Genomic DNA, 56,108 nt, shown 5'->3' on the forward strand with positions numbered 1-56,108 from the left:
GCTTCAGCGCGCTCTCGACCGCGCCTTTGCCCAGGATCGGCAACTGGCTGGCGGTGGAGCTGATGACGATATCGCTGCGCACCAGCTCGGCCGGGATGTCCGAGAGCAACACCGCGTGGGCGCCAAACTGCTCGGCCAGGATGCTCGCGCGCTCCAGGGTGCGGTTGGCGACCACGATACGCTTGACGCCCAGGTCATGCAGGTGGCGAGCGACCAAGGTGATGGTTTCACCGGCGCCGATCAGCAGCGCCTGGCTGCGCTGCAAGTCACTGAAAATCTGTTTGGCCAGGCTGACGGCGGCGAACGCGACGGACACCGGGTTTTCACCGATGGCGGTATCGGTGCGCACCTGCTTGGCCGAATTGAACGTAGCCTGGAACAAACGCCCAAGCAACGGGCCGACGGTGCCAGCCTCGCGGGCCACGGCGTAGGCGGATTTCATCTGGCCGAGGATCTGCGGCTCGCCCAACACCAGCGAGTCGAGCCCTGCGGCGACGCGCATCATGTGACGAACTGCCGCATCCTCTTCGTGCACATATGCACTGGCGCGCAGGTCCTCGAGATCCAAATGGTGATAATCGGCCAGCCAGCGCAGCACCACATCCGCTGAGAGATGTTCCTGCTCTATATAAAGCTCGCTGCGATTGCAGGTCGAAAGGATCGCAGCTTCGCGGCTGTCGGTGAGCCGGCAGAGCTGCTGCAAGGCCTCAACCAACTGCTCTGGCGTAAACGCCACGCGCTCGCGCACGTCTACGGTTGCAGTCTTGTGGTTAATACCGAGTGCGAGGAAGGCCATTCAATATCGCTGATGATGTCGGGAAGCCGACAATTGTCCTACTTCGAAAGATCCAGAACAACCACCGTCGTCTATTGTCCTAGTAGCTTGTGCCTATAAAGGCGCCCACTGAGACTCGGTTATGTTTGGCCGAAGGCTTGTGTCATGATGATCCGACCGCAGGTTAGTCGTCCTCTTCCTATATGAATAGATCTTCCGCGTTGCTCCTTGCTTTTGTCTTCCTCAGCGGCTGCCAGGCCTTGGCACCCGTGTCGCCGGACGGTACGCCGCCGGTCGAAGACAGCGCCCCAGCCCCTGAAAAGCCCAAGGTTTACTCCTCGTTCAATGAAGAAACGATCTACAGCCTGCTGACCGCGGAACTCGCCGGCCAGCGCAATCGTTTCGATATTGCCCTGGATAACTATGTGACCCAGGCCATCAACACCCAGGACCCGGGCATTTCGGAGCGTGCGTTTCGCATCGCCGAATACCTGGGCGCTGACCAGGCCGCGCTGGATACTTCTCTGATCTGGGCGAAAAACGCTCCGCAAGACCTGGAAGCGCAACGTGCGGCGGCCGTGCAACTGGCACGCGCCGGGCGCTATGACGACTCCATGGTGTATATGGAGAAAGTCCTGCAGGGCAAGGGCGACACGCATTTCGACTTCCTCGCGCTGTCGGCTGCCGACACTGACCAGGACACGCGCAATGGCTTGATGAAGAGTTTTGACCGCCTGCTGCAAAAGCATCCGAAAAACAGCCAACTGATTTTCGGCAAAGCCTTGCTGCTGCAGCAGGATGATGAAGCCGATGCCGCCCTCAAGCTGCTGGAGCAGAACCCGCCGGAAGACGGCGAGATCGCCCCGATTCTGCTGCGCGCACGCTTGCTGCAGAACCTTAATCGCGGCAAGGAAGCGATTCCACTGCTGGAAAAAAGCATCAAGAAATACCCGGGCGACAAGCGCTTGCTGCTGACCTATGCGCGAATGCTGGTGGAGCAAGACCGCATGGAAGACGCCAAAGTGCAGTTCGCCAACCTGGTCCAGCAATACCCCGACGACGACGAGCTGCGTTACTCCCTGGCACTGGTCTGCCTGGAAGCCAAGGCCTGGGACGAGGCCAAGGGTTATCTGGAGGAGCTGATCGAGCGCGAAAGCCATGTGGATTCGGCGCACCTGAACCTCGGCCGCATCGCGGAAGAACGCAACGACCCGCAGGCTGCGCTGCTTGAGTACGCCCAGGTCGGCCCCGGCAACGATTACCTGCCGGCCCAGCTGCGTCAGGCCGATATCCTGATGAGCAACGGCCGCACCGACGAAGCGGAAAAACGCCTGGCGGCGGCACGTGATGCCGAACCGGACTATGCGATCCAGCTGTACCTGATCCAGGCCGAAACACTGTCGGCCAACAAGCAGGGCGAACGCGCCTGGAAATTGCTGCAACAAGCCTTGCTGCAATACCCCGACGACTTGAACCTGCTGTACACCCGCGCCATGCAGGCGGAAAAACGCAATGACCTGGCGCAGATGGAAAAAGACCTGCGCCTGATCATCAAGCGCGACCCGGACAATGCCATGGCGCTCAATGCCCTGGGCTACACCCTGTCGGACCGCACCACGCGTTACGCCGAAGCCAAGGTGCTGATCGAACAAGCCCACAAGCTCAACCCGGAAGACCCGGCCGTGCTCGACAGCCTGGGTTGGGTGAATTACCGCCTGGGCAATCTGGACGAAGCCGAACGCCTGCTGCGCCAGGCACTCGAACGTTTCCCTGACCAAGAGGTGGCAGCCCACCTGGGTGAAGTGCTGTGGGCCAATGGCAAACAGCGCGAAGCGCGACAAATCTGGGAAAAATTCCTCAAGGAACAACCCGAAAGCCCCATCCTGCGCGGCACCATCAAGCGCCTGACCGGATCCGAGACCCTTTAAGCTTATGTTTTTGCGCCACGTTATTGTTTTCAGTTTCATCGCCCTGCTCGCCGGTTGCGCGGGCATCGGCAGTCGTGAATCCGTTGAAGGCCAGGGCAACCCGGCGCAATGGAAACAGCACAAAGAGCAGCTCAGCAGCATCGACGGCTGGCAGATCGACGGCAAGGTCGGGGTTCGCGCGCCGAAAGATTCCGGCAGCGGCACGTTGTTCTGGCTGCAGCGCCAGGACTATTACGATATCCGTTTGTCCGGGCCACTTGGCCGCGGTGCTGCGCGCCTGACCGGCCGGCCAGGGCAAGTGAGCCTGGAAGTGGCCAATCAAGGCCGCTATGAGGCAGCCACGCCGGAAGAACTGCTGGAACAACAGATTGGCTGGAAGCTCCCCGTTTCGCACCTTGTGTGGTGGGTACGCGGCCTGCCTGCGCCGGACAGCAAAAGCAGGCTGAGCCTCAACGGCGACAGCCGCCTGGCCACGCTTGAGCAGGATGGCTGGCAGGTTGAATACCTCAGCTATGTGCAACAGGGCGCCTACTGGCTGCCCGAGCGCATCAAACTGCATGGCACCGACCTTGACGTCACGCTGGTGATCAAGGAATGGCAACCGCGCAAGCTGGGGCAATAACGTGACCGCCACCACCTTGACACTGCCCTCCCCGGCCAAACTCAATTTGATGCTGCACATTCTGGGTCGCCGTGAAGACGGCTACCACGAGTTGCAGACGCTGTTTCAGTTTCTCGATTACGGCGATGAACTCACCTTCGCCGTGCGCGACGATGGCGTGATCCAACTGCACACCGAATTCGAAGGCGTGCCCCACGACAGCAATCTGATCGTCAGGGCCGCGAAAAAACTTCAGGCGCAATCCGGTTGCTCACTCGGCATCGACATCTGGATCGATAAAATTTTGCCCATGGGCGGCGGCATCGGTGGCGGCAGCTCAAATGCCGCGACCACGCTGCTCGGTTTGAATCACTTGTGGCAACTGGGCTGGGACCACGATCGCCTGGCCACGCTGGGCCTGACACTGGGCGCCGACGTGCCGGTTTTCGTGCGTGGGCACGCGGCTTTTGCCGAAGGCGTCGGGGAGAAACTCACCCCGGAATACCCCGAAGAGCCTTGGTATGTCGTGCTTGTTCCGCAAGTATCTGTAAGTACAGCAGAAATTTTTTCAGATCCACTGTTGACACGTAACTCTCCTCCCATTAAAGTGCGCCCCGTTCCCAAGGGAAACAGTCGAAATGACTGCTTACCGGTTGTAGCAAGGCGTTATCCAGAGGTACGTAACGCTTTGAATTTGTTAGGTAAATTTACCGAAGCAAAATTAACCGGAACTGGAAGTTGTGTGTTTGGGGGCTTCCCAAGCAAAGCTGAAGCTGATAAAGTCTCGGCCCTTCTTACAGAGACCCTTACAGGGTTTGTAGCAAAGGGAAGCAACGTTTCGATGTTGCATCGCAAGCTTCAAAGTCTGCTCTAAAAGGAACCGAGTACTGGGTACTCGTTGCAACAGATACAGGGGCGTCGCCAAGCGGTAAGGCAGCAGGTTTTGATCCTGCCATGCGTTGGTTCGAATCCAGCCGCCCCTGCCATTTTCTAATACTCATCCAGGTTACCCTCAGCCTCTAGGTACTGCGCGTGTCCAAGATGATGGTCTTTACGGGGAACGCCAACCCCGATCTGGCTCGACGTGTCGTACGTCAGCTGCATATCCCTCTCGGTGACATCTCTGTCGGTAAATTCTCCGACGGCGAAATTACAGCCGAGATCAATGAAAACGTCCGCGGTAAAGATGTTTTCATTATTCAGCCGACTTGCGCTCCGACCAACGATAACCTGATGGAACTCGTCGTGATGGCTGATGCCTTCCGCCGCTCCTCAGCGACTCGAATCACAGCTGTAATCCCTTACTTTGGTTATGCCCGTCAGGATCGCCGTCCGCGTTCCGCACGTGTGGCTATCAGCGCGAAAGTCGTTGCTGACATGCTGACCGTGGTAGGCATCGACCGTGTTCTCACGGTTGACCTGCACGCTGACCAAATCCAGGGGTTCTTCGATATTCCGGTAGATAACATCTACGGCTCCCCAGTATTGGTGGATGACATTGAAGACCAGCGCTTTGAAAACCTGATGATCGTGTCCCCGGACATTGGTGGCGTCGTGCGTGCACGGGCTGTTGCCAAATCCCTGGGCGTGGACCTCGGGATCATCGACAAACGCCGTGAGAAAGCCAATCACTCTGAAGTGATGCATATCATCGGTGATGTCGAAGGGCGTACCTGTATTCTGGTTGATGACATGGTCGACACCGCCGGCACCCTGTGCCACGCGGCGAAAGCCTTGAAAGAGCATGGTGCAGCAAAAGTCTTCGCCTACTGCACACACCCTGTGCTGTCGGGCCGAGCGATCGAGAACATCGAGAACTCCATGCTGGACGAACTGGTGGTGACTAACACCATCCCGTTGTCCGCAGCAGCTCAAGCCTGTTCGCGTATCCGTCAACTGGATATCGCACCGGTAGTTGCCGAAGCGGTTCGCCGCATCAGCAACGAAGAATCGATCAGCGCGATGTTCCGATAAGGGTCAAACCTTACGAAACATCCCACTGACGAAAAGCGCCCCGCCCCAGCATTCTGTTGGGGCGGGGCTTTTTTGCCCATATCGCCTTTAGCGCTGGTCGCAAACGCTGGGGCGAATGTGGTTATTTTGGAGATACAACATGAACGATTTTACTCTGAATGCTGAAGCGCGTTCCGACCTGGGGAAAGGTGCGAGCCGCCGCCTGCGTCGTCTCGCAAGCCTGGTTCCAGCTGTAGTTTACGGTGGCGACAAAGCCCCTGAATCCATCAGCATGCTGGCCAAAGAAATCGCCAAACTGCTCGAAAACGATGCGGCCTACAGCCACATCATCGAGCTGAATGTTGGTGGCAAGAAGCAGAACGTCATCATCAAGGCCCTGCAACGTCACCCAGCCAAAGGCCACGTGCTGCACGCTGACTTCGTACGCGTAGTAGCCGGTCAGAAACTGACCGCTATCGTGCCTGTGCACTTTGTTGGTGAAGAAGCTCCGGTCAAGAAAGGCGGCGAAGTTTCGCACGTTGTTGCCGAGATCGAAGTGACCTGCCTGCCGAAAGACCTGCCTGAGTTCATCGAAGTCGACCTGTCGGCTCTGGAAATCGGCGACATCGTTCACCTGTCCGACCTCAAAGCCCCTAAAGGCGTTGAGTTTGTTGCACTGGCTCACGGTGATGACAAAGCTGTTGCAAACGTTCACGCTCCACGCGTTGCACCAGAAGCTGAAGAAGGCGCTGCAGAGTAATTCACTCTGTAATGTCGGAGCTTGAGGAAACATCGCGGACCGGAACGTAGCGAGAAAGCGGGCGATAACGCGGCGTTTACTCTTGAGTAAATGATCTTTTGTTGACCGCTTTCGCCGCACACAGGTTGCGGCGATGTTATCCACAACTCCAAAGGAAGGGCCCCTGTCGTGACTGCCATTAAACTGATCGTTGGCCTGGGAAATCCAGGCGCCGAATACGAACAGACCCGGCATAACGCGGGGGCCCTTTTTGTTGAGCGTATCGCCCACGCACAAGGTGTGAACCTTGTGGCCGATCGCAAATATTTTGGCCTGACCGGGCGCTTCTCGCACCAGGGTCAGGATGTTCGTCTGCTGATTCCTACCACCTACATGAACCGCAGCGGCCAGGCTGTCGCGGCGCTTGCGGGCTTCTTCCGGATCAAACCCGAAGAAATCCTGGTGGCCCATGACGAACTGGACCTGCCACCCGGCGTTGCCAAACTCAAGTTAGGCGGCGGGCATGGCGGCCACAATGGCCTGCGCGACATCATTGCGCAGTTGGGTAATCAGAATAATTTTTACCGTCTGCGGCTCGGCATTGGCCACCCAGGCGTTGCCAGTATGGTTTCAAATTTCGTCCTGGGTCGTGCGCCACGCGCCGAACAGGAAAAACTCGATGCCAGCATCGACTTTGCCCTCGGCGTGCTGCCGGATATCTTCGCCGGTGAATGGAACCGCGCGATGAAAAACCTGCACAGCCAGAAGGCCTGACTCTTACCGAGGGGAAACACCATGGGATTCAATTGCGGCATCGTCGGCCTGCCCAACGTCGGCAAATCCACCCTGTTCAACGCCCTGACCAAGTCCGGTATTGCGGCGGAGAACTTCCCCTTCTGCACCATCGAACCCAACAGCGGTATCGTGCCGATGCCAGACCCGCGCCTGGACGCGTTGGCGGCGATCGTCAATCCCAAGCGTATCCTGCCGACCACCATGGAGTTCGTCGACATCGCGGGCCTGGTAGCCGGCGCGTCGAAAGGTGAGGGCCTGGGCAACAAGTTTTTGGCCAACATCCGTGAAACCGATGCCATCGCCCACGTGGTCCGCTGCTTTGAAGACGAGAACGTGATTCACGTCTCCAACAGCGTTGACCCGAAACGCGACATCGAGATCATCGACCTGGAACTGATCTTCGCCGACCTCGACAGCTGCGAAAAGCAACTGCAGAAAGTCGCGCGTAACGCCAAGGGCGGTGACAAGGACGCAGTGGTTCAGAAAGGCCTGCTGGAACAACTGATCGCACACTTCACCGAAGGCAAGCCGGCACGCAGCCTGATGAAGAACATGGGTGTCGACGAGAAAGCCGTGATCAAAGGCTTCCACCTGCTGACCACCAAGCCTGTGATGTACATCGCCAACGTTGCCGAAGACGGCTTCGAGAACAACCCTTTGCTGGATGTGGTCAAGGCCATCGCCGACGAAGAAGGCGCTATCGTGGTGCCGGTGTGCAACAAGATCGAAGCGGAAATCGCCGAGCTCGATGACGGCGAAGAAAAAGACATGTTCCTCGAGGCCCTGGGCCTGGAAGAGCCTGGCCTGAACCGCGTGATCCGCGCCGGCTACGAAATGCTCAACCTGCAGACCTACTTCACCGCCGGTGTTGAAGAAGTCCGCGCCTGGACCGTCAAGGTCGGTGCCACTGCACCACAGGCCGCCGGCGTGATCCACACCGACTTCGAAAAAGGCTTTATTCGCGCCGAAGTCATCGCCTACAACGACTTCATCCAGTACAAGGGTGAAGCCGGTACCAAGGAAGCCGGTAAATGGCGCCTGGAAGGCAAAGAGTACATCGTCAAGGATGGCGACGTGATGCACTTCCGTTTCAACGTCTAAGCGCCATCGCGGTTTTGCCGCCCACAAAAAAGCCGATGCACTGCATCGGCTTTTTTGTGGGCGGTTGTTTGTATTTCGACAATAGCTATCCTCTTATCTATTTGAAACCTTAAGACGTTTCCTATTTGTCGTAACAAAAACAGCCCAACAACCTCGAGTGACGTTAAGCGACAAGTTAATGACTTTTCCTACGCAAGCCTGGCTTACTCTTACCTGCATACTCGATGATAAATCTTATACTTTACGCTCTGCCCAAACACCGTCTAAATCACAGCCCTTTAATCGTAAACAATCACGCTAGTGGAGCACCCACCCGATGTCGGCCGCCGATCAAAAAGAAAGCGAAACCGATACGCCATTCATTGAAGGCTCGGATATTGAGAACACGATCAATAGCACCGCGACACTGAATGTTGACATCTTGTTGCTGGGGGAAACCGGCACTGGCAAAGATACCCTGGCACAACGAATACATCGCCTGTCCGGCCGTCGAGGTAACTTTGTTGCGGTCAATTGCGCCGCCATTCCGGAGAGCCTCGCCGAAAGCCAATTATTCGGTGTCAACAGTGGTGCTTATACCGGGGCTGTACAATCACGCGCAGGGTTTATCGAGGCGGCTCACCTGGGTACGTTGTATTTGGATGAAATCGACAGCATGCCGCTTTCGCTGCAGGCCAAGCTATTGCGTATGCTCGAATCACGAGGGGTTGAACGGCTGGGCTCAACACGTTTCATCCCCGTCGACATGCGCGTCATCGCGTCCGCTCAACAATCACTGCATGACATGGTCGAGCAAGGCAGCTTCAGGCGGGACCTGTATTTTCGCCTGAACGTTATTAACATCAAGCTGCAGCCGCTGCGTGACCGACGTGAGCGTATCGTACCGTTGTTTCTGGAGATGATTAAACAAGAGGCGGAGCACTTCAACTGCACAGCCCCTCACCCCCCAACCGAACTGCTCCAGCGGTTGTTGTGTCATACGTGGCCGGGCAATGTCCGCGAACTACGCTCCACGGCCAAGCGTTTTGTCCTTGGGCTGCCGCCTTTATCGGCATCGAATGCAGAACCGCTGGAACTGGGCCTGAAAGACCGTCTGCAGCGTATTGAGAAAACGCTCATTGAAGAGTCTTTACATCGTCACACTTACAGCGTGGATTGTGTGGCGTTGGAACTGGGGGTTGCCAAGCGCACGCTCTACTACCGAATGAAGCAACTGGGTGTTTCACTCAACGCGTGTTTGCACGCTCAGGAAGTGCAATAAACGCTGAAACAAGTAGAAATAGGCCGATGGAACTGTTTCCAGAGGCATCGCCACTCAGTGTACGAGCATCGATTATCAAATAACGATGTAGCACGATTAATCGAATGCCTCATGACGAATACCCAACTATCCGATAGACAACCCAAAGGTGAAATCATGACATCTCCAGTCGGCAGCATTACCAGCAAACAGCTTTTTGATCAAATGAAAACGCTCACTGAGGAAAAAAACAAAGAAACGCTCGAGATGGCAAAGCTGGATAAAGATGCTTCGATTGCCAGCAAGTGGAGCCAGGTAATTAACAAAGTACAATAAGCAACACAGGCTTTCTCTAGTGTATTAAATAGAGAAAGCCTGTCTATTTTCCTGAGGGAGGTTTATATGCGCACAACGCTTGAAAAAGAGCGGGAAACCTATTCAGGTGCCCCTGTGTTTCCCGTCGAAAAAAGCAGTGATAGCGCCCACGACGCGCATTTCTTCAGTGCAGCACTGGAGCAGAACAATCCCTATCCGTCGGCCCCCCCCGCCCCAGGAAACAGTCGGTCGCTGGTGAGCCAATCAGAGCGGTTGAAATCCAACAACGAAAAAATCCCCAAGCTCCTGCGTGAATATACCAAGACCCAAAACGAGCTGAAAATGGCGGACGCCACACAGACCATTATTGAATCAAAAGAAATCCTCAACATCGGCGTCAAGGTAATAAAACACTGCACTTCGTTTGTTGAGAAAACCACTAACCTGCAATAGGTGAACCATGCGCCGCTGCCGCTTTATTCTCTTATGGCTGACCCTCTTATCGGTGCTGAGCGGATGCGGTGAAAGCGTCGAACTGCACCGCAAGTTATCCGAGCAGGAAGCCAATGAGGTAATCGCTGAATTGGCAGACAAGCACATTCGGGCACAAAAACAGCTGGAGAAAGACGGCGTGGTCGTTCGCGTGCGCACAGATGATATTGCTGCCGCGGTCCACACGCTTGCCGCCGCCGGGTTACCAAAGACTGCGCGCTCTACGCTGGGCGACGTGTTTCGCAAGGAAGGTGTCATCTCGACACCGCTTGAGGAACGGGCGCGCTATATCTATGCCTTGTCTCAGGAGCTGGAAGCGACCTTGTCCAATATCGATGGGGTTCTTGTCGCCAGGGTACACGTGGTACTGCCCGAGCGGGTCGCACCGGGAGAGCCGGTACAGCCGGCCTCGGCATCGGTCTTCATCAAGCATGATCCACGGCTGGAACCCGACAGTTTGCTGCCGCGCATTCGGCGGATGGTCGCCAGTAGCATACCGGGCATGACAACAGCCGTTGCAAACCCGCAAAAACTGACCGTGATCTTCGTACCGGCTACCGCCTACAAGGAAAAGCAGCAACTCGCCTACTTCGGGCCGTTTCTGATTAAGCCCGGGGACCTCGCTTTTTGGCAGACCATGGTGACATTGTTCTTTATCGCCCTGTTAGTGGGGTGCGCTGCAGCGGGGTTCTGGGTGAAAAAGGCGCGCGGCGCCCAACAAGCCGAGCCGAACACGAATGACGCATGACAGCCTCAGTTGGGCCAAGTGGTGGGCCTGTCCATGGCTCGATTCGCCCCATGACTGGCCGCCTTTCGTCCCTTCATTGCCCTATTCGAAAACACTCTGCCAGAGCCAGCACGCGGCAATGGCAACGGCGTTGGGAATTGACCCATGCCTGCCTGTCGAACCGTCTCCAGCACTGTTGCAGTTGGTACTTGAACCTGAACAACGCAGAGACCTCATCCTCGCGCTGGTCGGCGGTGTTTACCAGATCAAGAACCGCACGCCATTGAGCCAAGACCTGCAACTCTGGTGCGTACGCCTTTCCAAGGCACTGCTGCCCAACAGCCTGCAAATCAACACTGAAGACCCCCTGCACTATCTACGCGCCTGGGTAGAACCCCCTGTGTGGCAGCGGCTGCGGTTGAGCTTTGACCGCCATCGGGTGCTCGCCCTAGAGAAGAACCCTCGACTGATCGATGCCCACGACAAGCTTGAAACTATTTGGAAGGCCGCAATATGGCGCACCGGCGCGTCAAACAACGAGCCGGTGTTTTCCTTCGCCGAGGAGGCCCAGGACGATGCTGTGCAAACGCACGATTGAGCTACGCAAGCCGCTTCCTTCACGGACCTGCTCGCTGATTCCCTTGGAAACGTTGGCGGACTGCGCCCGCGACACCGAATTGTTAAACAGTGCCCAGGTTCAGGCAGATGAAATCCTGCGCCAGACCTATGTGCAACGCGACCAATTGCTGCTGCAGGCTCAACATGAGTTCTGGCAACGCGCCAATCGCCAATTGCATCTGTGGCACACGCAGCAGCAAGCGGTCCTCGACAACATCGAACGCATCGCCACATCAGTCACCCACAGTGCCATTCGCAGCTTGCTCGAGGACACAACGCCCACTCAACGGGTGTCTGCCATGCTCAAGCAAATGCTCGCAGCCCAGGCCCCGGCGATCCGCGCAAAGTTGGTCTGCAACCCGCAGGATCAGGCGGATGTGGAACATTGGCTGGATCAACATACCGAAGCGCCCTGGCGCCTGCTGTGTGACGAGTCTGTTCAGCCACAGATGTTGATCCTGGAGGCAGAGGAAGGCAGCTTTCGTATCGACTGGGCCTCTTCGATCAATGCCCTGTTGGTGTCTCACACAGACTTTGTTTCAGAGGATTAACTTCTCAACCGGCCTGCTGCATTTTTTATCCAGATATTTAAAAAATCGTGGAACGGATCCCAAAGGCAAACCACATAAAAAATACACGTTCAACGGAGATCAGCATATGAAACTCGACGCACGCGAGGGCGGGCAAATCTTCAGGGATTTAAGCAAAAACAACCGGCAGTTCGAACAACTCGGTCAGGGCATCCCTGATGAAATAACCTCGAAAGAGTTTTCATCACTGCTGGGTGAACACTTCAGGCTGAAACAAAACTTGATGCTACAGACGACTGCCGCCGGAGCGGTTCTCGGCCACCGAGCCGAGATGGGAAAAATCATTTTCAATGGGACCTGAGTGTTTCAGCGCGCGGCTCACTCAGTGGCTGGCGGGGGCAGAGCAAGAAATCACGCTGCTGGAGGGCGACGACGCCATAACCCTGCGTCGTTACCCGCAGTGTTTTTTGCTCAGCGCTCAACTTACCCATCAGCCAAAGCACGCACAAACAACAATGGAAACCTGGCTACAACTGGGTGGAGCAAGCCTGGCGTACTTTCAGGGAGCGCTTTCAGTCGAGCCCTCCACGGGGCAGCTCTGGCTACTTCAATGCGTCACGCAGGAAGACCATCAGGCCGTTCTGTTTAACCAACTCGAATCCCTTCTCAATCAGCGCGACACCTGGCGTTCCACGGCCAAGCGGCTGGCCAGAACGCCCAAAAAATGTGGGCCAACTCCACTGCGTGCGCAGTTTTATTAACTAGAGAATCCTATATGAACACCCTCATTTACAAGCGTTTACGCTTGTCTATCAGCTCGCCCTGTGCGCGTTTCAAACACGCCGACTGGCGTATTCCAATAGTTCTGATGTGCCTGTTGATACCTCTGCAAAGCCCCCTTGCCGCCATTCCAGCGGAATGGAAAAACACGGCGTATGCCTACGAAACCCAGTACAAGCCTGTACGCGAAGTGCTCGAAGACTTCGCCCAGACCTTCGGCACCCAACTGCAAATCGAGGGCCTGCTGGAGGGCGTGGTCAATGGCAAAATACGCGCTAATACTCCCCAGTCCATGCTCGACAGGCTGGGGGTCGAACACCGCTTCCAGTGGTACCTGTATAACAACACCCTGTACATCAGCACGCTGGATCAGCAAGAGTCTGCGCGGCTGGAAGTTTCGTCGGAAACGATCGCAGACCTTAAAAAGGCCCTGACCGATATCGGCCTGCTCGACAGCCGATTTGGCTGGGGTGAATTGCCGGATGATGGCGTTGTACTCGTCTCCGGTCCTAAACGCTATATCGAGCAGATCAAACAGTTCAGCAGCCAACGCAGATCTCCAAATGAAAAACAGAGCGTGCTGACTTACCCGCTCAAGTACGCCAACGCGGCGGACCGGATCATCGATTATCGCGGAGAGAAGCTGACCATCGCGGGCGTGGCCAGCGTGCTGCGTGGGTTACTGGAGCCGCGCTCCACCTCCACAGTCGCCAATGCCACACAATCTTCCGGCGCTTCTTCACCGTCGGCCCTGATTACGCCCAACGTCCCGCGGTTGAACAACCCTCTGCTGGAGCAGATGCTCGCCAACCCCACGAATGCAGGAGGGCTGTCGACGGGCGCCTCACTCGGCCCTCGCGCCCCACGCGCAACCAGCCGAATCCGGGTCGAAGCCGACGTGCGTAATAACGCGATTCTGATCTACGACCTGCCTGAGCGCCAAACGATGTACCGCGAGTTGATCACCCAACTCGACGTTGCACGCAAGCTGGTGGAGATAGACGCCATCATCCTCGACATCGAACGCACAAAGTTGCAAGAGTTCGGGGTTGAATGGGGCTTTCAAAACAGCCGCTGGCGCGGCGGCGTCAACGTGGCACCGGGCACGACTTCTCAGTTGTCGATTGGCAACCCCGGGCGCTTCTACGCTCACATACGTGCCCTGGAGTCCCAAGGGCTGGCAACCCTGGTCTCCAACCCTTCCGTGCTCACCCTGGAGAACCAGCCGGCGGTCATCGATTTCAACCGCACGCGATACCTGAAGGCCGGCAGAGACTACGCAACCATTTTACCCGTGACCGTCGGCACCAGCTTTCAGGTGGTGCCACGGGTGATCACCAGCCGTGGTGGCCACCAGATCCATTTGGTGGTGGATATTGAAGACGGTAACTTCGACGAACTCAACCTACAGCCCGATGACCTCGATGTTCGCCGTGGCAAGGTGAGCACCCAGGCGGTAATGGCGGAAAAGCGCTCATTGGTGGTCGGTGGTTTCCATGTCACAGACAACAAGGACAAACAAAGCAAGGTGCCGCTCCTGGGCGATATTCCTTTGCTGGGCAAGGCATTGTTCTCCTCGACTGAACGACAGAACAGTCGACGCGAGCGACTGTTCATCCTCACCCCACGGGTCATCGGCGACCAATCTGACCCTTCGCGTTACTTGCCCCAGGAGGACCAGGCCCAATTGCAGGCTGCCCTCAAGCCTCTGGCGCGCCGGCAAGCCGCCCATCTGCCGCCCATAAACCGAAGCGATATCACCAGCACCCTGGCGCACCTGGTCAGCGGCGAAGTCCCAGACGGTTTCAAGGCAGGGCCAATGCCCCTGCAACTGGACACGTTGTGCGCCACGCGCGATCTGTTGGCGCTCAACAGCGAGCGCAGCCAGTGGTATACCGGCGCGCAGTTCAATGTGGCGGTGGTGGTCGTGCGCAACCAGATCAAACGCAACGTGCGCATCGATGAAAAAGAATGCAGCAACTCACAAACGCTGGCGGTCAGTGTCTGGCCACGCGCCTGGCTTAAACCGGGTGAAGAAGCTGAAGTGTTTATCGCCATGCGGCCCGTTGTGAAAGATGAACACATCGGCGTACCCCGCCCTTCCCTTCTCACCGCCCCCTTGAAGACCACGCCATGAAGCACGGACTCTTGAGTATTATCTTGATCGGCGCAGCAATGATCGCCGCCGGCTGTACGCCAACCTGCAAGGGCGACTCCTGCACGCGCCCGCAATCGAGCAGTGACAAAATGGTGGTCTGGTGGCCACCAGAGATGCGCGTAGACTCCGGCCCCTCTGGGGAGCGGGCAGACTACCAGACCATTTCCCTGGAACGATGAGCCTCACGACACAGCCTGACGATGCATTGCATCGTCAGGTTTTTTTGGCCGACGTGCGCAGAGGCGTTGCCGCCCACCTGCAACTCCTCCCAGGTATCCACCTGTGTACGCTGCAAGCCGGCACCCGCCCGGGGTTAGCCTTGCACATCGCGCGCGAAGCATTGCAAGCCGGGCAGGTGCAGCGGGCACTGGAGCGACGTTTTGAACAAGCAGTGAGGTACGACGGTTGCTTTGTCTATCTCGACGCCCAAGGGACCCTGGTCATCTGGCGCTCGCTGCCTACGCACCACAACGCGCTTGATAGTGCCGTCAGCCGCTTGCTTTCACTGGCCAACCTTGATGCATTGGATGCCCGCGCCACGCGTTGATCAGCGTTGTTCCAGCTCAGGCAACTCCAGGGTTTCGCGCTTGGCTTCATCATCCAACTCACGCAAGGTGCGGTAGATCAGCGCGACAGCCTGCAGGGTTTCACGAGGGATACTGGCGCCGAGCTTATTGGTGTAGAGCGTGCGGGCCAGCCATACACACTGAATGACCGGCACGTCAGCCGCTTTAGCCCTTTTGATCAGTTCACGCGCGTCGGCATCCGTGCCTTTGTCCACCAGCAACGGCAGCGGTGTCTTGCCGGGGCGGTAATACAACGCGACGGCAAAGTGCGTCGGGTTGACGACCAACATGTCGGACTCTTCCAGCTTGGGCAACTTGACCTTTGGCTCCTCCTGAGCCAATTGCTGCGCCAGCGACCGTCGCTGGCCCTTCACATGGGGGTCGCCTTCCATGTCCTTGTATTCCTTGACCACCTCGACCTGGGTCATGCGCATGCGCTTGGCAAAGAAGTGTTTCTGCAGCGTCAGGTCGAGAAGTGCCAACACCAGCAACAGGCCCAGGCACACATGCAACAGGTAACGAAACAGATCAATCAGCGCCAGGATATAACTGGACAGGTCGCTGTTGGCCAAGTTGATCAAGGCCCCAAGGGAAGGACCGATCACCGCATACAACACCACGCCTAACAACACCGCCTTGGCGACCCCCATCAACAGGTTCATCAGCGACTGGGCGGAGAACATCTGTTTGAGCTGATTAAGGGGGTTGAGGCGCTTGAAATCCAACTTCAGGATTTCCGGCGCGAACAGCAAGCCGAACTGCATCCAGCTACTGAGCAGCTTGACGGCGATTGCCACTGAAGCCATCAGCAACGCAAAGGAAAAAAACACCACCATGGCGTCGAGCAGCACCTCCTCCAAGGCTGACACAAAGGGTCGGCTGATGCGGGATATCGGCAGCAGCATCATTTCCTGAAACCGCTGCAGGCTGCGGTCAGCGGTCCATAGCGCGATCTCGCTGATGGCTGTCAGCACCAGAAGCTTGCCGACATCCTGGCTTTGGGCAACCTGGCCTTTCTTGCGTTGATCACGCAGTTTCTTGGCACTGGCCGGGTGTTTTTTCTCACCGGAATCACTCATGGCATCGCCACCTTGAACATCAGCCCCAGGGCGTGCTTGAGCTCGCCCAGCAGGCTTAAGCGGCCGACGATCAGGTCCTGCAACAGTTCAAAATACAACAGCAAAATACCAATACCCGCCAGGCACTTGACCGGTGGGGCCAGCGTACTCACCTGCAGCTGCGGGCTATAAAGTCCTAACAGGGCAACGCCAAACTCCAACAACAGCAGCACCGCGATAAAAGGTGCGGCGTAGAGCATCATGTGGGTGAACGTGTCGCCGAGCAGGTTGAGAAACACGCCAAACCCATTGGCGTGCGGAAGTGGAAACCAAACGGTAGGCGGCCAGACCGAGTAGCTGTCCCAGATCACCTGCGTCAGTGCTCCAAGCCCCAGGGTGGCCATCAACAAAAAAATCGCCAGCTCCTTGAACAGATGCCCGATGGGTGTGGCATCCGGCCCAAGCGAAGGGTTGAGCTGGCCACCCGCCAAGGCTCCCCGCTGGTTATCCAGCAGCGCCCCCACCGCCTCGAACATCCAGAACGGCATCGACAGTAATACGCCCAGCAAGGTCCCCAGGGCCGCCTCCTTGAGCACCAACGCGCTGAGCATCAGCGTAGAGAGTTCCTGGTCGGCGAAGGTGGCATATATACCCGGTGCAGGCAGCAGTGCCAGTACTGCCACAATGGCGTGGCGCGGCATCCCGCGGATATGTTGAAAACAAAACGCCGCGACCAGAAAGGCACAAGGGTAGATTCGCGCCATGCCAATCAACAGGCTGGGCAGGTAGTCAAGATACTGCAGCACAGGCAAGACCTCAGTTCAGCGCAGAGCGAGAGATCATGTCGAATGTCAGATTGATCAGCTGAATCAACTCCACACCGATCCAACGCCCCGTCATGACCAGCGTGACACCCACTGCCACCAGCTTTATGCCAAACGGCAAGGTCTGGTCCTGTACCTGCATCAGCGCCTGTACAAGGGAGGTCAATACGCCGACCACCACCGCCACAATCAACGGCGGTGCCGACAACACCACGACCAGCAGCATGCCCTGCTTGAACAGCACGATCGGTTCCATACGCCACTCAGAGATAAGAAAAGAAGAGGCTGTCGAGCAGCCGTGACCACCCGGAAACCATCACGAACAACAACAGTTTGAGCGGCAAGGAAATGGTCATCGGCGAGACCATTTGCATGCCCAATGCCAGTAGCAAATTGGAGACAATCAGGTCGATCACAATGAACGGAATGTAGATGAGGAAGCCGATCTCGAACCCCGCCTGCAATTGCGACAGCACAAAGGCAGGCACCAACAGAATCAAGTCTTCTCGCTGGACTTCCTGCGCCATGGCTGCCGGCCACAGGCGCCCGGTATTTTCCAGCAAGTGCGTCAACACATCCGGGTCAATATTGCGCAGCATGAATGCACGCAAGGGTTTGATTGCCTCACCGCCGGTGTGCAGGGCCATCTGCACACTGCTCAAATCCAGCGGCGAAACCTTGACGCTCTCGGCGATCTCGTAACCCACAGGCGCCATGATAAACAGCGTCGCCGCCAGCGCGATGCCATTGATAGCCATGCTGGGAGGCACTTGCTGCACGCCGATAGCGTTGCGGGTGATCATCAGTACAATGACAATCTTCAAGAACGCCGTACACACGATCAGCAGCATGGGCATCAGCGACAATGCCCCCAGGAACAGCGCAAGTACGAAGGGATCTATGCCCTGAATACTCATCGAGAAAAAACCACTCGCGTCACTTGCAGGCCCAAGCGCCCATCCACTTCCACCAACTGCCCCTGGCCGATCGGCCGATCACCGTAGTACAGGCCGGCCATTCCCGGCGCATAACCGGTAATACCCAATACTGAACCCTCAACCAGGTTGCGCAGTTCGCCCAGGGTCAGGTTCAGCACACCGCAACGCACGCTCAGCGACATGCTCAGCTCATCGAACGGTTCATGCCCGAACACTTCCATCACTGGTTCGTCTTCCGGCTCAGCGTAATAGGCTGCTGAAAAGTCCTCGTCCACACTCGTGTCCTCTATAGAAGTCAGGGTCAGGCACAGCGGCCCGGTGTCGTCGTCAATGCAGCCATGAAGGCGCTGCCTGCCAACCTGCACGTAGCCATTGCCCTGGGGTTGAAAAAAAGCCTGCTCAAGCACCAACACATCGCCAGCCCGCAGGTTGCGCACTTGTGCCAGCGGTAACTGCACGCGCCCAAGGGGCACGGCAATGGCCAGCTTGAACGACGCCGGCATCGGCGCGGCGATAGAGCGCCAAGGTGCGGCATCGCACAACGCTAGAAAGCTCTGGTGAGCCAGCCACACATAACCTACGACCCGAGAGGCCCCCAACGTCACGCTCAACCTGCAGCCGAAACCTGCGGGACGCGCAGTCACCAGCAATCGCATATAGCCAAACAGCGCTTTGACTTGGGGACTGAGGTGCTGCTCAAACAGCGGCCAGAACCAAGAATGTGGATCGTTGCCTGCCTTGGCCAATGGCACAGGGCATTCGCCCAGCAGGCTCAACAGCGGCCCCGCTTCAGCGAGCGCCAATACACCGAGGGCGGTTTCGAAGCACAACGCCTCGCCGCCAACAGGGGCACGCCCGGGTTCAATGAGCAGTTCACCCTCTTGCCCGGCGACCTTAAACGGCAAGCGCAGCCCACGCCCCAGCCTTCGGCGCGCAGCGACCGTGCTGTGCTTGACCACAGGCAATGTCAAAAAGGGCACCTTCATCATGAACGGGTACCTGGCAGGTAGAACTTGACGGGCTGCCCCAAGGCTTGCGTGCATCGTTCCTGGCATTGCTGCCGCACGCCACGCAGCCAACGGTTGGTTGCCTCTTCCTCTGCGTCCAGCTCAATGGCCCAGGTGTTCTGCTCACGGTGTACAAGTGCGTTAACCCGCCCCAGGCGCGGCATGCACAGCACAAACTGCAGCGGCCACTGCCCACCGGCCTGTATAGGCGCCACCAATTGTTCGACCAACATATCGGCCCTGGCCGCCTCGACTGAGGCCTTGATGTCCATGCGCGAATGTCCGAAACGTTTCTCTGCAGCACCGCCTGCAAGCAGATAAGCAAACAGTCGCCCTTGCTCCACGGGAACGTAGGCCGCCACGGAGGGTTCGGGCTCCTCCCGGAGTTCGCGCATGCGTCGCTGCTCAGGAGCGGCATTTGAAACCTGTTTCATATCGATTCCTGAGCGAGCAATTTGGACAGTTCCTGAAGTTTTTCCACCTGGCGCAAACACTCCGTGGCGTACTTCTGGGCACTGCCAACCTCTATTTCCTTTTCCGTGTGCTGCGCTCGCAGTGCTTGCACCTCGCCTTCGTCCCGCAGGGTGCTTGCCGACAATGAACGCTCTTGTAACCCCCAGGACTTCAGCGCTTTGAGCGTCAGCACCTGGCCCTGATGCTGGCTGAGCAACTGCGCACTTTGCCGAGCCTCCTCCTGGCGGGTTTGCTCAAGGGTTTGCTGGGCATCCTGGATATGTGCCTGCAGGGTTTGCCGTGCTCGCTTGGCCTCACGCAATGCACGCTCAGCGCGATCGGCCCGATGACGGCGCAGGCGCCGCAGGGTCTCGATTTCAGCCATCGACACGTCAGAATGGGACATAGGCCGTCAGCTCCTTGAGTTGCTCCAGTGTTTCCGCCATTGGCGAGGGTTCACGCAAGTCCTGGCGCAGAAAACTGTCCACTGCGCTGCGACTGTCTACCGCCAAGTCGGTCAATACATCGCTACCCGGCTGGTACTCGCCCAGCTTGAGCATCAGCTCGATCTGCTGGTACGCCGACAACAGCCGACGTAACGCCGTGCCAGCCTGGATATCCCCAGGCTCGGCGACGTTGCTCAAGATCCTCGAAAGGCTGGCCAATACGTCCACCGCCGGATAGTGCCCACGCTCGGCCAGCTTGCGAGACAGCACGATATGGCCGTCGAGCAGCGAGCGAACTTCATCGGCCACCGGGTCGCTCATGGAGTCCTGTTCGATCAGCACCGTGTAGATCGCCGTGATCACGCCTTCGCGCGTCAACCCGGCACGCTCGACCAACCGCGGCAGCAGGCTGTATACCGAAGGTGGCAGGCCACCACGGCCCAGAGGCTCGCCGGCGGCGAGGCCAATTTCTCGCTGGGCCCTGGCGAACCGTGTGAGGGAATCGATCAAAAGCAGCACGCGCTTGCCCTTGCTTCGGAAGCCTTCGGCCAAGGCTGTCGCCGTGAAGGCTGCGCGTGCCCGCTCCATGCTCGAACGATCAGAGGTGGCACACACCAACACCGCTTTGGCGCGCAGTTGATCATCGAGTTCATGATCAAGAAACTCGCGCAGCTCTCGGCCTCGCTCGCCGATCAGGCCGAACACAATCACGTCACACTCAACGTTGCGGGCTATCTCCGCCAGCAATGTGGTCTTGCCGCAGCCGGCCCCGGCAAACAGGCCGACACGCTGCCCCTCCCCCAGCGTCAACAGCCCATCGATCGAACGCACGCCGGTGGCCAGCGCGCGGTTGATTCGCGGCCTATCGGTGGGCAAAGGCGCTTCGCACAACACAGCGCTGGTATCCGGTGAGTCGACCAGTGCAAAAGCGCTGGCGCCTTCGCCGGTAATTGGCCGCCCAAATCCATCCAGTACCTGGCCCAGCAGCTTCTCGCTGACCTGTACCTGATGGGATATGCCCAGGCGCTCTACGCTGGCCCCCACACGCACACCTTCCAGGTTACCCAGCGCACTGAGCACGGCATCCTGCTGGTCGAAACCAATAATTTCGGCGAGCATGTAATCGCCTTGTTTTTCCACCTGGCACAAGTCGCCTATACGTGCCTGAGGCAGCCGACATTGCAGTAACATGCCGTTCACACGCTGCACGCGCCCGCGCATTGTCACCGGAGCAAAACCTGCCAACGTCTGGGTCTGGTGCCGCTGCCAAGTGTCGAGACGCGCCTGCAAATCCTTAATCACCAGCGCACCTCATAACGCTGCGCGCCTTCGAAAACCACCTTGCTGTTGTCAATCATCACCAGGCGCAAGTCGTCCACTTGGTCCCCCACAAACAGTCGGGTTCCGTCCTCCAGCACAACGTGACCGTTCGCCCCTCCGATAATCTGAACGATCTTGAACGGCAACTCATTGTTACGCGCACGCACCCGGCTGATCACCGGTACAACGCTGTCGAACTGCTCACCAAAGCGGTCGAGCATGCGCGTCACCAACGCCAGATCCTCCTCGGAAACATCGCCGTTGAGTGCAACCTGGCCATTGATGACCTGCAAACTGACCCGCTGGCTCAAATCACGCTCACTGAGCATATTCAGCAACTGTTGGCGCACCTCGAATGGCGAGGCCAGCTCGACTCTGTGGGGCACTGCCGGCATCAACGAGGCCTGGGGATCACGCTCACCCGTGGAGGCAATACCCACCACCATGAGGATGACGGCAACCACCAGCACCACACTGATCAGGCGCTTTTGCTGCGAGTGTCCCAACGACGACAACGTCAACGGCGGGGACGTTTTCCTGGCCGTCACCTTGGCCGAAACCTTGGCCGGTGTGGCCGGGGCGGGTGCTTCGGGCCAGGGCTGATCCGCCACGGCGACATACAACCGTATGGCGCCCACGCCAAACTGTTCGCCCAGCGCCAGATTCGTGATCTGTGCCACTACCTGCTCTTTCGCATCCTGCAACAGCCCTGCCTGGGCCTGCACCGACCAACTGGATCCGACCAGCCGCAACAACGCATGCTGCTCGGCGATCCCCGGATCGCTGAGCACCAAGTCAGCCTCTGCATGAGCACCGATGCTCCACTGTTCACCAAACAGCGGCAGCGCAGCCCCTTGGTGCAGGCCATCGAGAACACGCAGCTCAAACATCATTGAGCGCTCTCCTGTGCAGAAACTGGCGCACTTCTCATGCCGCAGTACCACGCATCAGGTCAGTCTGACCGAGGTCAAAACGCCCCAACACTTTTACCTTTGAGGTGCTCCCCAATTCGGCAAAAGACATCACAGGTACATGGTTGAATTCTTCGAGCAAAAGAGTGCGCAAAGGGCTGCGTAAATCCTGTGCAACCAACATCACGCTTTTGCTTTTTGGCCGGGCCACGAAGGCTTGGTTGAGCAGGTTGATCAGTGAAGCACTGCTGTCATTATCAAGGGCGAAAAACACCCCGGTCTGGGTCTGGCGCAGCGATTCGCGCAGCACGTTTTCGGTCTGTGGGGACAGCAACCAGGCATGCAGGCCGTCGGCCTCACTGTATTGGTGAAAAATCTGCGCTTTAAGCGCAATGCGCGCGTAGTCCGCCAACGCGTCCGGCTCTCGCTCATGCTGGCCGTATTCAATCAGCGACTCGACGATCAGCCTCACAGCACGCAGCGGTACGCCTTCGCCTGCCAGGCGTTGCAGGACTGCCGAGAAACGCGACAGCGGCATGATTCGCTGCAGCTCCTGTACCAATTCCGGCTGGTTATGTTCAAGCCAACTGAGGATCGACTTACTCTCCTGGATTCCCAGAAACTGGGGGCCGGACAGCATCATCGCTTGCTTCATGCGTTCGACGATCAAGCTCGTCGCGCTGAAGCGCTCCAGCAGGGGGTCATCGAGCAAAGGATCATCCTGCGCCAACCACACCCAATCTTGCTCATCGCGTTCAGCCAGGCCTGGTATTGCGTGCTCAGGCACCTGTGCCAAGGCTTTACGCTCTACGGCCACATTGGTGACAACCGAGGCCTTGATCATCGGCACCTCGTGTACGCAGAAGCGCATTTCGTCGTCCGCCAACGAGTCGTTGAGTTCGACTTCAAACGGCGGCAGCGTGAGCCCGATATTCGCAACGAGTGCATTACGCGTCTGACGAAGGCCATGAACCAGCTCGATCACCTCAGGCGTTCCGCGCAAGACGGGAGAAAATTGCAAGAGATAGGGGCGCGACGGGTCAAACCCGCGCAAGTCCTCGTCACCGTTTTCTTCCGGGCGCACGGCCTGCGTGGCCTCGGCCTCGGGCGCCTCTTGCCGTTGACGTTGGCGCGCAAGGTAATAGCCCAGGGAGCCGGTCATCAGTGAGATAAGAATAAATACCAGGGTCGGCATGCCGGGCAACGCCGCAAACGCGAGCATGCCCACTGACGCAATCATCCAGCTCTTGGGTTCGCTGGTCATCTGACGGGCAATTTCTGCGCCCATGTTAGTCACGCCCCGGCGCCCATCCGGTGCGGCGCGGGTGATGATCATGCCCGCCGTCAGCGAGATCAGCAGCGCAGGGATTTGCGCAATCAAACCATCACCGATGGTCAGCACCGAATACAACGCAATGGATTCGCTGGCGCTCATGCCATGCTGGAACATACCCGTGGAAAAACCGCCCAACAGGTTGATCAGCACGATCACAAGGCCTGCAACAGCGTCACCCTTGACGAACTTCATGGCGCCGTCCATGGCCCCGAACAACTGACTCTCGCGGGACAACTGGTCACGCTTGTCCCGCGCCTGATTGCCGTCGATCAGTCCCGCACGCAAGTCGCTGTCGATGGACATCTGCTTGCCGGGCATCGCGTCCAGGCTGAAGCGTGCGGCCACTTCGGCAACCCGCTCCGAACCCTTGGTGATGACCAGGAAGTTGACCAGGGTGAGGATCATGAAGATCACCAACCCTACCGCCAGGTTGCCACCGACCACAAAGTTGCCGAACGCCTCGACGATGTCGCCGGCGTCCTGCTCCAGCAGGATCAAACGCGTGGTCGCGATAGACAGTGCCAGGCGAAACATCGTGGTCAACAGCAGGATCGAGGGGAACGACGAAAACGCCAAAGGCCCGGGCAGGTACAACGCCAGCACAATCAACAAGCAGGCAATACAGATATTGAGCGCAATGAGGATGTCCACCAGCCAGGTCGGCAGCGGCACGATGAAAATAAAGACGATGGCCAGTACCACCACAGCACCAAGGACTTCCGCACGTTGTGCAACCTTGAGCAGCCAGTGGTTGATAAACGCCAGCACCGTCACATCAACGCCCTCGGCTCAATCTGGCCCTTCTCCAGGCGCGTGAACTCATCCATCACCAGCAGGAAGTTATGCAAAGCCTCCTCGCGCCCCCGCGAGTCGCGCCATAAGGCCGCAGGCAAACCTTTGATCACGGGATAGAGCGCATTGAGAGAGGCCAGTTGGCGGGCCGCCGCATCCCCAGCCAATTCATCCGCCAGCAGTTGAACCTCGGAGGGGGCAATGCCATTGCCGGCATAACCCAACAGACGCTGCAACAGGTCAACGGCGTCGTGCTCAACGTTCAGACGCTGAACCAGGTCCTGGCAATTGGACAGTACCCCGCCCAATTGACCGCAGCTCTGTAACCCCAACAAAAGCGTGCGCAATTTGGCGGTGGGAATCGATGAGACGTACGCCGCAATATCATCCGCCAGGGCCCGGCGCATGAGGTTGAGCCCGACCGTAAACTGCTCGCCACCGTACTCTTTCAAAAGCGCCTGCATCATGCTGGCCAGGGATTGGCGCACGACCACATTGGCGTAGTAGAGCGTACGTATCGCCTGGCATTGCGCCGGATCGTCACTGCCTGACTGCAACGCCAGGGCAATATTAAGGCCCGCCTGTATTTCCCTCTTGTACTGAATCTCCAGCCTCGCCAGCGCTGCCCGAGCCAGCGCTGCCTCGCTCTTGACTTGCGCATCACGCGTCAACGCGGATTGTGTCTGGCGCACCTGCGCCTCGGCCTGCGCCGTAAGCTGACGAAGCACGACATAGGTACGTGCAGGGTCTCCACCCGTGAGGTCCACCAATTTTTCGAGACTAAGCTGGCGCTCCAGATACTGCCTGGCCACGATGACCATCTTTGCCAGGCTTTTCTGGGCGGGATGGCCCAGTCGATCATACAACTGCGCGAGCTGCTCGACCGGCGTGACAGGCCCCCCAATGGCACGTCGGGTCAACGCAGTGCCATGGGCCGCAGCTTCCTGGCTGAAGATGCCCGCGAGCGCATCAAAACCTGGCGCGGCATCCTGCGATGGGGTCGTGGCGACCTTCTCTGAAACGGATGGGTCCAAGCGCTGGATTCTGTGCAGATCGGGGTTGAATTCGACTTTCATGGGCATGCCAGGACAGGGAGTTTGTGTCTCTATGTGGCAACCCGGTGCCATACGGTTCCATAAAAACCACCCACACTCCCCGCTTTGAAAATACCTGCACAAAGCCGCCAATCGTTTTGCAAGTACCTGCGCAAAATCACACTATTTCAATTTATTTATATATATAAATCAGCAAGTTATAAGATTTTTTTGTTTGGCACAGCCAGTGCTAAAGGGGTTCCCGTCGAAATTATTTCGATAGCGTCTACCCTGAGGAAAAAATCGTGAATATTCCTATTGAAGCTTTAGCGCAGCTCGTTGGCGACTCGCCTCAATTCATGCTCCAACTGACGGACGACCAGCAAAAAAAACTCCGGCGTTTTATTCATAAACGCGTACTCAATCCCGAAGACGCCGACGACATCCTGCAACTGACCTACCTGGAGGCATGGCGTAACAGAGAGCGGTTCAGTGGCCAGGCTACCCTCAGTACCTGGATGTGCGGCATTGCGCAGAACCTGGTCCGCAACCATTTCCGGCGCCTGTATGCCAAACCGGTGCATTGCGAGTTCGATGAATCGCTGTGGCACGGCCAGGAAGAAAACAAGAATCTGGATTGGGAATTCGAGGTCAACCGCCGGCTGGAAAAAACCTTGAACGCCATCGATCATTTGCCGGCTGAGATGCGCAAGACGTTATATGCCTCCCTGGAAACCGATGGCAGTTACCAGGACACCGCCGACGTGCTGGACATCCCCATCGGTACCGTTCGCTCACGTCTGTCACGGGCGCGCGAACACCTGAAGCGCGTCACCCACACACCGCAGCATCCGTAAGCAAGCCCCGGGGGGCAAGCGTTGGGCGGCAGGGATATCTGCCCAACCGAATGACGCTTTACCGTGCGCAGAACAGGATCACAAGCCGCGCCGAATGGCACCTTGGGGGTCATCGTCAAAGTGTTTACAGCGCCACACCCTTGCGATCACGCGTTGAATACCGTCAGCAGAACACCGCAAAACCCATGTGGGATCTTCGTGGCTGAAATACCCGTATCCGCCACACCACTCGTCGCCGTTTGGCCTTATTCTGTTTAAACAGTTGAAAGCGTAGATAAATTTTTAAAATAAACGCTTGACGCATATGCGTTCTACGCGAATAATGCGCGCCACTTGGCTACGTAGCTCAGTTGGTTAGAGCATAGCATTCATAATGCTGGGGTCCGGGGTTCAAGTCCCTGCGTAGCCACCAAGTACTAAAAACGGCTTACCGAAAGGTAGGCCGTTTTTTTATGCCTGCAGAAAAGCCCTCAGGCATACTCGCCCCCAACCACAAGGAGGCGATACGTGAACCCCCTCTTCCCCACCCATGGCATCACCACCGAACGGCTGACACTGCACGCAGCTCACCCTCGTCACGCTCAAGACTTGCAAACGCACCTGGTGCAAAACCGCGCCTACCTTCAACCCTGGGAACCGACTCGCGATGATGACTTCTTCGAACTCGGCGCCATTACCCAGCGCCTCGAAGCCATGGCCGAGAAAACCACCAGCGGCGAAGCCTTGCATCTGCTGATACTGCGCGACGACCGGATAATCGGCAGCTGCAACTTCAGCAACATCGTGCGCGGCGCATTCGAGGCCTGCCATCTGGGCTACGCCCTTGATGAGACGGCCCAAGGCCAAGGGTTGATGCGCCAAGCGCTGAGCGCCGCGATTGACTATGTGTTCGCAGAGATGAAACTGCACCGTATCATGGCCAACTACAGGCCAGAAAACCAACGCAGCGCACGCCTGCTTGAGCGGTTGGGCTTTGAGCGTGAGGGGCACGCGCGGGCCTACCTGAAGATCAATGGCGTGTGGGCGGACCATGTATTGACGTCGCTGATCAACCCCACGAACGGTGACGCATGAGCCTGAGCGTATTCGCAATCATCCTGCTGGGCGCCGCCCTTCACGCCACGTGGAATGCGGTGGTCAAAGGCGGCGTCGACAAGCTGCTGACCACCTGCATGATTGCATCCGCCGCTTCATTGATTGCGCTGGCGGCCATCCCGTTTCTGGCGCTACCGGCCAGAGAAAGCTGGCCCTTCATCGGCGCATCGGTGGTTTTGCAGGTGTTGTATTTCGTACTGGTGGCCTCGACCTACCGCATTGCCGACATGAGCCAGACCTATCCGATCATGCGTGGCACTGCGCCACTGCTGGTGGCGTTGGTGAGTGTGCTGGTGTTGCACGAGCCACTCTCGGCGTTTGCCTGGCTTGGCATTGGGGTGATCTGCCTGGGTATCTTGAGCATGGCCGCAGCGCCCTCGGCCGGTCATAAAAAAGGGCTGGTGCTCGCGCTGATAAACGCCTTGGTGATAGCCGGCTATACGCTGATTGATGGCCTTGGCGTGCGCAAGTCCGGCGCCCCCGCGGCTTACACGCTGTGGATATTTTTGCTGACCGGCATCCCGCTCGCCGCGTGGGCTTTAGCCGCGCGGCGTGCAGCGTTCTGTCGCTATGTCGCCCGTAACTGGAGGTTTGGCGCCGTCGGGGGTGCAGGCACTGTGGCGTCATACGGCCTGGCGTTGTGGGCGATGACACACGCGCCCATCGCGACGGTTTCGGCCTTGCGTGAGACCTCGATCCTGTTTGGCGTAGTGATTTCGGCGTGGGTGCTCAAAGAGCATTTAACGCAGGCTCGCATCATTGCCGCCGGCATTATTGCCGTCGGGGCGATGGTGTTGCGCCTGGGCTGACCAGGACACATGCGCGCAAAAAAACTGAGGATCTGTACTTTGACGCTCCACGTAACCCACTGCTAGTGTCCTGCCTCCCTACATGGAGCACCTGTGATGAAACTGGATATCTATCAAGTCGACGCGTTCAGCCAACAGGTCTTCGGTGGTAACCCGGCGGCCGTCTGCCCGCTGACCGAGTGGTTGCCCACAGAGCAGCTTCACCACATCGCCGCCGAAAACAACCTTTCCGAAACCGCATTTTTCGTGCCTCGTGGCGAGGTGTATGAGCTGCGCTGGCTCACCCCCGAAGTCGAAGTGGACCTGTGTGGCCATGCGACGTTGGCCGCTGCCTGGGTGCTGATTCACAAACTCCCGAATCCCCCTGAGATCTTGCGTTTTGCGACCCGCAGCGGTGAGCTTCGCGTGACGCGCAATGGCGACGAACTGGCAATGGACTTCCCGGCCAAACAGCCCGAGCGTTGCGAGCCGCCAGCCGGCATGTTGAGCGCGCTGGGGCTCGAACACGCCGAGGTGTATGCCACTGATGACTATATCGTTGTCGTTGATGACGAAGCCCAGGTCGCGGCACTCACGCCAGATTTTGCACGCCTCAAGGGCCTGCCCAAACGCGGGATAGCAGTGACGGCCAAAAGCACGCGCTTTGATTTTGTTTCCCGTTGGTTTGGCCCGAATGTGGGCGTCAATGAAGACCCGGTCACCGGCTCGGCACACACCTCGCTGGCACCGTTCTGGGCCGAGCGCCTGGGCAAGTCGCAGTTGAGCGCCGAACAGGGCGGCAGGCGCCGTGGGCAACTGCGGTGTGAACTCAAAGGTGACCGCGTGATCATCTCAGGCCATGCAGCACTCTACCTGCAAGGCACGATTTACCTGTAAAAGGGATTGCCCAAGGACAACAGATCATTCTCAAAATGAACGGAGTTCAGCGCGTGTTCACGATTTCCCGCCGTCAACTGTCGATGGTTGCCGCAGCCCTGGTGCTGGCCGGCTGCCACACACCTGTCAACGAACAGCCTCCGGCACCGGAACTGGGCTCGGGTTACCGCACCGACCTCACCACCCGCCACGCCGAACGCCATATGGCCGCCGCCGCCAACCCGCTGGCGGCCGAAGCCGGGCGGGAGATGTTGCGCCAGGGCGGTTCGGCGATTGACGCCGCGATAGCGATGCAGGCGGTGCTGACCCTGGTGGAACCGCAGTCTTCCGGCATCGGCGGCGGCGCGTTCATCATGCTGTGGGACGGCAAGAACGTACACGCCTATGACGGCCGTGAAACGGCACCCGCCGGCGCGACTGAGCGCTTGTTCCTGAAGGCCGACGGCACGCCGATGGCGTTTCCCGAAGCGCAGATTGGCGGGCGTTCGGTCGGCACTCCGGGCGTCTTGCGGGCACTGCAGATGGCGCATCAAAAGACCGGGCACCTGCAATGGTCCAAGTTGTTTGAACCGGCGATCAGGCTGTCGGAGCAAGGCTTCGCGATTTCCCCACGCTTGCACGCACTGATTGCGGCCGACCGCTACATTCCCCAGTCGCCGGAAATGGCGGCTTACTTTCTGAACGCCGATGGCTCGCCTAAAGCCACCGGCACACTGTTGAAAAACCCGGCGCTGGCTGCTGTGTTCAAGCGCATCGCCAAGGAAGGGCCAGACGCGCTGTACCACGGGCCGATTGCCGATGAAATCGCGCGCAAGGTCCAGGGCAATCGCAATGCGGGCAGCCTCTCGCAGGCTGACCTTAAGGGCTACACCGCCAAGGAACGCACGCCGTTGTGCACCGACTACAAGCAATACCGGGTGTGCGGCATGCCGCCGCCGTCGTCGGGCGGGATAGCCGTCGCACAGATCCTCGGCACCTTGCAGGCAGTGGAGGCCCGTGACCCGCGCCTGGCCATCGCGCCGATGAAACCGCTGAAGAGTGCATCGCCTGCCGGCCTTGAGCCTGTGCCCGAAGCCGTACACCTGATCGCCGAAGCCGGCCGCCTGGCGTTTGCCGACCGTGCGCTGTATGTGGCCGACTCGGACTTCACCCCAGTACCGGTCGCGGGCCTTGTCGCCCCCAACTACCTGGCACAGCGCGCCACATTGATTGGCGAACGCAGCATGGGCATTGCCAAGCCGGGCACACCAGCGGGCATCCAGGTGGCCTACGCGCCGGACCGCTCGCCGCTGCGCATCTCCACCTCGCAAGTGGTGGCAGTGGATGATCAGGGCGGCGCGGTGTCGATGACCACCACGGTAGAAGCGGCGTTCGGCTCCCACGTGATGGTTCAGGGCTTTTTGCTCAACAACCAGATGACCGACTTTTCGTTTCTCCCTGAAGAAAACGGCCAGCCCGTGGCCAACCGCGTCGAACCCGGCAAGCGCCCTCGCTCAGCCATGGCGCCTACCCTGGTGTTCGACCGCAAGAGCGGCGAGCTGCTGGCGACGGTGGGTTCACCGGGCGGTTCGCAAATCATCGAATACGTGAGCAAATCCCTGGTGGCAATGCTCGACTGGAACCTCGACCCGCAAGCCGCCATCAGCCTGCCCAACTTTGGTAGCCGCAACGGCGCGACCGAGTTGGAGGCCGGCCTGTTCAGCCCTGCGTTGAAACAAGCGCTGCGTGACAAGGGCCACGCGTTGAGCGAAATCGATATGACCAGCGGCATCCAGGCCATTGTTCGCACGCGCGATGCTCAAGGCAAGGTAACCCTGAGCGGCGGCGCCGACCCTCGGCGTGAAGGCGAAGCGGTCGGTGACTGAATGTTCTACGAACGGAGAGCGTGCTGTGCAACAGGCCGATAACCTCGGCGCCCTTGGCGGCGTCGACCATGGTTTTTGCTCGATCAATGACCCGCAGCGCCCGGACGCAGTGTTCATCTGCAAGCAGGTACACAGCGCGACGGTGATTGAATGGCAGGCGCAGCTGGCAACCAACAGCGTGGCGGCGGATGGCGTGTTCACGCGCGAGCATCAGCCGATTGCGGTGATCACAGCCGATTGCCTGCCCATTCTTATCGCGGCTGAAGACGGTGCGACGGTCGCAGCGGTGCATGGCGGTTGGAAGGGGTTGCAAGGCGGGATCATCGCCAATGCCGTGCAGCAATTTGCCGACAAAGGCATCGCCGTGGAGCAGTTGCAGGTGGCAATCGGGCCGTCAATCAAACCGTGCTGCTATGAAGTGAGCGAGGACTTTATTGCGCAGTTTCAGGCGGATCAAGGCCATCTGTGGCCTGACGGCCGGGCACCGTGGAGCTTCGTACAACCGGCGCCATTGCTGCCCCCCGAAATTGCCCCGCCCTATGCCAGGCAAACGGGAAGTGCCTGGTTTGATTTGAGCGGCTTCGGGGTAATGTTGCTGTTAGCAGCAGGGCTTAAGCGTGAGCAGATCGAAGTCAGTGAAGTGTGTACGTATTGCACATCCTCCACTTTCGCCAGCTATCGCAGGCGCACGCATCACCCTGAAGAAGCGAAGACGTTGATCTATTCGTGGATTGCTCGCAACCCCTGATCAGTGCCAAGGGCGCTTTTGTGGCGAGCGGGCTTGCCCCGCGTTGGGCTGCGCAGCAGCCCCAATTTAGCCACTACGTTATTTCAAGGTAGAACCGTGCTGTCTGGTTTTGGGGCCGCTTCGCGCCCCAACGGGAGCAAGCTCCCTCGCCACAGAGGCCACATGTTACTCGAGTCATTTCATCGGCTGATCTTAAGCCCCTTACGCCCGGCATGCCGCTCCAGCGCCAGCTCGATCAACCGGCTCACCAACTCGCTGTAACTCATCCCCGCCGCCTGCCACAGCTTCGGGTACATGCTGATACGTGTGAAGCCTGGCAGTGAGTTGATCTCGTTGATCAGCACTTCACCGTCATCGGTGAGGAACACATCAACCCGCGCCAGGCCGGCGCAGCCCAGCACTTCAAACGCCTCAATGGCGAGGTGGCGAATGCGCTCGCTGGCTTCGACGCTGATATCGGCCGGCACCACCACTTGGGCTGCCTGGCCGTCGATGTATTTGCTGTCGTAGGAATAGAAGCCATTGCTCACCACAATCTCGCCACAGCCACTGGCGATGGGGTTGTCGTTGCCCAATACGGCGCATTCGATTTCACGGCCCTGGACCGCGGACTCCACCAGCACTTTTTCATCGAAGCCCAAGGCCAGTTCAACAGCAGCGTGGTACTCGACCTCGTTGCCAACCTTACTCACACCCACCGAAGAACCCTGGTTGGCGGGTTTGACGAACATCGGCAAACCGAGCTTGTTCACAGCCGCTTCAAACGAGGTACGCGCCGCGTTGCGGCGAGTCAGGGTGATAAACGGTGTGACAGCAATACCGGCATCGCGCAGCAGACGCTTGCTGATGTCTTTGTCCATGCAGACCGCCGAACCCAGCACGTCGGAGCCGACGAAAGGCAGGTCGGCCATGCGCAGCAGGCCTTGCAGGCAGCCGTCTTCGCCGAGGGTGCCGTGGACGATGGGGAAGATCACGTCGATATGTTCCAGCAGGCCCTGACCGGAGGTTTCCACCACTTGCTGGTTGGCCTTGCCCGGCACCACTGCAAGTTCACGGTTGGATTGGTTAAGAGCGATGAGCGCCGGGTTTTCCTGGTTGATCAGAAAGTTCGACGTGTCGTTGAGGTGCCAGTGGCCGGCCTTGTCGATGCCGATCAAGACCGGCTCAAAGCGCGAACGGTCCAGCGCATCGACGATATTGCGCGCCGACTGCAACGAGACTTCGTGCTCGGCCGAACGGCCACCAAAAATAATACCTACACGCACCTTGCTCATGACCCGGCCTCACTGTTGAAAGTAAGGCTTCTTACCATGAGCGGTCAGCGATTCGCTACCAGATGTGCGCCGAACAGCAGGTAGCAACCACCGGCAAAGCGGTCGAGCCATTTGCGTGAACGCGCGTAAAGGCTGGCCATGCGCTCGCTGGAAAACACCAGGGCAACACTGGAATACCAACTGAACGACAAGGTGGCCATGGTGATGACGGCCAGGGTAAGCAGCGCGGGCGAAGGAGATGGCGGCATGGTCGAGGCAAAGGCCGTCGCGACGAACAGCGCAGCCTTGGGGTTGGACAAGTTGCCCAGTAAACCGAACCGCCAGGCAGAGAACAATGAGCGGCGCGGTGCGTCGGGGAGAACCGTCTGGCCTGCCGCCGGTGCCGAGCGTTTGAATAACTTGAGCCCAAGGTAGATCAGGTAGCAACCGCCGATGATCTTGAATGCGAGGTAGAGCATCGGCGCGGCGGTAAACAGCGACTTGATGCCCAAGCCGCCCGCCAAGCCCCAAATGATCGTGCCGCTGGCTACACCCGCCGACGCTACAACGCCATGGCGCCTGGAGCAACTGGCAGCCAACTGCGCGGTGTTGAAAAAGTTCGGCCCAGGCGTTACAACAGCGACCGTCCACAGCAGCGCCAGCGAGACCAGCGGGGCCACATAGGCAGGGTTGATAACGTCCATGGGCAGCTCCGTCAGCGCAGTACACGAACCCGGATCATAGGCCTAGCCCAACGCCTGCACAATCGTACAAGACCTCGGCAGACAACCGATGCAGACTCGGTTAACGTGTTTCCACCTCTACATGTGACAAGTCATCATGGGCCAACCCACTTCCACCCTCGACTGGCTGCACCGCGCCCCGCACGCCAGCGGCCTGGACCGTATCGAGGCGTACTTTGCAGGCTTTGCGTTTGACCCGCATCGCCACGACACCTACGCCATCGGCCGCACCTTGTTTGGCGTGCAAAGCTACCACTACCGTGGCTGCATGACCCATAGCCTGCCGGGCAGGACCATGGTGATTCACCCCGATGAATCCCATGACGGCCGCGCCAGCAGCGTGGAGGGGTTCAAGTACCGGATGATTTATGTGGAGCCGGCGCTGATCCAGCAGATTCTCGGTGGTCGGCCATTGCCGTTTATCCACAACGGTTTGTCGACTGACCCACGCCTTTTCCGCGCCAGCGAAGTGTTGCTGCAAAACCTCGACTGCCCGGTTGACCCGATGCAGGAACAGGACGCCCTGTTCGACCTGGCCCACGCGCTGAACGCGGCATCCGGCGCGATCATCAGCCGCAAGTCGTTCGATTATGTGGCTGCCGAGCGCGCCCGCGAGTTTATCCACAGCGCCCTGGGCCGCAGCATCACCCTGGATGAAATGGCCGACCACTGCGGTCGCGATCGCTGGGCGCTGTCGCGAGACTTTCGTTTGTTGTTCGGCACCAGCCCCTACCGCTACCTGACCATGCGCCGGCTGGACTTGGTGCGCAGCTTGCTGGCCCAGGGCCAATCGCTGGTGGACGCGGCGCTGACCGCAGGTTTCACCGACCAGAGCCATATGACCCGGCAATTTCGCAGCACCTACGGCATGCCGCCGTCGCGATGGGTGAAGATGCTAGGGCGCTGATTGGCCCACCTGAAATGCGATTAAACCTGTGGGAGCTGGCTTGCCTGCGATGGCGGTGCATCAGTCAATATATTGGGTGCCTGACACACGCTATCGCAGGCAAGCCAGCTCCCACAATGCGGGGTCGCCGGCAAAAACACTCACCCGGCCTGCAGCACGCTGCAGCCGTGGCTTACAGCTGGCGCCCGACAACCGGCGCACCGATGCTGAGGAAATGTCCGCCGGCGATATGGTGCAAGGTGCGCAATTCGTCATGCCCTTCGAAGTGCCAATGCCCGTCGCTGAACACGCGCTCGTCGGCATAGGCGCCGATCACTTCGCCGAGAAACAGGTCGTAGGTCTGCTGGTTGTGCGGCTCGGGCAGCAAGCGGCACTCCAGCCAGGCCACGCAGCCTTCCAGCAGCGGCGCCTGGGTGTGCTCGCCACTGAAGGTGTGCAGGCCGTAGGCGGCGAACTTGTCGGTCTCGGAACCGCTGGTATTGCCGACCGTCTGCACCAGATCGGCCTGCGCCACACAGGGTACTTGCAACACAAACGTGCCGGCGCCTTCCAGCAGTTGCCGGGTCCAGGTGGACTTGTCCAACACCACGGCGACTTTGGGCGGTTCAAAATCCAGCGGCATCGCCCAGGCGGCGGCCATGATGTTGCGTTTGCCATCGTGGGCTGCGCTGACCAGCACAGTCGGGCCGTGGTTGAGCAAGCGGTAGGCCTTGGACAGCGGAACGGGGCGACGGTGGGTCGGGCTCATGGAGGGTCGGCTCTTCAAGCAAGAAAAAACCTACGATACCTCAAGCACACGCCCTACGGGTCAGCTCGACAGCTGATTGGCGAACTGGCCCACCGCGCTGACGACTTTTTGCGCACCGTCCTGGATCTCCACGATCACCGTGCCCGCCTCGGCCGCCAGGGCCAGGCCTTGTTCGGCCTGCAGGCGGCCATCGTTCATCAAGGTCACTGCATCGCGGGCCATGTCCTGGTTCTGGCGGACTACGCCGACAATCTCTTCCGTGGCTTTGCTGGTACGCGAGGCCAACTGACGTACCTCATCGGCCACCACCGCAAAGCCACGGCCCTGTTCACCGGCACGTGCCGCTTCAATGGCTGCGTTGAGCGCCAGCAGGTTGGTCTGTTCGGCGATACCGCTGATGGTCTTGACGATAGTGCCGATCACTTGGGATTGGGCATTCAGCGCCTCGATGCCGTCACCGGCCTGTTGCATATGCTTGGCCAGATCACGCATCACATCCACCGCCTGGGTTACCACGGTGGTGCCGCGCTGGGCGCTGTTGTCGGTTTGCAGCGAGGTGCTGTAGGCGATATTGGCAGCCTCGGCCACGGCTTGTTCCTGATTGACCTGATCGGTAATCACCGTGGCGAACTTGACCACTTTGTACAGGCGGTCATTGGCGTCCAGCACCGGGTTGTACGTGGCTTCCAGCCAAACCGTGCGGCCATGGCTGTCGACCCGTTTGAAGCGTGCCGCAACAAATTCACCGGCGTTCAGGCGCTTCCAGAACTGTTGGTATTGGGCACTGTTGTACTCCTGCGGTTCGCAGAACATGCGGTGATGTTTGCCCTGGATCTGCGCCAGGCTGTAACCCATGCCGCCGAGAAAGCGATCGTTGGCCGTAAGTACATGCCCGTCGAGGTCGAATTCGATCACCGCCGTGGAACGCACCAGCGCGGTGATCAGGTTTTCATGCTCGCGCGACGCCTCGATGGTGCGGGTGAGGTCGCTTGAGTAAATCGAAAAATGCTTGATGCGCCCCTCCGAGTTGCGCACCGGCTGCACAATCGAGCGCAGCCACGCTTCCTTGCCGTTGCCACGCATCAGGCGTACGGTGCCGGCGAAGTGTTCGCCGCGCACCAGGGCATTTTTAAAGCGCAGCTGGAATTCGTCCTGGCGCACATGCGGCGGCACCAGCTCATCAATGAGACGCCCCACGATGTTGCTGGCCTGGTAAATCAGTTCTTGCAGGAAGTTGGCATTGGCCCACTCCACCCGGCCGTCGGCATCCAGCGTCAGGCACAGCATTTCACTTTCCAGGCTCTCCTTGACCTGCTGCAAGCTCGACAATTCTTCGCGAAGAGCAGACAGCTCTTGCTTCAGGCGGGTATTGAACATGAGGCACCGATGGCATTGGGTGAGGTGTATCTGACCTGCATCGGCGCTGCGGGCGTTTTCTGAAGCGTTTTTTTCGCCGCAGCCAGCTGTCTTTTTTTGGATCCATTAACCGCCGTTGTTTCGACACACACCCATCACTTGGTATTCCAGGGTATTGAGCTTGCCGGTGGAGTCTTCATAGGTCATGCGTGACGGCACCGCTTCGCAGGAGCGGATCGGCGGCGTTACGTTGACCACCCTCTCAATGTCCAGCTTCATGCCATAGCGGTAGGCCTGCACCTCGGGTGCGGGCTTGCCCTTCTTTTCGGCGTAAGCAGCCATGGCTTTTTCATTGCGCTCCATCATCAGGGCAAAGGTGCGGTCCCCGCCGCCTTCGGCCAACGCGCCAAAAGACAGGACCGCGACCAATACACCCAGGGCAACTTTATAAGCGTTCATCATTAGTTCCTCGTCAGAAAAGTTCAGTGACGAGATTAATCAACCAACCCTGACGCAATGTTCACCAAAACATTACTTATTTGTTAGGTGGCCGTGAGTTTCCAGAATTGTAATGTTCACGCCATGAGTTCGTTATCCACGGTTTGCAACTATCGGCCCGGGCCAGATCAATAAGAACGCCCGCCTCTATAAGAAGCTGAAAACTGCCACTACCCAGGAGCGAACCATGCGCATGACTTACTACATCCTTCCCTTTTCCTTGCTCGCCGCACTGCCCCTGGCGGCCGTGGCCTTAGAGGACAAGCCCGAAGGTTTTATCGAAGGCAGCAGCGTGAACGTGCTGGCGCGCACGTTTTACTTCAACCGCGATGACCGCAAGGGCCAGTCCAGCCCTACCGGCAACGGTTACTCTGAAGCCCTGGCGCAGGGCTTGATCGGCAAATTCGAATCCGGGTTTACCCAAGGCACCGTTGGCTTCGGCCTGGATGCGTTCGTCATGTACGGCCTCAAGCTCGACTCGGGCACCGGTCGCAGCGGCGGCAAGGGGTCGTTCGGCGTGCTGCCGGTAGACAGCGACAACCACCCCGAAAGCAGCTACAGCAAATTCGGCGGCGCGGCGAAACTACGGGTGCTGGATACGGTGATAAAAGCTGGCGATGTGTTCCCCGCCACGCCGGTGGTGGCCGCTGGCGATTCGCGCCTGTTGCCGGAAAGCTTTCGCGGCGTCACCGCTCACAACACCAGCTTTGAGGGCCTGAGCCTGCAAGGCGGGCGCTTGAGCGGCATGAGCCAGCCGAGTGAAAGCGGCATGAACAAGGGCTTTGCGACCTTCTATGCAGGTAAGGTCGACTCGCCCTGGATCGGCTATTTCGGCGGCGAATACGCGGTGAACAAACACCTCAGTGTCAGTGCGTACAGCAGCCGCCTGAAGGACGCCTGGGACCAGTACTACGTCGGCACCAACGCCAGTTACCCATTGAGTGAAAACGTGTCCTTGTTCGGTGACATGAACTATTACAAGGCCGTGGACGAAGGCAAAAAACTGCTGGGCGAATTCAACAACAACATCTGGAGCGCCAGGCTCGGGGTCAAGGTCGGCGCCCACAGCCTGGCCCTCTCGCACCAGCGCAACAATGGCAATGACGACTTCGACTACCTGCGCCAGTCGGACTCGATCTTCCTCAATAACTCGATCCAGTACAGCGACTTCAACTCGCCCAAGGAGCGCTCATGGATGGCCCGCTACGACCTCGACATGCAGGCCTTCGGCATTCCCGGCCTCTCATTCATGACCCGCTACGCCAAAGGCACCGGCGCCGACTACAGCAATGCCAACGCGGTGTACATGCGCCGCGATGCAGCCGGTAACCCGCTGACCGATCAACGCCGATGGGAGCGGGATATCGAGGCCAAGTACGTGGTGCAAAGTGGCAGCCTCAAGGATTTGTCCTTGCGTTTACGCCAGGCCACGGTGCGCTCCAGTGCGTTCGAGTCAGACCTGGAGGAAGTTCGCTTGATTGCCGAGTATCCACTGGTTGCACTGTGAGCCCTTACATTCGTTTGCCGTTAACTAACATCTGTTCACAAATAGCCAGGTATCAAAACTGTAATATTGAGCTCAGCTTCCCGTTAAGTTGAAGTTCCTATACTCGCATCAACTTATTTGCACCGAGCAACATTCGTCTCTAGAAGCTTTTTTGTAGCTCCTTTGGAAAGAGATGAATTTTTAACGCCCCTCGGGGCGTTTTTTTTTGCGGGCAGGTTTAGCAGCGACCAATGGTCGCAGTTGACCCTGAAGCTACTTCACGGTTCAGACTTTTCCTACTCCCAAAACACCTGATTCCATAAGGAAATGGAGCCCTTATCCCTCAGTAAAAGGTAACCCCCCATGCGTATCCTTGTGGTTGAGGACGAGCAAAAAACCGCCGACTACCTGCAACAGGGCCTGAATGAAAGCGGCTATGTGGTGGACTGCGCGTCCAATGGCATCGACGGCCTGCACCTGGCCGGGCAGCACGCCTATGAGCTGGTCATCCTCGACGTCAACCTGCCGGGCAAGGATGGCTGGGAAGTGCTGGAGCAATTGCGCCGCAATGGCACACAACGGGTGATGATGCTGACGGCCCGTGGCCGCCTGGCTGACAAGATCAAGGGCCTGGACATGGGCGCCGATGATTACCTGGTCAAACCCTTCGAGTTTCCCGAGCTGCTGGCGCGGGTGCGTACCCTGTTGCGGCGCAGTGAGCATATCCCGCAGCCGGACGTGTTCCGCGTTTTGGACCTGGAACTGGACCCGCGCCGCCATCGCGCCTATCGCGGCACCCGGCGTATCGACCTGACCACCAAGGAGTTTGCGCTGCTGCAGGTGCTGATGCGCCAGACCGGCGAAGTACTGACCCGCACGCAGATTATTTCGCTGGTGTGGGACATGAATTTCGACTGCGACACCAATGTGGTGGAAGTCTCCATCAGCCGCCTGCGGGCCAAGGTCGATGACCAGAGCGAAGTGAAACTGATCCACACCATTCGCGGCGTGGGTTATGTGCTGGAGGCACGTGGATGAGAACCGGGAGTTTGTCGATGCGCCTCGGCTTGACGGTCAGCCTGATGGGCGCCGGCCTGGTGTTGTTGCTGGCGACCCTGGCGTACGTGGCCCTGACCCACGAGTTGGAAAAGCTGGCGCGCAAGAACCTGGAAAGCAAGATGGAGCAGATCCAGCACAGCCTGGCCCAAGGCCTGGATGCCAACCGCATCCGCGCCCGCCCGCACTCATTGATGGACCTGGTGATCGGCCACGACAACTTCTACCTGACCATCGTCGGCACCGCACCGGATGAAAGCGTACTGCTGAGCATTGGCGCCAAGCCCCAGGAGCCTTTGTTGACGGACTTCACCCCCAGGGAAACCCTCGGCTACCTCAATTGGGCCGACAGCAATGGCAACCAGGTGCTCAGCGCCTCCAGCCTGATGCGTCTGGCCAATGGCGAACGGGTGCGCGTGCTGCTATCGCTGGACCGCATGGACGACCAGGCGTTGCTCAGTGCCTACCTGCGCGCCACGTTGATTGCCTTGCCGATGCTGCTGATCCTGATCGGCATGGGCGCCTGGTGGCTGGTGCAACGCGGGCTCGCGCCACTGAAGCAGTTCAGTCATGTGGCGGCCAAGGTCACCACCCAGGACCTGACCCACCGTTTATCCATCGACAACCTGCCCCAGGAACTGGGCGAACTGGCCCATGGCTTCAACGTGATGCTCGACCGCCTGGACGCGGGCGTGCAACAGCTGTCGCAGTTCTCCGATGACCTTGCCCACGAAATGCGCGCGCCACTGACCAACCTGATGGGCAAGGCCCAGGTGACGCTGTCCCGCCAGCGGCCACCGGAGGAATACAAAGCAGTGCTGGAGTCCAACACCGAAGAGCTCGAACGCCTGGCGCGCATCGTCTCCGACATGCTGTTTCTGGCCCAGGTCAGCCATCCGGCCGCGCGAGGCTCATTTACCCAAGTGTCGCTGGCAGAAGAGGCCCATCGAGTGATGGATTTATTCGCCTTGAGTGCCGAAGACAAACAACTGACCCTGACCCTCAGCGGCGATGCCCAGGTACAGGGCGATCGCCTGATGATTCAACGTGCCCTGTCCAACCTGCTGTCCAATGCCATTCGCCACAGCCCGGCGCAGTCGCATATTTCAATGCTGGTGGAGGCCTATGGCAATCAGGTTGCGCTGTCGGTCAGCAACCCCGGCCCGGGGATTGAGGCGCAGCACCTGCCGCACCTGTTCGAACGTTTCTACCGCGTCGACAGCAGCCGCGCCCGTACCGAAGGCGGCACCGGGCTGGGCCTGGCCATCGTGCAATCAATCATGGCCCTGCACCAGGGGCAGGTTGATGTGCGCAGCCTGCCCGGTGGCTTTACCTTGTTTCGCCTGGTGTTTCCTCGGGTATTGCCTGAATAGGGAATGCGGACTTCAAACCAAAGCCGATCCCCTGTGGGAGCTGTCGAGCTTTAGCAAGGCTGCGAACGCGGTGGGTCAGGCACCCTATATATCGCCTGTGCCGCCGCCTTCGCAGCCTCGCTGGGGCTCGACAGCTCCCACATTTGAACTTTGTTGCTGGTGGAATCTGCGTTCGACACGATGGCCCTGCTGACCAAGACCTAAGCAACAAAGCCGATCCCCTGTGGGAGCTGTCGAGCTTTAGGGAGGCTGCGAAAGCGGTGGGTCAGGCACCTTATATATCGCCTGTGCCGCCGCCTTCGCAGCCTCGCTGGGGCTCGACAGCTCCCACATTTGAACTTTGTTGCTGGTGGAATCTGCGTTCGACACGATGGCCCTGCTGACCAAGACCTAAGCAACAAAGCCGATCCACTGTGGGAGCTGTCGAGCTTTAGCGAGGCTGCGAAAGCGGTGGGTCAGGCACCTTATATCTCGCCTGTACCGCCGCCTTCGCAGCCTCGCTGGGGCTCGACAGCTCGCACATTTGAGCTTTGTCGCTGGCAGAATCTGCGTTCGACGCGGTGGCCCTGCTGACCAAGACCCAAGCAACAAAGCCGATCCCCTGTGGGAGCTGTCGAGCTTTAGCAAGGCTGCGAAAGCGGTGGGTCAGGCACCTTATATCTCGCCTGTGCCGCCGTCTTCGCAGCCTCGCTGGGGCTCGACAGCTCCCACAGTTGAGCTTTGTTGCTGGTGGAATCTGCGTTCGACGCGATGGCCCTGCTGAGCAAGTCCTAAGCAACAAAGCCGATCCACTGTGGGAGCTGTCGAGCTTTAGCGAGGCTGCGAAAGCGGTGGGTCAGGCACCTTATATCTCGCCTGTACCGCCGCCTTCGCAGCCTCGCTGGGGCTCGACAGCTCCCACATTTGAGCTTTGTCGCTGGCAAAATCTGCGTTCGACGCGATGGCCCTGCTGACCAAGACCTAAGCAACAAAGCCGATCCACTGTGGGAGCGTTGGTGATTTCAGTATCAAGCCCGCTCAGCTCATACGCATCATTCCTCCTTGCGATGCGCCCATTGGTACAGCGCCGGCAGCACCAGCAAGGTCAGCAACGTAGAGGAAATAATTCCGCCGATCACCACCGTCGCCAGCGGCCGCTGCACTTCGGCGCCGGTGCCGGTGGCGAGTGCCATGGGGATAAATCCAAGTGACGCTACCAGCGCCGTCATCAACACTGGGCGCAAGCGCGTCAGCGCGCCTTCGTTGACCGCCAGCGCTAACGAGCGGCCTTCTTCACGCAGGTTGCGGATAAAGGCAATCATCACCAGGCCGTTCAGCACCGCCACGCCCGACAACGCGATAAAGCCCACGCCTGCCGAGATCGATAGCGGAATATCGCGCAGCCACAACGCCATGATGCCACCGGTCAAGGCGAACGGAATCCCGGTAAACACCAGTAAGCCGTCCTTGAGGTTGTTGAACATCATAAACAGCAACCCGAACACCAGCAGCAACGCCACCGGCACTACGATGCGCAAACGCTCGGAGGCTTCCTTCAACTGTTCGAACTGGCCGCCCCAGGTAGTCCAGTAACCGGCGGGCACCTTCACCTGGGTGCTGATGGCCGTCTCGGCCTCTTCGACAAACGAGCCAATATCACGCCCACGCACGTTGGCGCTGACGATCACCAGACGCTTGCCATTCTCGCGGCTGATCTGGTTCGGGCCGAGCACCAGGTCCAGGCTCGCCACTTGGGACAAGGCAATAAAGCCCAACTGCCCCGCCGCACTGCCGGCCAACGCCGGCACCGGAATCAACAGCCGCGACAAGCCTTCGATATCGGTGCGCAACGCGTCGGATAACCGCACCACCATGTCAAAACGCCGGTCGCCTTCGTACAACGTACCGGCCTGGCGCCCACCCACGGCCACGGCAATGGTGTCCTGCACATCACCCACGTTCAGGCCAAAACGTGCGGCCTTGTCACGGTCGATATTGATCGTCAGCACCGGCAGGCCGGAGGTCTGCTCCACCTTCACCTCCGAGGCGCCATCAAGCTTTTGCAAGGTCTCGGCGATTTCCCCGGCGGTCTTGTTGAGCACCGCCATGTCATCACCAAACACCTTCACCGCCACATCACTGCGTACCCCGGAAATCAGCTCGTTGAAGCGCAGCTGGATCGGTTGCGACAGTTCATACGCACTGCCCGGCACAATCGCACTGGCGCGTTGGATATCGGCAATCAGCGCCTCGCGGGACTTCTTCGGATCCGGCCATTGGTCCTTCGGTTTAAGCATCACGTAGCTGTCGGAAATGTTCGGCGGCATCGGGTCGGAAGCGATTTCCGCCGTGCCCGTGCGCGCAAACACCCGCTCGATTTCCGGCACCTGAGCGATCAGTATTTTTTCCAACTGCTGCTGCATCTGCACCGATTGCGACAGGCTGGTGCCGGGTACGCGCAAAGCCTGTTGGGCGAAGTCGCCTTCACTGAGGCTGGGGATAAACTCGCTGCCCATGCGACTCGCTACCGCGCCCGAGGCGACGATGGTCAACACCGCCAAACCGAACACCAATGAACGGCGCGTCATGACCCAATCCAGCACTGGCGCATAGACCCGACGTGCGGTGCGCATCACCAGGTTTTCTTCTTCCTTGACCTTGCCGGTCACGAACAGCGCAATCGCGGCGGGCACGAACGTCACCGACAGAATCATCGCGCCCAGCAGCGCAATCACCACGGTAAACGCCATGGGATGGAACATCTTCCCGGCCACGCCAGTGAGGGCGAAAATCGGCAGGTAAACCACCATGATGATCAACTGCCCGAAGATCAGCGCGCGCCGTGCTTCCTTGGCCGCCGCGAACACTTCATGCAGGCGCTCGCTGCGCGTCAATAACCGCCCATGTCGCTGCTGCGCATGGGCCAGACGGCGGATCGCGTTTTCGACGATCACCACCGCGCCGTCGACGATAATGCCGAAGTCCAGCGCGCCTAGGCTCATCAGGTTGGCGCTGACTTTGTTGGTGAACATGCCGGTAAAGGTGAACAACATTGCCAGCGGAATCACCATCGCCGTGATCAGCGCCGCGCGGATATTGCCCAGGAACAGAAACAACACCGCGACCACCAACAGCGCGCCTTCGAAGAGGTTTTTCTTCACCGTGGCGATGGCTTTTTCCACCAGGTTGGTGCGGTCGTAGACCGTCACGGCGACCACACCGGCGGGCAGCGAACGGTTGATTTCCTCGAGTTTCTTCGCCACCGCCTGGGACACGGTGCGGCTGTTTTCGCCGATCAACATGAACACCGTGCCCAGCACCACTTCACGGCCGTTTTCGGTGGCCGCGCCGGTGCGCAACTCGCGGCCGATTTCGACTTGCGCCACATTGCGCACGCGGATCGGCGTGCCGTCCGAGGTCGTGATCACAATGTTGGCAATATCATCAATCGACGCCACTTGCCCCGGCGCACGGATCAGCAATTGCTCGCCACTGCGCTCGATGTAACCGGCGCCGACGTTGGCATTGTTGCGCTCCAGCGCCGTGACCAGATCACCCAACGTCAGGTTGTAGGCCGCCAGGCGCTTGGGGTCCGGGGCTATCTGGTATTCCTTGGCGAAACCACCGATGGTGTTGATCTCGGCCACGCCCGGCACATTGCGCAGTTGCGGCTTGATGATCCAGTCCTGGATCACGCGCAGGTCGGTCGGCGTATAGGGCGTGCCGTCGTCCTTGCGCGCGCCGTCTTCGGCCTCGACGGTCCACAGGAAAATTTCGCCAAGGCCGGTGGAGATCGGCCCCATCGCGGTTTCGATGCCCAACGGCAGTTGCCCGCGTGCCACTTGCAGGCGCTCATTGACCAATTGCCGGGCGAAAAACAGGTCGGTGCCGTCTTTGAAAATCACCGTCACCTGGGACAACCCCGAACGCGACAGCGAACGCGTCTGCTGCAAACCCGGCAGCCCGGCCATGGCGGTTTCAATCGGAAAGGTAATGCGCTGCTCGGTTTCCAGCGGCGAAAAACCGGCCGCCGCCGAGTTGATCTGTACCTGCACGTTGGTAATGTCAGGCACCGCGTCGATGGGCAACTTCTGATAGCTGGCGATGCCGACACCGGCCATCAACAGCACCGCCAGCAGCACAATGATGCGCTGCTCGATGGCGAATTGGATAAGGCGCTCAAACATGGGGAATCACTCGCAGGATCAATGGGCGTGCTCGGCCGAGCCTTTACCCAGTTCGGACTTGAGGATGAAGCTGCCGACAGTGGCCACCTGCGCCCCGGCCTCAAGGCCCTGGCGCACTTCGACGTAGCCGTTTTCGCTCACACCGAGTTCGAGGTGACGGGTGATAAAGCCTTGCGCAGTGCGCACAAACACTGAGGGTTTGTCCTCGACGGTCTGGATCGCGGTTTCTGGCACGGTGACCTTGGCCTGGTAGTTATCGGTGGCCAATTGCACCGTTACAAACAGGCCCGGGCGCCAGGCGTCATCGGGGTTGGGCACGGTCACGCGCACGGTGGCGGTACGCGTCTGCTCGCCAAGCAGGTTGCCCACATAGGCCACGGTGCCCTGCACCTGCGTGCCCATTTCCGTGGAGGTGACCTTCACCGGTTTGCCGACCCGGACCTTGTTCAAATCCTTGGGAAACACACCGAAGGTGATCCACACCTGGGACAGGTCCGAGAGCGTGAAGGCGTTGCTGGTCTCGCCGACCACCTCGCCGACGCCGAGGTGTTTTTCCACCACTACGCCGGCGAACGGCGCACGCAGTTCATAACGATTGCCGCCGACCAGGACCGCGCTGCCGCTGAGGGCAGTCATCTTCTGGCGCGCATTGTTCAGGGCGATTTCGGCCTCTTGCAAGGTCTGACGCGCCAGCAGGTAATCCTGTTCGGCGGAGATTTCGTCTTTCCACAATTGGCGCTCGCGTTGGAACGTAGTGCGCGCCAATTCGACCCGGCGCTCGCTGGCCGCCAGCTCGCTGCGCTGGTCGGAGATCTGCTGGCTGGAGATGACCGCCAACAGCTCGCCTTTCTTCACCGACTGGCCAAGGTTGACCTTCACCGCCTCCACCACACCGGCCGCACGCGGGACGATGTGCGAGGTACGGTCCTCGTCGAAACGCACTTCCCCCGGCAGCGTCAGCACTGTACTGATCGAGCGCGGTTGTGCCTGGGCGAGTTGGATACCGGCAGCCTGAATCTGCTGCTCGGTGAGTTCGAGTGCGCCTTCCTCTTCATCGGCGGCGGCAAAACCAGACAGCATCAGGCCCAGGGCGACGGCCAGCGCCACGCCATGTTTATGTTTCATAGAGGACTCCAGAAAAAATCAAAACCGGGCGAGGTCGCCGTAAATTCGTTCGATGCGCACCCAGGCATCGGTGGCCTGAGCGGTCGCCGTGAGGTATTGGGTGCGTGCGGCGATCAAGGTGCGCTGGGCGTCGAGCACGTCGAGGAAGTTGAACTTGCCCATCTCGAAGCCACGGGTGGCGCTGTCCACCGCGCTTTGGGCGGCGGGCAGGATCTGTTGGTTGAAGGCGCGCACTTCGGTATCGGCGGTTTGCCACAGGTCCAGGGCCTGGCGGGTCTCGGTGCGCAGGCGCAGTTCGACAGCGTTACGCAGGTCGCGGGCCTGGTCGGCGCGGCGGCTGGCGGCCAGCACATTGCCCTGGTTACGGTTGAACAACGGGATCGGCATGGACACACCCACCACGTTCACACGTTCACGCACGCTGGCGTCGTACTGGCTGCCAATCGACACATCGAGGTCTGGAATCCGCTGGGCTTTTTCCAGCCCTACGCTGGCTTCGCTTTGCTGGATGTGCAGTTCGGCCAGGCGCAACTCAGTGGTTTGCTCCAGGCGCGCCAGCAAGGGTGCGGAGGGCGGCAACGGTGGTGCGGATTGGCTTTGCGTGGCGACCGCCTGGAAGTCAGGGTTGGCGCTGCCGGTGCTGGCGGCGAGGCGGCGGTAGGCATCCGTGAGGCCGATCTGTGCGCGGTTGAGTTCCAGGCGGATCTCCGACAACTGCACCTGGGCGCGAGTGGCTTCTACCGGCGACGATTTGCCGGCTTTGACGCGGCCATTGGCGACCACCAGGCCGCGCTCGGCCAAGGCCATTGAGCGTTGCGCCAGGTCGAGGCGCTCCTGGGCACGCAGGGCGCCATAGTAGCTGTCGATCACATCGGCGCGCAGGCCATTGCGCCGCTGCTCAAGGGTCAACGCGGCGGCATCCTGAGCGCGTGTTGCCACATCAATGCGCGCACCGCGTTTGCCGCCCAGCTCCAAGGTCTGGCTGAGTTTGATGGTGGTGGTGCGCGAGTTGCGGCGGGTGTCTTCGGCATCCCAGGAAGCCACTGGGTTGGGGATCAAGCCCGCCTGCTGGCGGCCGCCTTGGGCAATGTCGATTTCCCATTGCGCGGCGGCCAGGTCGGGGTTGTTGGCGAAGGCGGTTTGCAGGGCTGAATCAAGAGTCAGGGTTTGCGCCTGGGCAGCGTTCGCCGCTACCCACAACGCTGCGCCCCCCAAAAATGTTCTAAACGAAAGTGCCATAACGAGAGTTCCACGCCCATGAATTCGCTGAGGTTTACCAGCGGGGGCAATGTAGCTTTCGCGACTTATCAGAGCGGTGGAGCAAAGATTACAAATCCGAAAGGCACAGCCTCAAGCGTGCACCTCGTCAGGGTCGTCGTGATGAAAACCTTCGCCTTCGACCTGCAAGGTGACGTGGGAAATATCGAACTGTTCGTGCAGCAATTCCGTCACCCTTGTGAGGATTTGTTGCTCAGTGCCTTGGGACGGATCCGCGACCAAATGCGTGCTGAGCACATTCTTGCCGCTGGTCAGCGCCCAGATATGCAGGTCGTGTACGTCCTTGACTCCAGGCACGCTGCGAATGGCCTGCTCAACCTGATCGATATCCATGCCGTCCGGCACGCCTTGCAGCAGTACGTTCATGCTTTCCTTGAGCAGCGTCCAGGTGCGTGGCAACACCCAGAAACCAATCGCCGCCGCCACCACGGAGTCGACCCAGCCCCAGCCGGTAAACATGATGACCACCGCCGCGATGATCACGCCGATAGAACCGAGCATGTCGCTCCAGACTTCCAGATAAGCGCCCTTCACATTCAGGCTTTCACCGCTGGCAGCACTGAGCAGGCGCATGGAGATCAGGTTGACGATCAGCCCCAGCACCGCAATCACCAGCATGCCGGTGGACTGGATTTCGGCTGGCGCCTGCAGTCGTTGATAAGCCTCGTAAAGGATGTAAAACGCCACGGCGAACAGCAGCAGCGCATTAAAGGCCGCCGCCAGGATTTCGAAACGCGCATAACCAAAAGTGCGCTTGCGGTCGGCCGCACGCTTGGCGACCTGAATGGCCACCAGGGAAATCGCCAGGGCCAGGGCGTCGGTCATCATGTGCGCGGCGTCGGACAACAACGCCAGGCTGCCGGTGACAAAAGCGCCAATAACCTCGGCAATCATGAAGCTGCCGGTCAGCCCCAGGGCCATCCATAACTTGCGTTCGTGGCCGGCGCGTACTTGGGCGTGGCTGTGTCCTGCGCTCATGGCATGTCCTCGTGGTGTGTAGTCCGTTGATCATAGAGCTATAGGCCAAATTCCCGCGCATACCTTGCAAACTTGTCACTCGCCCGCCAGCTCATCGTTAGATTGATCGCACCAAAATCGCCCATGCATGCGCTGCGGCATTTCTATCAGGTATGCTTTTCGAGCAGGAAACAAAAAGAAACAAATTAGCCAACCTGTTCGATAAGGAGTCCCGTTTTGGAGTTATCGACTGCCGCGTGGATGGTTCACGACACCCGCCTCATGTTTTGTGTTCTGCTGGCCATCGCCAGCATCATTGTGTTGATCAGCGCCACCAAACTGCCGCCGTTCCTGTCGATCCTGATCGGTACGTTCATCGCCGGTGTGGGCGCCGGGCTGCCGCCGGAAGAAGTCGCCAAAGCCTTCAGCAAAGGCGCCGGGGCGATCCTCGGTGAAGCCGGGATCATCATCGCCCTGGGCTCGATGCTCGGCGCGCTGATGGCCGAATCCGGCGCGGCCGACCGCATCGCCACCACCTTGCTTGGGTTGGGCAAAGGCAAGTCACTGCCGTGGGTGATGGCGCTGGTGGCCATGGTGATTGGGTTGCCGCTGTTCTTCGAAGTCGGCCTGGTGATGATGGTGCCGATCATCTTCGTGATGGCCAAGCGTTCGAACCAGCCACTGCTGAAAATCGCCATCCCGGCGCTGGCGGGCATGACCACCCTGCACGCCCTGATGCCGCCGCATCCGGGGCCGTTGATTGCGGTGGGCGCGTTGCACGCCGACCTGGGCCTGACCATGCTGCTGGGCTTCTGCCTGGCGGTGCCGGCGGTGATCCTGGCCGGCCCGCTCTACGGCAACTGGCTGTCCAAACGCCTGCACGTGGATGAACCGGCCGACATCGGCGCGCTGTTCAGCGCACCGCCCAAGGCGCCACGCCAGCCGAGCTTCGGTGTGTCGCTGCTGATCATTTTGTTGCCGGTGATTTTAATGCTCGGCAGCACCTTGGCCAAAGTCGCGTTGCCAGCCGAAAGTACCGTCGGCCTGACCTTGAAGTTCCTCGGTGAACCGCTGATCGCCCTCGGCCTGGCCGTGATCGCTGCCGTCATCTGCCTGGGCTGGGCCGCCGGCATGCCGCGTGCCGAAGTCGGCAACACCCTGCGCAAAGCCCTCGCGCCCATCGCCGTGTTACTACTGACCATCGGCGCCGGCGGCGGCCTCAAGCAAACCCTGCTGGACGCCGGCGTCAGCCAGACCATCAGCAAGGTCGCCGAAGGCGCGCACATGCCGTATCTGCTGCTGGCCTGGCTGATCGCCGTGGCCCTGCGCCAGGCCACCGGCTCGGCGACAGTTGCTACCACCACTACGGCGGGCATCCTCGCGCCGATGATGGCCGGGCTGGCCGCGACCCAGAGTTCCTTGGTTGCACTGGCGATTGGCGCGGGCTCGGTGTTCTTTTGCCACGTCAACGACGCTGGGTTCTGGATGGTGCGTGAGTATTTTGGTTTGCAGCTGAAGCAGACGATTTGGGTGTGGTCGGTGTTGCAGACCATTGTTTCGGTGGTCGGGCTGGTCGGTACGCTGCTGCTCTGGCACTTTCTTACGTAATCCCCTACTGAAATCGTTCTCGATATTGTGCATACGAGAACGATTTCATTGCGTTTCAAACAATTACCAACCTTGCTTTGAATGGCCAGTAGTGGCATAAAGTCATCACTCAATATACCGTTTTGAATATTACTCACAAGGAGCGTGACGGTGATTACCTATAACGACGCGATAATATCGATTCCGCAGGGCCAAAAACCCTCGATTCTACTGGCTAATGGGTTCTCCCAAGCGTGGGATCACACCATTTTCAACTACAAGTACCTGCTTCAAGCTGCTGACTTTGGAGACCGCTCAACTCCCATTAAGGAACTCTTCAAAAGACTCAACACCTACGACTTTGAAAAGGTCATGAAGAGGCTAGTTTCCACACAGCTCGTCCTCGAAATTTACGACGCAGACCCACAACTTATTGCAAAAGTAAAACAAGACCAAGAAGTATTAAAATCCGCACTTATCAGTGCAATCTCCAACACTCACCCGCCGCTACCCAATAACGTTACCGACGAACAGTATATAAGCGCACGAACTTTCCTTTCTCAGTTCACTCAGATATTCACCTTAAACTATGATTTACTGCTTTACTGGGCAAGAAACAAAAACAACTTACCTCCGGAGTACTATTCAACCAATGATGGGTTCGGTGGATATCCATTGCAATGGCGAGGAAACGGGAGCGGTCAACAGGTCCACTTTCTGCATGGCGGACTACACCTCTATGACACAGTGTCCGGGGTAAAAAAACACAAATGTACTGAGGACGGCGTGCCGATAATCGATCAAGTCAGAAACAACTTGGAGAATGGAAAATTCCCTCTATTCGTAGCTGAGCCCACCTATGAGAAAAAACGTGCTCGGATAGAGCACAACCCATACCTAAACTATTGCTTTCGCAAACTTAGAAGTTTGCGGGACACGCTTTTTATATATGGCCACTCTATAGCAGTTAATGACAGCCACATTTTCGAAGAAATAAAACATAGTCAAGTGGAAAAGGTGTTTATCAGCATCTACGGGGACGCCGAAAGCAAGGAAAACCAAATGACGATGATGAGAGCAAAAAACCAGCTATTTGGATTCGACATCGAATTTTTCCAGGCAGAGACAACCCCTATATGGGCAGCAGTAGAAGCTGAAAGCCCTCACATCCCGTAACTTAAAACCACGTTTAATATAATATTCGTCGGTTACCTCTTTCAGTCACACCTGACTAGAAGAGACTTTCTCGATATCCACTCATCAAATTAGTTAATTGCCCAAGGTGTGGCGCTTGCCAAACAGCGCCACACTCGCCACCCCCACCGCGCCCATCACCACGCAATACCCCACGCAAATCCACGGGCTGGTCGGCATCAACGCGATCAGCAACAGTGGCGTTGTACTCGCCCACAACGCATAGGCAATGTTGTAGGTAAACGAAATCCCCGACACCCGCACCTGCGCGGGGAACAGGCCGACCATCACCGATGGCACCGCGCCTACCACGCCGCAACTCAAGCCCGCCACGGCATACGCCGCGCCCAGCCATACGCCGCCGCTGATCAGGCTGGCGTACAGCACCGCAATGCCCACCGGCAGCAACAGGCTGTAGACCAGCACCGCGCGCCAGGCGCCGATGCGGTCGACCAGCAAACCGGCGAGCACGCAGCCGATATTCAGGAAGACGATGCCCAGCGCACTTAGGGCGAAGGTGTGGCTGGGGCTCATGCCGAAGGTTTTTTGCATCATGGTGGGGGTGATCACCACCAGCACAACCACTGCCGAGGTGAGCACGCAAGTGAGGATCATTGCCGGCAGCAATACAGCGCGATGGTCGCGCAGGACGGTGCGCAACGGCATTTCAGCGGCGGCCTGGCGGCGAGCCTGCATTTCGAGGAACACCGGGGTTTCGCTGAGCCAGCGGCGCAGCCACACGCCGATCACACCGAACACGCCGCCGAGCAGGAACGGGAAGCGCCAGGCGTAGTCGAGGATTTCGGCGGGGGTGAAGATTTGCGCCAGCAAGGTGGCCGTGAGTGCGCCGAGCAGGTAGCCGAAGGTCAGCCCCGCTTGCAGGAAGCCCAGCGCGTAGCCTCGGTGGTGGCGCGGTGCGTGTTCGGCGACGAAGGTCCAGGCACTCGGCACTTCGCCGCCCACTGCGGCGCCTTGCAGCACGCGCAGGGCCAACAGAATCAACGGGGCGAAATAACCGATTTGCGCGTAGGTGGGCATGATCCCGATCAGCAGGCACGGCAAGGCCATCATCAGAATGCTCAGGCTGAACACGCGTTTGCGCCCCAGGTGATCGGCGAAGTGCGCCATCAGAATGCCGCCCAGCGGGCGCGCCAGGTAACCGGTGACGAAGATGCCGAAGCTTTGCAGCAGGCGCAGCCATTCGGGCATTTCCGGCGGGAAGAACAATTGGCTGAGGGTCAGCGCAAAGAACACGAAGATAATGAAGTCGTAGATTTCCAGCGCGCCGCCGAGGGCGGCCAGGCCCAGGGTTTTGTAGTCGGAAGGGGAAAAACGCTGCGCCCGTGGGGAAAAGGTGGCAGTCATGTAAAGGCTCGGCAGACAAACAAAATGGCGTGCAGGTTATGAGCTGCGCCCAGTGATGGCAATCGCGACAGATATATTTGTTTTCCTCATGGATCGATGAAGATAACTGCATTCCCATATCAATGCCTGTAGCGGAACATGCCGTAAAACTGCCAACACCCATAATAAATACAAGAGGAAAGACTCGTGGCCGATGCTATCGAAGAAAGCCGCTATGCCCGATTTGCCCTGCGCTGTTCCAACTTCGCCGAACGCTGGTTTCCGGACTCCTGGGTGTTTGCCGCCCTGGCGGTGATCATTGTTGCCGTGGCGACCCTGGGCATGGGTGCCGCGCCGACCGAAGCCGCCAAGGCCTTTGGTGACGGGTTCTGGAGCCTGATCCCGTTCACCATGCAGATGGCCTTTGTGGTGATCGGCGGGTATGTGGTGGCCAGTTCGCCGCCCGCCGTGAAGCTGATCGACCGTCTGGCACGTATCCCCAAGAATGGCCGCTCGGCCGTGGCGTGGGTCGCGTTGATTTCCATGGTCGCCTCTTTGCTCAACTGGGGCTTGTCCCTGGTGTTTGGCGGTTTGCTGGTACGCGCCCTGGCCCGTCGCACGGATTTGCGCATGGATTACCGCGCCGCCGGGGCTGCGGCTTATTTGGGTTTGGGCGCAGTGTGGGCACTGGGGCTGTCGTCGTCGGCGGCGCAGTTGCAGGCCAACCCGGCCAGCTTGCCGCCGTCGATCCTGTCGATCACCGGGATGATCCCGTTCACCGAGACCATCTTCCTGTGGCAATCAGGCGTGTTGTTACTGGCGCTGATCGTGGTGTCGCTGATCATCGCCTATGCCACCGCACCCGGCCCCAATAGTGCGCGTGATGCCAAGGCCTGTGGTGTCGACCCGGCCTTCAATATGCCTAAACCACAACCGCCGACGCGTCCGGGCGAATGGCTGGAACACAGCCCGCTGCTGACCATCTTGCTGGCCTTGCTGGCGGCTGGCTGGTTGTTCCATGAGTTCTCGACCAAACCTGCGATCAGTGCGATTTCGGGGCTGAACACCTATAACTTCCTGTTCATCATGGTCGGTGCGCTGCTGCACTGGCGCCCGGGCAGCTTCCTGGATGCGGTGGCGCGTGCCGTGCCGACCACCACTGGCGTGTTGATCCAGTTCCCGCTGTATGGCTCGATCGCCGCGTTGATGACCGTGGTGAAAGGCGGTGACGGCCAGACTCTGGCGCACCATATCTCGTTGTTCTTTACCTCCATCGCCTCCCACGACACTTACGCGCTGTTGATGGGCGTGTACTCGGCGGTGCTGGGCTTCTTTATCCCGTCGGGCGGTGGCAAGTGGATTATTGAAGCGCCTTACGTGATGCAAGTGGCCAATGACCTGCAATACCACCTGGGCTGGGCGGTGCAGATCTATAACGCGGCTGAGGCACTGCCGAACTTGATCAACCCGTTTTATATGCTGCCGCTGCTGGGCGTGCTGGGGCTGAAGGCACGGGATCTGATCGGGTTTTCATTTGTGCAGTTGCTGGTGCACACGCCGCTGGTGTTGTTTCTGTTGTGGGCGCTGGGGACGACGTTGAAGTATTTGCCGCCGGTGATGCCTTAAACGACCCTGACTGCGCTTGTTGCACAGGCGCAGTCAGGCTGGAACCACAGGAAGGCGATGCAATAGATCAGGCAACGCATCCTGGATCGTGTCCCAAACCACATCGAGGTTGATATCGAAATAACCGTGGGCAATCCGGTTGCGCATCCCGCGCATGCTACGCCAAGGGATCTGCGGGTGACTCGCAGCGAAATCTGGATGCTGATCCATGATTTTTGTTGATGCCTCACCAATGATGATCAGACTCATGACAACTGCTTGTTGAGTACGTCTGTCTTCCAGAAACTCTTCTTTGTTCAAGCCGTCAACAAATGTGATCGCATCAGCGGTGGCTTGCCTTATGTGATCCAAGTAGTCCCCGAGGCGATTTACTGTCATACCGGGCGTGCCTCAGCCAACACTTTTGCGCGAAACTTCAGTGGTAAATCGCCAGGCGTCAGCAGGTCCACATTGACCCCGAGCAGATCCTCCAGCTCTACCTGCAATCCACCAAGATCAAAAAGCGTGGTCCCCGGCGGAGCATCTACCAGCAGATCAAGGTCGCTACCTTCTTGATCGGTACCCAGCAAGACAGACCCAAACACCCTTGGATTTGAGATACGGAAACGCCCCACCACCTCTCTGACGGCGGCCCGTTTTAGATCAAGGGCGATTGAAGGTTTCACGGTTCACCTCGGTGGCATCCATTATTGACGCAGTTTAGCAGTGCCAGGGTGTGTGTATACATGCCCGATTTCTTACATCAACCTCGTCATTGCGTCACATTGCATTGCTAATTCCCTGGCCAAATGTATCGGGCTTTCCCACTTATTGCAGTGACAGCCTCTGACTTCCCTCCCTCGCGCCTTTGATTAACCTGCCTTGGATTACCACCCACAAACACCAAGGAAAATCCGATGACGCCCCTGTCCAAATCACTGGAAGAGTTGATCAATGATATTTACAAGGACGACCACGTGTCGTTCGTCGAGTACACGGCTCTGCGAGACGATGCCGATCGGCGTATGGCTGCCGTCGTCAATGAGTTTGGCCTGCACAATAACGTCACAGCCTTCCAAAAAGTGATGGACGTGGCCATGCAGCTTTTGCAAACCACGGTCATCGATGCAAAAAAAGCCAAGCTGACCGACACGGGTGAGGCAATCGTCAAGGATGCGCTGACGGCTCAAGTGGAGTACTTGCGCGCGGGCAGCCAACTGGCACTGCACTTGCTGTGACCACCCTTTAGCTTTCTAACCGCTGTCTTCGTTCCGTCACATTGCATTGCTACCGTCCTGCGAAATATCTTGCAACAATCAGCCAGCAGGAACGCCCAGCAATGAGTGACGAGCACGAAGACCGCCCTTCTCCCGATTCCGTAACCCAACCGCCCGTGGACACCAGCCGTCGGCGTTTCCTCGGGGGCGCGGCGGTGCTGGGGGTTGGTGCGACCTTGAGTGCTTGCGGCAATACCAGCGAGCCTGCGGGCAAGCCAGAGGTGCGGCCGCTTACACCGCAAGAGCTGGACAAGGCCTTGCACGAGCAGGTGAAGACAGTCGTGGTGATCTACGCCGAGAACCGCAGTTTCAATAACCTGTTCGCAGACTTCCCTGGCGTGGAGAAACCACTGTCGGCGCTCTCCGCAGCCGACGTGCAGCAACGTGACCGTGATGGCAGCCTGCTTAGCACCCTGCCACCGGCCTGGGGCGGCGTGTTGCAAGTCGGCCCGCAAAGTGTGGACGGGG

57 protein-coding genes, 2 tRNA genes and 1 pseudogene (2 of these 60 running past the window's edge) are annotated in these 56,108 nt (G+C 58.9%); 35 read left to right on the forward strand and 25 right to left on the reverse strand.

Annotated elements, in window-relative coordinates:
• Positions 1-796: the 5' portion of a glutamyl-tRNA reductase gene (gene hemA, locus AB4P96_RS28000; protein WP_017137638.1), read on the reverse strand. Its footprint begins 494 nt before the window's first position; 796 of the gene's 1,290 nt are visible here — the first part of the coding sequence; it begins with the start codon at positions 794-796; its stop codon lies off the left edge, out of view.
• 182 nt (positions 797-978) lie between these two features.
• Between hemA and AB4P96_RS28005 the strand changes: the two genes are divergently transcribed.
• From AB4P96_RS28005 to AB4P96_RS28095, 19 genes are all read left to right on the forward strand, one after another.
• The gene (locus AB4P96_RS28005) at positions 979-2,703 is read left to right on the forward strand and encodes a tetratricopeptide repeat protein (protein ID WP_017137639.1); all 1,725 of its coding nucleotides are present in this window, start codon (positions 979-981) and stop codon (positions 2,701-2,703) included.
• A 4-nt stretch (positions 2,704-2,707) separates the two neighbouring features.
• Positions 2,708-3,325 carry a lipoprotein insertase outer membrane protein LolB gene (gene lolB / locus AB4P96_RS28010; protein WP_017137640.1) on the forward strand — a complete coding sequence of 206 codons (618 nt, stop codon included), beginning with the start codon at positions 2,708-2,710 and terminating at the stop codon, positions 3,323-3,325.
• Between the two features lie 49 nt (positions 3,326-3,374).
• Positions 3,375-4,178 (forward strand): 4-(cytidine 5'-diphospho)-2-C-methyl-D-erythritol kinase, encoded by an 804-nt coding sequence (gene ispE / locus AB4P96_RS28015; RefSeq protein WP_178110933.1) that lies wholly within the window; start codon positions 3,375-3,377, stop codon positions 4,176-4,178.
• 37 nt (positions 4,179-4,215) lie between these two features.
• Positions 4,216-4,290: transfer RNA gene (locus AB4P96_RS28020), tRNA-Gln, on the forward strand.
• 46 nt (positions 4,291-4,336) lie between these two features.
• Positions 4,337-5,278, forward strand: a complete 942-nt coding sequence (locus tag AB4P96_RS28025) for a ribose-phosphate pyrophosphokinase (RefSeq protein ID WP_003208392.1) — start codon at positions 4,337-4,339, stop codon at positions 5,276-5,278.
• Positions 5,279-5,417: 139 nt separating this feature from the next.
• Positions 5,418-6,017, forward strand: a complete 600-nt coding sequence (locus AB4P96_RS28030) for a 50S ribosomal protein L25/general stress protein Ctc (RefSeq protein WP_017137642.1) — start codon at positions 5,418-5,420, stop codon at positions 6,015-6,017.
• Between the two features lie 168 nt (positions 6,018-6,185).
• Positions 6,186-6,770: an aminoacyl-tRNA hydrolase gene (gene pth / locus AB4P96_RS28035; protein WP_010213318.1), complete on the forward strand. Its 585-nt coding sequence runs from the start codon at positions 6,186-6,188 to the stop codon at positions 6,768-6,770.
• A 21-nt stretch (positions 6,771-6,791) separates the two neighbouring features.
• Positions 6,792-7,892: a redox-regulated ATPase YchF gene (gene ychF, locus AB4P96_RS28040; protein WP_017137643.1), complete on the forward strand. Its 1,101-nt coding sequence runs from the start codon at positions 6,792-6,794 to the stop codon at positions 7,890-7,892.
• Between the two features lie 316 nt (positions 7,893-8,208).
• Positions 8,209-9,153, forward strand: coding sequence for a sigma 54-interacting transcriptional regulator (locus AB4P96_RS28045; RefSeq protein ID WP_177033723.1), 945 nt, complete (start codon positions 8,209-8,211; stop codon positions 9,151-9,153).
• A gap of 111 nt (positions 9,154-9,264) precedes the next feature.
• A complete protein-coding gene (locus tag AB4P96_RS28050; RefSeq protein ID WP_138454138.1) occupies positions 9,265-9,468 on the forward strand; it encodes a hypothetical protein in 204 nt (67 codons plus the stop codon).
• Positions 9,469-9,534: 66 nt separating this feature from the next.
• Positions 9,535-9,900 (forward strand): hypothetical protein, encoded by a 366-nt coding sequence (locus tag AB4P96_RS28055; protein WP_138454137.1) that lies wholly within the window; start codon positions 9,535-9,537, stop codon positions 9,898-9,900.
• A gap of 7 nt (positions 9,901-9,907) precedes the next feature.
• Positions 9,908-10,687, forward strand: coding sequence for a type III secretion system inner membrane ring lipoprotein SctJ (gene sctJ / locus AB4P96_RS28060; protein WP_017137647.1), 780 nt, complete (start codon positions 9,908-9,910; stop codon positions 10,685-10,687).
• Positions 10,677-11,264 carry a type III secretion protein gene (locus AB4P96_RS28065; RefSeq protein WP_395600324.1) on the forward strand — a complete coding sequence of 196 codons (588 nt, stop codon included), beginning with the start codon at positions 10,677-10,679 and terminating at the stop codon, positions 11,262-11,264. The genes sctJ and AB4P96_RS28065 overlap by 11 nt, the downstream gene beginning before the upstream one ends.
• A complete protein-coding gene (gene sctL / locus AB4P96_RS28070) occupies positions 11,242-11,835 on the forward strand; it encodes a type III secretion system stator protein SctL (protein ID WP_017137650.1) in 594 nt (197 codons plus the stop codon). Before AB4P96_RS28065 ends, sctL begins: the two co-directional genes overlap by 23 nt.
• 106 nt (positions 11,836-11,941) lie before the next feature.
• The gene (locus tag AB4P96_RS28075; RefSeq protein ID WP_099549219.1) at positions 11,942-12,175 is read left to right on the forward strand and encodes a hypothetical protein; all 234 of its coding nucleotides are present in this window, start codon (positions 11,942-11,944) and stop codon (positions 12,173-12,175) included.
• Positions 12,165-12,575, forward strand: coding sequence for a type III secretion protein (locus AB4P96_RS28080; RefSeq protein WP_169986804.1), 411 nt, complete (start codon positions 12,165-12,167; stop codon positions 12,573-12,575). The genes AB4P96_RS28075 and AB4P96_RS28080 overlap by 11 nt, the downstream gene beginning before the upstream one ends.
• A gap of 14 nt (positions 12,576-12,589) precedes the next feature.
• Entirely contained in the window at positions 12,590-14,731 is a 2,142-nt protein-coding gene (sctC, locus tag AB4P96_RS28085) for a type III secretion system outer membrane ring subunit SctC (protein ID WP_395600325.1), read from the forward strand.
• Entirely contained in the window at positions 14,728-14,931 is a 204-nt protein-coding gene (hrpT, locus tag AB4P96_RS28090) for an HrpT family type III secretion system protein (RefSeq protein WP_017137653.1), read from the forward strand. The genes sctC and hrpT overlap by 4 nt, the downstream gene beginning before the upstream one ends.
• A complete protein-coding gene (locus AB4P96_RS28095) occupies positions 14,928-15,299 on the forward strand; it encodes a hypothetical protein (protein ID WP_017137654.1) in 372 nt (123 codons plus the stop codon). Before hrpT ends, AB4P96_RS28095 begins: the two co-directional genes overlap by 4 nt.
• Here AB4P96_RS28095 and sctU read toward each other — a convergent pair whose 3' ends face one another.
• Genes sctU through AB4P96_RS28150 form a run of 11 tightly spaced genes read right to left on the reverse strand, consistent with a single transcriptional unit; the run spans position 15,300 to position 25,479 of the window.
• Positions 15,300-16,397: a type III secretion system export apparatus subunit SctU gene (sctU, locus tag AB4P96_RS28100; RefSeq protein ID WP_395600326.1), complete on the reverse strand. Its 1,098-nt coding sequence runs from the start codon at positions 16,395-16,397 to the stop codon at positions 15,300-15,302.
• Positions 16,394-17,182, reverse strand: a complete 789-nt coding sequence (sctT, locus tag AB4P96_RS28105) for a type III secretion system export apparatus subunit SctT (RefSeq protein WP_017137656.1) — start codon at positions 17,180-17,182, stop codon at positions 16,394-16,396. The genes sctU and sctT overlap by 4 nt, the downstream gene beginning before the upstream one ends.
• 10 nt (positions 17,183-17,192) lie before the next feature.
• Entirely contained in the window at positions 17,193-17,456 is a 264-nt protein-coding gene (gene sctS, locus AB4P96_RS28110; protein ID WP_099549214.1) for a type III secretion system export apparatus subunit SctS, read from the reverse strand.
• A gap of 7 nt (positions 17,457-17,463) precedes the next feature.
• Positions 17,464-18,117: a type III secretion system export apparatus subunit SctR gene (gene sctR / locus AB4P96_RS28115; RefSeq protein ID WP_017137657.1), complete on the reverse strand. Its 654-nt coding sequence runs from the start codon at positions 18,115-18,117 to the stop codon at positions 17,464-17,466.
• Positions 18,114-19,124 (reverse strand): FliM/FliN family flagellar motor switch protein, encoded by a 1,011-nt coding sequence (locus AB4P96_RS28120; RefSeq protein ID WP_099549242.1) that lies wholly within the window; start codon positions 19,122-19,124, stop codon positions 18,114-18,116. The genes sctR and AB4P96_RS28120 overlap by 4 nt, the downstream gene beginning before the upstream one ends.
• Complete coding sequence (locus AB4P96_RS28125; RefSeq protein ID WP_395600327.1) at positions 19,124-19,579, reverse strand: type III secretion system HrpP C-terminal domain-containing protein; 456 nt, start codon at positions 19,577-19,579, stop codon at positions 19,124-19,126. Before AB4P96_RS28125 ends, AB4P96_RS28120 begins: the two co-directional genes overlap by 1 nt.
• Positions 19,576-20,004, reverse strand: a complete 429-nt coding sequence (locus AB4P96_RS28130) for a YscO family type III secretion system apparatus protein (RefSeq protein WP_395600328.1) — start codon at positions 20,002-20,004, stop codon at positions 19,576-19,578. The genes AB4P96_RS28125 and AB4P96_RS28130 overlap by 4 nt, the downstream gene beginning before the upstream one ends.
• Positions 19,991-21,346, reverse strand: a complete 1,356-nt coding sequence (locus tag AB4P96_RS28135) for a FliI/YscN family ATPase (RefSeq protein WP_017137661.1) — start codon at positions 21,344-21,346, stop codon at positions 19,991-19,993. The genes AB4P96_RS28130 and AB4P96_RS28135 overlap by 14 nt, the downstream gene beginning before the upstream one ends.
• Entirely contained in the window at positions 21,343-22,254 is a 912-nt protein-coding gene (locus tag AB4P96_RS28140) for an FHA domain-containing protein (protein ID WP_026013747.1), read from the reverse strand. Before AB4P96_RS28140 ends, AB4P96_RS28135 begins: the two co-directional genes overlap by 4 nt.
• 37 nt (positions 22,255-22,291) lie before the next feature.
• A complete protein-coding gene (sctV, locus tag AB4P96_RS28145) occupies positions 22,292-24,385 on the reverse strand; it encodes a type III secretion system export apparatus subunit SctV (protein WP_099549211.1) in 2,094 nt (697 codons plus the stop codon).
• Positions 24,382-25,479, reverse strand: a complete 1,098-nt coding sequence (locus AB4P96_RS28150) for a TyeA family type III secretion system gatekeeper subunit (RefSeq protein WP_026013748.1) — start codon at positions 25,477-25,479, stop codon at positions 24,382-24,384. Before AB4P96_RS28150 ends, sctV begins: the two co-directional genes overlap by 4 nt.
• Before the next feature lie 263 nt (positions 25,480-25,742).
• On the opposite strand from AB4P96_RS28150, the gene AB4P96_RS28155 reads away from it, so the two are divergent.
• The 7 genes from AB4P96_RS28155 (at position 25,743) to pgeF (ending at position 31,687) form a co-directional block, all read left to right on the forward strand.
• Positions 25,743-26,294: an RNA polymerase sigma factor gene (locus tag AB4P96_RS28155; RefSeq protein ID WP_017137665.1), complete on the forward strand. Its 552-nt coding sequence runs from the start codon at positions 25,743-25,745 to the stop codon at positions 26,292-26,294.
• Between the two features lie 335 nt (positions 26,295-26,629).
• Positions 26,630-26,706, forward strand: a tRNA-Met gene (locus tag AB4P96_RS28160).
• A 95-nt stretch (positions 26,707-26,801) separates the two neighbouring features.
• Positions 26,802-27,368, forward strand: coding sequence for a ribosomal protein S5-alanine N-acetyltransferase (rimJ, locus tag AB4P96_RS28165; protein ID WP_176991527.1), 567 nt, complete (start codon positions 26,802-26,804; stop codon positions 27,366-27,368).
• Entirely contained in the window at positions 27,365-28,198 is an 834-nt protein-coding gene (locus AB4P96_RS28170) for an EamA family transporter (RefSeq protein ID WP_017137666.1), read from the forward strand. The genes rimJ and AB4P96_RS28170 overlap by 4 nt, the downstream gene beginning before the upstream one ends.
• A 96-nt stretch (positions 28,199-28,294) precedes the next feature.
• Positions 28,295-29,074 carry a PhzF family phenazine biosynthesis protein gene (locus AB4P96_RS28175; RefSeq protein WP_017137667.1) on the forward strand — a complete coding sequence of 260 codons (780 nt, stop codon included), beginning with the start codon at positions 28,295-28,297 and terminating at the stop codon, positions 29,072-29,074.
• A gap of 35 nt (positions 29,075-29,109) precedes the next feature.
• Positions 29,110-30,939 (forward strand): gamma-glutamyltransferase, encoded by a 1,830-nt coding sequence (gene ggt / locus AB4P96_RS28180; RefSeq protein WP_050547746.1) that lies wholly within the window; start codon positions 29,110-29,112, stop codon positions 30,937-30,939.
• 25 nt (positions 30,940-30,964) lie between these two features.
• A complete protein-coding gene (gene pgeF, locus AB4P96_RS28185) occupies positions 30,965-31,687 on the forward strand; it encodes a peptidoglycan editing factor PgeF (protein ID WP_395600329.1) in 723 nt (240 codons plus the stop codon).
• 179 nt (positions 31,688-31,866) lie between these two features.
• On the opposite strand, the gene ddlA is transcribed toward pgeF, so the two are convergent.
• Together ddlA and AB4P96_RS28195 are read right to left on the reverse strand one after the other, a co-directional pair.
• Positions 31,867-32,961: a D-alanine--D-alanine ligase gene (gene ddlA, locus AB4P96_RS28190; protein ID WP_138452257.1), complete on the reverse strand. Its 1,095-nt coding sequence runs from the start codon at positions 32,959-32,961 to the stop codon at positions 31,867-31,869.
• Between the two features lie 44 nt (positions 32,962-33,005).
• Positions 33,006-33,644, reverse strand: coding sequence for a LysE family translocator (locus tag AB4P96_RS28195; RefSeq protein WP_017137671.1), 639 nt, complete (start codon positions 33,642-33,644; stop codon positions 33,006-33,008).
• 136 nt (positions 33,645-33,780) lie between these two features.
• Here AB4P96_RS28195 and AB4P96_RS28200 point away from each other — a divergent pair, with 136 nt between their 5' ends.
• The gene (locus tag AB4P96_RS28200) at positions 33,781-34,590 is read left to right on the forward strand and encodes an AraC family transcriptional regulator (protein WP_017137672.1); all 810 of its coding nucleotides are present in this window, start codon (positions 33,781-33,783) and stop codon (positions 34,588-34,590) included.
• Between the two features lie 172 nt (positions 34,591-34,762).
• On the opposite strand, the gene AB4P96_RS28205 is transcribed toward AB4P96_RS28200, so the two are convergent.
• The 4 genes and pseudogenes from AB4P96_RS28205 to AB4P96_RS28220 all read right to left on the reverse strand — a co-directional run bounded on the left by AB4P96_RS28205 (position 34,763) and on the right by AB4P96_RS28220 (position 37,153).
• Positions 34,763-35,338, reverse strand: coding sequence for a flavin reductase family protein (locus AB4P96_RS28205; RefSeq protein ID WP_395600330.1), 576 nt, complete (start codon positions 35,336-35,338; stop codon positions 34,763-34,765).
• 60 nt (positions 35,339-35,398) lie between these two features.
• Positions 35,399-35,830 (reverse strand): methyl-accepting chemotaxis protein, encoded by a 432-nt coding sequence (locus AB4P96_RS28210; protein ID WP_370589429.1) that lies wholly within the window; start codon positions 35,828-35,830, stop codon positions 35,399-35,401.
• A gap of 156 nt (positions 35,831-35,986) precedes the next feature.
• A pseudogene (locus AB4P96_RS28215) lies at positions 35,987-36,715 on the reverse strand (PAS domain-containing protein); the annotation flags it as partial.
• A gap of 105 nt (positions 36,716-36,820) precedes the next feature.
• Positions 36,821-37,153 (reverse strand): DUF2790 domain-containing protein, encoded by a 333-nt coding sequence (locus tag AB4P96_RS28220; RefSeq protein ID WP_017137675.1) that lies wholly within the window; start codon positions 37,151-37,153, stop codon positions 36,821-36,823.
• Between the two features lie 226 nt (positions 37,154-37,379).
• On the opposite strand from AB4P96_RS28220, the gene AB4P96_RS28225 reads away from it, so the two are divergent.
• The 3 genes from AB4P96_RS28225 to AB4P96_RS28235 all read left to right on the forward strand — a co-directional run bounded on the left by AB4P96_RS28225 (position 37,380) and on the right by AB4P96_RS28235 (position 41,107).
• On the forward strand, positions 37,380-38,699 hold the full coding sequence (locus AB4P96_RS28225; RefSeq protein ID WP_395600331.1) for an OprD family porin: 1,320 nt from the start codon (positions 37,380-37,382) through the stop codon (positions 38,697-38,699).
• A 342-nt stretch (positions 38,700-39,041) separates the two neighbouring features.
• Positions 39,042-39,716, forward strand: a complete 675-nt coding sequence (locus tag AB4P96_RS28230) for a heavy metal response regulator transcription factor (protein WP_017137677.1) — start codon at positions 39,042-39,044, stop codon at positions 39,714-39,716.
• Positions 39,713-41,107 carry a heavy metal sensor histidine kinase gene (locus AB4P96_RS28235; RefSeq protein WP_099549205.1) on the forward strand — a complete coding sequence of 465 codons (1,395 nt, stop codon included), beginning with the start codon at positions 39,713-39,715 and terminating at the stop codon, positions 41,105-41,107. Before AB4P96_RS28230 ends, AB4P96_RS28235 begins: the two co-directional genes overlap by 4 nt.
• A gap of 1,031 nt (positions 41,108-42,138) precedes the next feature.
• Here the strand turns inward: AB4P96_RS28235 and AB4P96_RS28240 are convergent.
• The 4 genes from AB4P96_RS28240 to AB4P96_RS28255 all read right to left on the reverse strand — a co-directional run bounded on the left by AB4P96_RS28240 (position 42,139) and on the right by AB4P96_RS28255 (position 48,654).
• Positions 42,139-45,273, reverse strand: coding sequence for a CusA/CzcA family heavy metal efflux RND transporter (locus AB4P96_RS28240; RefSeq protein WP_017134519.1), 3,135 nt, complete (start codon positions 45,271-45,273; stop codon positions 42,139-42,141).
• An 18-nt stretch (positions 45,274-45,291) separates the two neighbouring features.
• Positions 45,292-46,398, reverse strand: coding sequence for an efflux RND transporter periplasmic adaptor subunit (locus AB4P96_RS28245; protein ID WP_395600332.1), 1,107 nt, complete (start codon positions 46,396-46,398; stop codon positions 45,292-45,294).
• An 18-nt stretch (positions 46,399-46,416) separates the two neighbouring features.
• Entirely contained in the window at positions 46,417-47,637 is a 1,221-nt protein-coding gene (locus tag AB4P96_RS28250; protein ID WP_099549203.1) for a TolC family protein, read from the reverse strand.
• A 111-nt stretch (positions 47,638-47,748) separates the two neighbouring features.
• Positions 47,749-48,654 (reverse strand): cation diffusion facilitator family transporter, encoded by a 906-nt coding sequence (locus AB4P96_RS28255; protein WP_017134522.1) that lies wholly within the window; start codon positions 48,652-48,654, stop codon positions 47,749-47,751.
• 216 nt (positions 48,655-48,870) lie between these two features.
• Here AB4P96_RS28255 and AB4P96_RS28260 point away from each other — a divergent pair, with 216 nt between their 5' ends.
• Together AB4P96_RS28260 and AB4P96_RS28265 are read left to right on the forward strand one after the other, a co-directional pair.
• The gene (locus tag AB4P96_RS28260; RefSeq protein WP_056859179.1) at positions 48,871-50,241 is read left to right on the forward strand and encodes a gluconate:H+ symporter; all 1,371 of its coding nucleotides are present in this window, start codon (positions 48,871-48,873) and stop codon (positions 50,239-50,241) included.
• Positions 50,242-50,391: 150 nt separating this feature from the next.
• Positions 50,392-51,396 (forward strand): DUF4917 family protein, encoded by a 1,005-nt coding sequence (locus AB4P96_RS28265; protein WP_395600333.1) that lies wholly within the window; start codon positions 50,392-50,394, stop codon positions 51,394-51,396.
• 93 nt (positions 51,397-51,489) lie between these two features.
• On the opposite strand, the gene AB4P96_RS28270 is transcribed toward AB4P96_RS28265, so the two are convergent.
• Positions 51,490-52,779 (reverse strand): MFS transporter, encoded by a 1,290-nt coding sequence (locus tag AB4P96_RS28270; RefSeq protein WP_017134525.1) that lies wholly within the window; start codon positions 52,777-52,779, stop codon positions 51,490-51,492.
• Between the two features lie 186 nt (positions 52,780-52,965).
• Between AB4P96_RS28270 and AB4P96_RS28275 the strand changes: the two genes are divergently transcribed.
• Positions 52,966-54,384, forward strand: coding sequence for a short-chain fatty acid transporter (locus AB4P96_RS28275; RefSeq protein ID WP_395600334.1), 1,419 nt, complete (start codon positions 52,966-52,968; stop codon positions 54,382-54,384).
• A gap of 33 nt (positions 54,385-54,417) precedes the next feature.
• Here the strand turns inward: AB4P96_RS28275 and AB4P96_RS28280 are convergent, their stop codons facing one another.
• A complete protein-coding gene (locus AB4P96_RS28280) occupies positions 54,418-54,762 on the reverse strand; it encodes a DUF86 domain-containing protein (protein WP_169986771.1) in 345 nt (114 codons plus the stop codon).
• Positions 54,759-55,049: a nucleotidyltransferase family protein gene (locus tag AB4P96_RS28285; RefSeq protein ID WP_017134527.1), complete on the reverse strand. Its 291-nt coding sequence runs from the start codon at positions 55,047-55,049 to the stop codon at positions 54,759-54,761. Before AB4P96_RS28285 ends, AB4P96_RS28280 begins: the two co-directional genes overlap by 4 nt.
• A 231-nt stretch (positions 55,050-55,280) precedes the next feature.
• Between AB4P96_RS28285 and AB4P96_RS28290 the strand changes: the two genes are divergently transcribed.
• Positions 55,281-55,601, forward strand: a complete 321-nt coding sequence (locus AB4P96_RS28290; protein ID WP_017134528.1) for a hypothetical protein — start codon at positions 55,281-55,283, stop codon at positions 55,599-55,601.
• Between the two features lie 101 nt (positions 55,602-55,702).
• Positions 55,703-56,108, forward strand: partial view of an acid phosphatase gene (gene acpA / locus AB4P96_RS28295; protein WP_170036115.1) — the beginning only. Its footprint extends 1,295 nt past the window's final position; 406 of the gene's 1,701 nt are visible here — the first part of the coding sequence; it begins with the start codon at positions 55,703-55,705; its stop codon lies off the right edge, out of view.

This window comes from Pseudomonas sp. B19125, assembly GCF_044218855.1.
Classification (GTDB): domain Bacteria; phylum Pseudomonadota; class Gammaproteobacteria; order Pseudomonadales; family Pseudomonadaceae; genus Aquipseudomonas; species Aquipseudomonas edaphica.

What these genes read in the sequence shown, in the direction of transcription:
- AB4P96_RS28005 (WP_017137639.1), top strand. Translation starts at nt 979, where the DNA reads ATGAATAGATCTTCCGCGTTGCTCCTTGCTTTTGTCTTCCTCAGCGGC.
- lolB (WP_017137640.1), top strand. Translation starts at nt 2,708, where the DNA reads ATGTTTTTGCGCCACGTTATTGTTTTCAGTTTCATCGCCCTGCTCGCC.
- ispE (WP_178110933.1), top strand. Translation starts at nt 3,375, where the DNA reads ATGCTGCACATTCTGGGTCGCCGTGAAGACGGCTACCACGAGTTGCAG.
- AB4P96_RS28030 (WP_017137642.1), top strand. Translation starts at nt 5,418, where the DNA reads ATGAACGATTTTACTCTGAATGCTGAAGCGCGTTCCGACCTGGGGAAA.
- ychF (WP_017137643.1), top strand. Translation starts at nt 6,792, where the DNA reads ATGGGATTCAATTGCGGCATCGTCGGCCTGCCCAACGTCGGCAAATCC.
- AB4P96_RS28045 (WP_177033723.1), top strand. Translation starts at nt 8,209, where the DNA reads ATGTCGGCCGCCGATCAAAAAGAAAGCGAAACCGATACGCCATTCATT.
- AB4P96_RS28050 (WP_138454138.1), top strand. Translation starts at nt 9,265, where the DNA reads ATGACGAATACCCAACTATCCGATAGACAACCCAAAGGTGAAATCATG.
- AB4P96_RS28055 (WP_138454137.1), top strand. Translation starts at nt 9,535, where the DNA reads ATGCGCACAACGCTTGAAAAAGAGCGGGAAACCTATTCAGGTGCCCCT.
- sctJ (WP_017137647.1), top strand. Translation starts at nt 9,908, where the DNA reads ATGCGCCGCTGCCGCTTTATTCTCTTATGGCTGACCCTCTTATCGGTG.
- AB4P96_RS28065 (WP_395600324.1), top strand. Translation starts at nt 10,677, where the DNA reads ATGACGCATGACAGCCTCAGTTGGGCCAAGTGGTGGGCCTGTCCATGG.
- sctL (WP_017137650.1), top strand. Translation starts at nt 11,242, where the DNA reads ATGCTGTGCAAACGCACGATTGAGCTACGCAAGCCGCTTCCTTCACGG.
- AB4P96_RS28075 (WP_099549219.1), top strand. Translation starts at nt 11,942, where the DNA reads ATGAAACTCGACGCACGCGAGGGCGGGCAAATCTTCAGGGATTTAAGC.
- AB4P96_RS28080 (WP_169986804.1), top strand. Translation starts at nt 12,165, where the DNA reads ATGGGACCTGAGTGTTTCAGCGCGCGGCTCACTCAGTGGCTGGCGGGG.
- sctC (WP_395600325.1), top strand. Translation starts at nt 12,590, where the DNA reads ATGAACACCCTCATTTACAAGCGTTTACGCTTGTCTATCAGCTCGCCC.
- hrpT (WP_017137653.1), top strand. Translation starts at nt 14,728, where the DNA reads ATGAAGCACGGACTCTTGAGTATTATCTTGATCGGCGCAGCAATGATC.
- AB4P96_RS28095 (WP_017137654.1), top strand. Translation starts at nt 14,928, where the DNA reads ATGAGCCTCACGACACAGCCTGACGATGCATTGCATCGTCAGGTTTTT.
- sctU (WP_395600326.1), bottom strand. Translation starts at nt 16,397, where the DNA reads ATGAGTGATTCCGGTGAGAAAAAACACCCGGCCAGTGCCAAGAAACTG.
- sctS (WP_099549214.1), bottom strand. Translation starts at nt 17,456, where the DNA reads ATGGAACCGATCGTGCTGTTCAAGCAGGGCATGCTGCTGGTCGTGGTG.
- sctR (WP_017137657.1), bottom strand. Translation starts at nt 18,117, where the DNA reads ATGAGTATTCAGGGCATAGATCCCTTCGTACTTGCGCTGTTCCTGGGG.
- AB4P96_RS28120 (WP_099549242.1), bottom strand. Translation starts at nt 19,124, where the DNA reads ATGAAGGTGCCCTTTTTGACATTGCCTGTGGTCAAGCACAGCACGGTC.
- AB4P96_RS28125 (WP_395600327.1), bottom strand. Translation starts at nt 19,579, where the DNA reads ATGAAACAGGTTTCAAATGCCGCTCCTGAGCAGCGACGCATGCGCGAA.
- AB4P96_RS28130 (WP_395600328.1), bottom strand. Translation starts at nt 20,004, where the DNA reads ATGTCCCATTCTGACGTGTCGATGGCTGAAATCGAGACCCTGCGGCGC.
- AB4P96_RS28140 (WP_026013747.1), bottom strand. Translation starts at nt 22,254, where the DNA reads ATGTTTGAGCTGCGTGTTCTCGATGGCCTGCACCAAGGGGCTGCGCTG.
- AB4P96_RS28150 (WP_026013748.1), bottom strand. Translation starts at nt 25,479, where the DNA reads ATGAAAGTCGAATTCAACCCCGATCTGCACAGAATCCAGCGCTTGGAC.
- AB4P96_RS28170 (WP_017137666.1), top strand. Translation starts at nt 27,365, where the DNA reads ATGAGCCTGAGCGTATTCGCAATCATCCTGCTGGGCGCCGCCCTTCAC.
- AB4P96_RS28175 (WP_017137667.1), top strand. Translation starts at nt 28,295, where the DNA reads ATGAAACTGGATATCTATCAAGTCGACGCGTTCAGCCAACAGGTCTTC.
- ggt (WP_050547746.1), top strand. Translation starts at nt 29,110, where the DNA reads ATGAACGGAGTTCAGCGCGTGTTCACGATTTCCCGCCGTCAACTGTCG.
- ddlA (WP_138452257.1), bottom strand. Translation starts at nt 32,961, where the DNA reads ATGAGCAAGGTGCGTGTAGGTATTATTTTTGGTGGCCGTTCGGCCGAG.
- AB4P96_RS28195 (WP_017137671.1), bottom strand. Translation starts at nt 33,644, where the DNA reads ATGGACGTTATCAACCCTGCCTATGTGGCCCCGCTGGTCTCGCTGGCG.
- AB4P96_RS28200 (WP_017137672.1), top strand. Translation starts at nt 33,781, where the DNA reads ATGGGCCAACCCACTTCCACCCTCGACTGGCTGCACCGCGCCCCGCAC.
- AB4P96_RS28205 (WP_395600330.1), bottom strand. Translation starts at nt 35,338, where the DNA reads ATGAGCCCGACCCACCGTCGCCCCGTTCCGCTGTCCAAGGCCTACCGC.
- AB4P96_RS28210 (WP_370589429.1), bottom strand. Translation starts at nt 35,830, where the DNA reads ATGCGTGATCTGGCCAAGCATATGCAACAGGCCGGTGACGGCATCGAG.
- AB4P96_RS28220 (WP_017137675.1), bottom strand. Translation starts at nt 37,153, where the DNA reads ATGAACGCTTATAAAGTTGCCCTGGGTGTATTGGTCGCGGTCCTGTCT.
- AB4P96_RS28225 (WP_395600331.1), top strand. Translation starts at nt 37,380, where the DNA reads ATGCGCATGACTTACTACATCCTTCCCTTTTCCTTGCTCGCCGCACTG.
- AB4P96_RS28230 (WP_017137677.1), top strand. Translation starts at nt 39,042, where the DNA reads ATGCGTATCCTTGTGGTTGAGGACGAGCAAAAAACCGCCGACTACCTG.
- AB4P96_RS28235 (WP_099549205.1), top strand. Translation starts at nt 39,713, where the DNA reads ATGAGAACCGGGAGTTTGTCGATGCGCCTCGGCTTGACGGTCAGCCTG.
- AB4P96_RS28240 (WP_017134519.1), bottom strand. Translation starts at nt 45,273, where the DNA reads ATGTTTGAGCGCCTTATCCAATTCGCCATCGAGCAGCGCATCATTGTG.
- AB4P96_RS28245 (WP_395600332.1), bottom strand. Translation starts at nt 46,398, where the DNA reads ATGAAACATAAACATGGCGTGGCGCTGGCCGTCGCCCTGGGCCTGATG.
- AB4P96_RS28250 (WP_099549203.1), bottom strand. Translation starts at nt 47,637, where the DNA reads ATGGCACTTTCGTTTAGAACATTTTTGGGGGGCGCAGCGTTGTGGGTA.
- AB4P96_RS28255 (WP_017134522.1), bottom strand. Translation starts at nt 48,654, where the DNA reads ATGAGCGCAGGACACAGCCACGCCCAAGTACGCGCCGGCCACGAACGC.
- AB4P96_RS28270 (WP_017134525.1), bottom strand. Translation starts at nt 52,779, where the DNA reads ATGACTGCCACCTTTTCCCCACGGGCGCAGCGTTTTTCCCCTTCCGAC.
- AB4P96_RS28280 (WP_169986771.1), bottom strand. Translation starts at nt 54,762, where the DNA reads ATGACAGTAAATCGCCTCGGGGACTACTTGGATCACATAAGGCAAGCC.
- AB4P96_RS28290 (WP_017134528.1), top strand. Translation starts at nt 55,281, where the DNA reads ATGACGCCCCTGTCCAAATCACTGGAAGAGTTGATCAATGATATTTAC.